Below are 57671 nucleotides of genomic sequence, written 5' to 3'. Positions count from 1 at the left end.
GACAAGGGGCTGCTTATCCTGCCTTGTGAATTGATAGCGGACAACGGCCAGAAACTTAAAGAAAATGTCCTTAGGTATGTGGATCTCTGGAACCTTCCCGGCACTTTTGAAGACTGGCTGGTCAAATACAATACTTTCTGCAATACGCTTGTAGACAGAATCGTACCCGGATTCCCTATTGACGCCGCTGAAAAAATACAAGAAAATCTGGGGTACAGGGATGATCAAATGGTGATGGCAGAGCCATTTCACTTTTGGGCCATAGAAGGGCCGGATGAGCTGAAAGAGAAATTTCCGGCAGACAAACAAGGGCTTAACGTAAAATTCGTTGCTGATCTCACTCCTTTCAGAACCCGCAAAGTCCGGATTTTGAATGGGGCTCACACCAGCTTGGTACCCGTTGCCTACCTAAAAGGAATCAGGTTGGTAAAAGAGGCCATGGATGATTCCGGTACAAGTGATTTTATCCAGCAAACCATTTTTAAAGAAATCATCCCATCCATGGATTTGCCGGAAGATATCCTGAAACCTTTTGCCGAAGCGGTCCTGGATCGTTTCAGAAATCCATTTATCAAACATAAATTGAGTGATATTGCGCTAAACTCCATTTCCAAATGGAAAGTAAGGGTACTCCCATCGCTACTGGATTTTATCAGAAAAGAAAACCAGTTGCCACAGCATCTTTGCGAAGCCTTTGCGGCCCTGATTGTTTTTTACAGGGGGCATTATAAGGGAGAAAAGATACCTTTAAAGGACAAAGAGGACATACTGCATTATTTCGACCAAATTTGGAAGATCAAATCAAGCGAAGAGGTGGTAGCTGGTGTACTGTCAAAAATTGAATTTTGGGACCAGGACCTCAATCTTATTCCAGGCCTGAGTCAAGCCTTGATCCGGGAAGTGGATTTACTATTGGAAAAAGAATAAAGGCAATAAAAAAAGGCTTTGAGTTTCAAAGCCTTTTTTTATTGCCAGGGTATCAAATATATTGATTAAGAATGTTTTCATACATTTCCTGTTTGCCGCTGCTCATTACGGGCTCCCCGGTTGCAATGGCATGTTCTCTCAAGGCCTCTAAACTTAGTTTACCCGTTTCAAAATCCTTGCCTTTCCCACTATCGAAAGAGCTGTACCTTCTTTTTCTAAGCAGCTGATAATCGGATTTTTCCATAATGTCATTTGCAATGATCAGACTTCTTGCAAAGGCATCCATACTGCCTACATGCGCATGGAACAAGTCCTCCAGATCTGTAGAATTCCTTCGAAGTTTTGCATCAAAATTCACCCCTCCGGTAGTAAATCCCTGACCTTGAAGAAGTACCAGCATGGACTCGGTCAATTCCTGTAAATTGATGGCAAACTGATCGGTGTCCCAACCATTCTGGTAATCCCCTCGATTCGCATCAATGCTGCCAAGCAATCCGGCATCCTGTGCCACCTGCAGTTCGTGTTGGAAAGTGTGTCCTGCCAGAGTGGCGTGATTGACTTCCAGGTTAAGCTTGAAATCCTTGTCCAATCCAAAATGTCTTAAAAAGCCGATTACCGTAGCTGCATCATAGTCATACTGATGCTTCGTGGGCTCCATAGGTTTAGGTTCAATCAGGAAGGTACCTCTGAACCCCTGTTTCCTTCCATAATCCCTGGCCATGCTGAGAAACTGTGCCAAATGCTCGGTTTCCCGTTTCATGTCTGTATTCAATAAAGACATGTATCCTTCTCTACCTCCCCAGAAAACGTAGTTTTCTCCTCCAAGTGCGATGGTCGCGTCAATGGCATTTTTTACCTGGGTGGCCGCACGGCTTACCACATTGAAATCCGGATTGGTAGCAGCCCCATTCATGTACCTGGGATGACTGAACACATTGGCCGTACCCCATAATAATTTGATGCCGGTTTCTTTTTGCTTTTGTTTGGCATAATCCACGATAGCTTGCATGTGCTTTTCATAGGTAGCCAGGTCTTCTCCTTCATCGATCAGATCCACATCATGAAAACAATAGAATGGGGCTCCAATTTTACCTATAAATTCAAAGGCAGCATCCATTTTATCCTTTGCCCGTTGTATTGGATCCGGGTTCTTATCCCATTCCCGAACCAAAGTACCCGGCCCAAAGGGGTCATTTCCGGTGCCACAGAAGCTATGCCAGTAAGCAATGGCAAAGCGAAAGTGATCTTTCATGCTTTTTCCACCGATCATTCGGTTTTCGTCATAAAACCTGAATGCCAGGGGATTTTTCGAATCCCTGCCTTCAAATTTAATTTTGTCGATATTTGGGAAAAATGATTTTGACATGTTGTTCTGTTATTTAGGTATTTAAATTAATTTTTGGTTTCCTTCATTTTACCTGTTGCAGGCTATGCTCCCACCTCCCGTACACCGCCTTGTATGCCTCCTGCTTTTGTTTTTCAGGCTCTAGTACCTGAATTTTTTTAAGTCCCTGGAAAGCCTCTCTTGCTCCGGCATAAATGCCCAGACCTATACCTGCTCCCCTGGCAGCACCCTGAGCTCCATCTGTATCATACAATTCCAGTGCAACATCGTTCATATTGACAAAGGCCTCCCTAAACAAAGGACTTAAAAACATATTGGCCTTACCTGCTTTCACGGTCTTAAGGTTAAGCCCCATCTGCTTCATGATATTAAAACCATAGGTAAGGGCAGAAACGATCCCTTCCTGCCCGGCTCTGAGCACATGCCTTTTGTCGTGTTTGAGTAAATTTAATCCGGACAAATGGGCTCCCACCTGTTTGTTTTCCATGATTCTTTCCGCACCATTGCCAAAAGGTATAAAAGTCAGGCCCTCAGATCCAACCGGAACTTCGGCTGCCCATTGATTCATTTGTTCATAATCCATGATTTGCGGACCCAAGAGCTTCTTAAGCCAACTGTTCAGTATCCCAGTACCATTGACACAAAGTAAGACTCCATACCGGGGATCTGTTTTTGTATGATTAACATGGACAAAAGTATTGACCCTGGATTTGGGATCATATACTGGTTTGGTACTGACCCCATATACCGTACCCGAAGTTCCTGCTGTGGTAGCCAGCTCCCCTTCATCCAAAACATTTAACGAAAAGGCGTTATTCGGTTGATCCCCGGAACGATAAGTCACGGGAATACCTGCCTCCAATCCCAATTCTTTGGCAATTTCAGGCAATATACCTCCCTGATGTCCAAAAGAGGCTACGGCCTCCGGCAAAATGGATGCATCCAGCCCATAGTATTCCAGAAGTTTATCTGCCAATCCGTTTTTCTGGAAATCCCAAAAAACACCTTCGGAAAGCCCCGTTTCAGAGGTAAGAATTTCACCGGTCAGCTTCATTGCGATAAAATCACCGGGAAGCATGATTTTATGGATTTTGTCAAACTGATCCGGTTCGTTTTCTTTCACCCATTTAAGCTTGGATGCGGTAAAGTTACCGGGCGAGTTCAGCAAGTTTTCCAAACAATAGGCACTTCCTAAAGCCTCAAATGCTTTGTTGCCAATTTCTACCGCCCTGCTGTCACACCAGATGATGGCCGGTCTGATGACGGATAATTTTTCATCCACCAGCACCAGGCCATGCATCTGGTAGGAAATTCCGATGGCCTTGACTTCTCCGGCTTTGACACCTCCCTTTTTGATTACCTCCTTTGTAGTGGCTATGATGAATTTCCACCAGGTTTCCGGATCCTGTTCTGCCCAATCCGGTTGAGGAGCCTCTATACGCATTTCTTCTTTGGGCAATCCCTCTGAAGCTACCACCTTCCCGGAATCAGCATCCAGCAAAGTGGTTTTCACAGAAGAACTTCCCACATCATATCCAATCAGTAGTTGTCTCATGCTTCTTTAAATAAATATTTTACCAGAACACAATATAAAGTGCGGCAATGATCCCGGAAATCAGGATAGCTCCTATTTTGAATTTGGTACTGGTAACAAAAAGGTCTTTTGTAATTTCAATTCCTTTGGGATGGTCTTTGCCTTTTCCATCCAACAAACTGATAACAATGATTAATGCGGCAAGGATCAGGAATACTACTCCCATACGATCAATAAATGGAAGGTCTGGTGTCAAAAATTTAAAGGCTGTGGACAAAGGGATGGTCAGAGCCGCCGCAGTAAGGGCTGCATTGGAAGTAGTTTTCTTCCAAAAGAAGCCAAAAATAAATATGGCAAAAACACCCGGAGACACGAATCCCGTATATTCCTGAATATACTGAAATGCCTGATCCAACTCGCTCAAGGCTGGTGCCACTATAGCAGCAATAATAAATGCGATGATAGCTGTCAATCTACCTACCCTTACCTGCTTATTTTCCGATGCATTTTGGTCAAAGAAAGTTTTGTAAATATCCAGGGTAAATATGGTGGAGGTGCTGTTGGCCATGGATGCCAGAGAGGAAACTATTGCAGCAGTTAAAGCGGCAAATGCCAAGCCTTTCAAGCCAGATGGTAGTAACTGAAGCAAGGTAGGATAAGCCCGGTCTGACTTGATGATGCCCGTTTCCGGATCCGTCATGGATGAAATAAAAGAGGTGTCCACCCCTTGATTGACAATCACAAAGGCAGCAATGCCCGGAATCACCACAATCAAAGGCATGACCAGCTTAAGGAAGCCAGCGAAAACCATACCTTTTTGGGCTTCATTTAGGGATTTGGCTGCCAAAGCCCTTTGGGTGATATACTGGTTAAAGCCCCAATAATTCAGGTTGATTACCCACATCCCCCCTATCAACACACTGATACCAGGCAAATCAAGGTAAGCGTCCCTTTGCCCCCCATCACCATCAGGAATCATCATCTCCCCCTTATTGATAATCATGTTGAAATGGGAAGGGGCTTCTTTTAACAAAGAGGTAAAACCCGCAAAAACATCCCCTGAACCTACAATGGACAAGGCCAGGTAGGTAGTGGCAAGACCACCCAGGACAAGGAAGAAAACCTGAACTACATCCGTCCAGGCCACAGCTTTCAACCCTCCATATATAGAATACAACATGGCAAAAAGCGCCAAACCGGCAATGCCATAGGTCAGGGGGACACCCAGGATGGTTTCCAAACTCAAGGCTCCCAAATAAAGTACAGAGGTCAGGTTTACAAATACATAGACCAATAACCAGAATACCGCCATTACCGTCCTCACCCTGCTATCATACCTTTTCAACAAGAATTGGGGCATGGTGCTTATTCCTTCTTTCAGGTAAACTGGCAGGAAAAAAATGGCCACAATGATCAGTGTGGCAGCTGCCATCCATTCATAGGTGGAGATGGCAAGTCCCAACGCAAAACCGGATCCTGACATGCCGATAAACTGCTCGGCGGATATATTCGAGGCAATCAGCGAAGCACCCACCGCCCACCAGGGCAAAGCTTTACTCGCCAGAAAATAATCATTGGAATCCTTGATATGTCCCTTCTTTTCCCTGGAGACCAGGTATCCCATCATGAGGATTAAAATACAGTAACCTACAAAGATGATAAGGTCTAAAGTGGTGAAATTCATGAATGTTTGGATTAATGGGTTCGGTCTTAAGTCAATTCACTTGATTTTACTATTAAAAACAAAGATGCAATATAGTCAAATAAGGTTTTTATAAAATAAAATTAAATAGATTTCATCATTCAGGATTCCGAACCTTGTAGATGAATCCCAGGAGCAAGATAAATCCGGGCTTGTCAGACCTTTGTCTTTCATATTCAATGGGAACTCCTTGTTCCTACACAGATATATTTTATCTTTGAAAAAATCAACCGCAAGCCAGATTAAAAATGAAGGTCAATCCATACCACTACAGGATAATGAATACCGCATACCTTTCAAGTCAAAAGTTATTAATTTTTGGATTACTCTTGCTCTACGGCTGCCAGCCCAGTGAAAAAAAGGAAAACGCTCAACAGGAAAATAAGGTAGTTTCCCGCCCAAAAGTAGATATAGCAGATATTGAAAAGGGTATCAAAGCATATATAGATTCCAAAACGGAAGAAAATGATGGCTTTTTTATCGTAAAAGACGGGGATAAATTGTTACGCTTGAAGCTGGTCCGGGTGCATACCGAGTACCTTTCAAATCTCGGTCCCAAAAGCCATTTTGCCTGCGTCGACCTGGCTGATGTGAATGGCGATGTCTATGATGTGGATTTTTTTATGGAAGGGGAACCCGGAGCCATGGATGTAACAGCAACATCGGTGCACAAACTCAATGGGAAACCATTTTACAGCTGGAAACAAAAAGAAGACAAAACCTGGTACAAATTACCCATAGAAGAAGCTACCAATGAATTGTTAGGGGTAATTGAAGGAGAGGACCAATTTGTTTTTAATTATCAAGCTACCCTTCCCACTTTGGAGAAAGCTGCTGAGATGTGGATTCCAATGGCTTTAAGTGATGCTTTTCAACAAGTGGAATTGGTAAGCATGGACATTCCGGGAAATCACCGGATGATTGAGGACAAGGTCAACCATAACCAAATTCTATACATGAAGCTGGGGCCGGAACACAGTGGTCAAAAGGTAAAATTGGTTTATAAAGTAAACAGGAAGGAAAAGGGTCCTTACACTGCTCAGGAAGAAGTAGCCGACAGGTACCTGGCATCCAATCGCCTGATGCCTGTAGATAGAAGATTCCGCGAAATAGCCATGGAAGCCATCGGAGAAAAAAACAAAGACAGCCAACTCATGAAGGCCAGGGCCATCTACGATTACATCATTGACAATATGCGGTATGCCAAATCAGGAGAATATGGTAAAGGTGATGCAGTTTATGCCTGTGATGCAAAAACCGGTAATTGCACTGAATTCCATTCCTTGTTCATTTCTCTGGCAAGATCAGTGGGCATACCCGCACGGTTTTCGATTGGGGCAGCCATTCCTTCGGATAGAAACGAAGGGGGGATAGACGGGTACCATTGCTGGGCGGAATTCTTTGCAGAAGGAAAGTGGTGGCCGGTAGATATCAGTGAAGGAAATAAATATACCGCTTTGGCCACCTATTACTTTGGACGCCACCCTGCCAATCGCATAGAATTTAGCAGGGGAAGGGATTTAGAGCTAAATCCTGGACCAGCCTCAGGCCCGATAAATTTTCTGGCCTACCCATTATTAGAAATTGATGGAAAATCTGCAGTTGCCCAGACTACATTTACTTTTTCTAGAAGTAATTAGTAATTAAAGGTCGATAGAAACACCGGGAAGATGCTTCTATCGACCTTCTATTAAGATTTATTCGGGATGTTCTCCTCCCCCGTCGGTGGGGTGCTCGTCTTCGCTACCTGCTTCAGGGTGTTCGCCTTCCGGATGTTCTGCAGATTCCTCTGTATCGTCCGTCTTTTTGTTGCCACAAGAACTTACAGTGGCAGAAAAGAAAAACGCCATCAATACCATCAATAATGCCGTGGATTTTACACTCTTTAATAATTTCATAGTTCTCTCGTTACGGTTATAAGTAATTTTAAAGTTAACAATTTTTAAAAATAAACATATTTGTTCCTTCAATCATTTTAAAAACATGCCATTATTTCCCTCTTTCATTATTTGCTCGCTGAACTAATTGTGTGTACATTAAAGTTATAAATGAAATTTTATACAAAAACTTTGCAACAAATATTTTTCACTATAATCTTTAAACATGGACAAAAAAGAATATAAAAAGAAAGTGATGGAACAAGCCATCAAATACCAGGAAGCCATTGTTTCTGATTTTCAGACCCGAATCAGGGAATTGAGGGAGGGGGAGCAACAAGCCCAGGATGACAAATATGAATACGACCAGCAAGGTCAGGAAGATGAAAGTGCCATTGTGATCAACAGGATTGCAGACGAGTTAAATTTTGTAGTAGCCGAACTGGATTTTTTGAAACAAATGAAAACGGCAGAAAACATCTTTGATGAAGTCACTTTGGGTGCAGTGGTCAAAACCGATAAAATGACCTTTTTCCCAAGTGTGAGTATAGAGAACTTTGAAGTAGAAGGAGAAGCACTTTTTGGTATTTCAAGAGAGGCGCCAATCTATAAAGAAATGAAAGGAAAAAAGAAAGGCGATTCGTTTGGGTTAAATGACCGTACCTATAAAATCCTGGATGTCTTTTAACCGATGAAAAGAACAGCACCCCTATTCGGATGGTACCCAAGGCATGTTTCGCATTATAACTTGAGGTACCATCCGAATTTAAACCAAGTGCGTTGCCGGAAAGCATCATCGAAAAAACGATCAGTTCTGTAATCTATGCCGGCCTGGAATTTTTGTTTCCCTTTGGAAAAATGACCTAAAGCAGCTACAACCCTGTTTTCAAGACCACTTTCTCCGGATTGTATACTATATATCGGTTCATCACTGAATACCAGGTAAAATTCTCCCGGATCAAGGCTTTGGCCCTCTATAGGTATTTCATAGGAAATCCGGTATCTTAACCGGAATTCTACCGGATCATTTGGTGCAAAAGTCTGGTCTGTACGGATCCTGTGTCCGATCTTGAAATTTCCTTTTCTTTGCAAAATGGAAACTTGCTGTATGGAGCGGTGGCTGTTTTCACTCCCTGATTCCAACCGGTATTGATAACCACCAGTAATGGCGACAAATGGATTGATGGATGTTCCTAAAAACCCCTGAAAATCCGTTTGGTTGTGGTAATAACCATATTTTGCATCACTGTTTTCAACCTTATCCACCATTCCGTGCTGGCTTTCAATTTTACCAGTTACTTTAAGCTTTTCGGTTGCGTTAAATCCAATTTGAAATTCAGGAAAAAGGCCAAAATTACTCACCCTTCCCTGGGCCATTATTTCAATTGGCAAAACCAATAAAATAATCCAAAATATTTTTCTCATCAAAAAAACAAATTATCTGCTGGTGGAATAATGATTTCTCTTCGGCCAATAAGTTTTCCTTTATCGTCAAACAGGCCTTCCCAAAGGTTTTTCCCTTCTTCCCCTTCGGCGTAATACTCGATCTCATACCTCAGCTGTATATACTCCTGTTCCTCTTCATCCATTAAATCTTCCAGGTCATCCGGGTCTCCTGTATATTGCAATTGGATCTTTTCAATTCTCCATTTGTTGTATTTGCCATCAAAATAAGATCCCAGATTAATCCTGACTTCCTCTTCTAAATCCTCCCAATCTTTTTGGATTTCAATATCCTCAATTTTTCCGGACAGGTCAAACTCCACACTGTAAGCCTCCTTTTTCCAGGAAAACTTGGCCTCATAACTTTCTTTACCGGAAGTTTCTTCCATAAACCATTTTACTTTTTTACGCCCTTCAAAGGAATCATCCAGCCAATCCCTTGCTTCAGCAGGTACCTCTCGGGCTTTTACCCTGTACTCCCTTTCCACCTTCTCCTGAGCCAGGGATTGTAAAGGAATTAAAAAAGAAAAAAAACAAGCAATTCTCAGTAACATGATAATTGAAATTTTATTGACAAGATGCTGGACAAAAGCCTTGCCAAGGGTTTTTAACCTTATAAACTATTGAATCCACAAAAGCAGTAGGTGTTCTCCAACAACCTGATTCCACGACAAAATCAATCACACGTTTCCGTTTTCAACATAGCGGTGGAGTTTCCGAATATTTTCTTGAAATTTCAGCTTTTCCAGATGCTCCTTTGGATTTACGGACAAGCTATAAGGAAGCCCCATACAAAATCCGTGTTGAAATGTGTCCGGTTAATAATTAATATTCATGAGACAAAGGTACCAGGCGGGCAGAAAGATCCGGCGTTTCCATGTCTTTATCAAAGGGAAACATAGGCCGGTTAATCCTTTTGAATTCCAGTCGCTCCAGATCCTGGTCCACACCTCCCGGTGTTAGGGCCATGACCCAATCAGCACGCATATCATAAAGTTCAGGTACCAAATAACCGATTTTCACCACCACTATATCCGTTTCCCGGGGATTTAAGCCCAAATTGGTAAAATCACTTTCCCTGTGATAAGGCTTGCGTTTTTTGGTGACAATCACCTGCACACTGCCAACGGCTACCACCACTTCCGTTTCCGCATTTCTATCCCCATGGGCGATAGCCTTCACCGTACCCGATAATAAAACAGGTGGAGAAAAGCGATCATCCACTGCTGCTCCAACATTGGCAGACACTTGTTCCCCCACACCTGCAGCTACGGCGGCTTCCACCAATTCCGGACCTGGTATGGAAGCATAAATCAAAGAAGGTCCATCGGCTGCTTTAAACTCTGGTCGCGCAAGTATTTCTCTCAAAGTCCAGGTAACATCCCCGGCTCCCCCGGCAGTGGGATTGTCTCCCATATCGCTGATCATGAACGGTTTTTTATCGCTGGCTATGGCCATATCCAAACTTTCTTTCAAAGTTGCAGTTGGTGCAATAAATTCAAATTCATTTCGCTTCTCCCAAAAACTTTGCGCCAACTTTTCAGCTGTCTGCGTTACTTTGGCCTGATCATCTCCCGTGACCATTACCACCGCATGATTTCTCGGTTCATCGGCCCAGGCATACCCTACCCAGATGGCAGCATCCACAACACCCTCCTGCTCGGCTGCAGGATAAACGGCTGCATACAGACTTTTTCCAGGATCCACCCGGGTACTGGTCTTTTCTCCTGGCAATAATATCGGTACAGGAATCCAGGCTTTATAGGCAGGTTTGCCTTTCCCTGATTCAAGTCTTTCCAGCAAATTATCTACAGCCCTTTTTTTAGATTCTAAAGCATCTTCATGAGGTGCCATGCGGTAACAGGTAATCAGGTCCGAATGTGCGGCCAGCCGCCAGGATACATTTCCATGCAAGTCCATGCTGGTTGAAATGATGGTTTCCTTACCAACCACAGCCCTTACTCTTTCGATAAAATCTCCTTCAGGGTCATCTAATCCAACTACACTCATGGCGCCATGGATATCAAAAAACAAGCCATCATATGGCAAATTTTCCTTCAGACGCGCTAATGTTTCTCCCACCAATGATTCATAGGCTTCTCTGGAAACAATCCCACCTGGAATGGCATGCCCTCTTAAAGTTGGAAACCAATTGGCCCTGCTCCTGTTCAAGGAGTCCTCTTGCATAAAGGGATAGTAAGAAAAAACTTCCTCCCCTCTTTTGGCTAGAAAAGCCTCCTCTTCAGTGACTGCAGGAGAAAAAGTACTGGACTCTATGGCTAAACCGGCAATGGCAACACGTGGCAGCTCTTCCGATACCTGCGTCTCATTGCCACCACAACTTATGGCAGTACAAAACAGTAAGCCTACTAAAACCCTGGAATAAAAGTGATTGGTCATATGCATAAATCAATAATCTGGTTTGAAATATCTAAGAATGGGCTAGGGTTCTTTTGGGCAATGTTCAAATTAAGTGAAATTCATGGACAAATACAGGAAAATTCTTTCCTAATTTTACCGGTACTCCTGAATCATTTTACAAAAACGCTCCCAAAATTTTTAGTATCTTTAAACCTTAATCCTTCTAAAGAATGATATCTTCCAGTGAAACCAACCAAGGGATTTTTACTGCCTGGCAGAATCGATTGAACGAGTTTTCCCGGCAGAATAAATTAAAGGGAACGATCCTTTCTGTTTTCAGGGAAAAAAAGGACCCGATCTCCTGGACAGGGGCAACTGGCAATCTTTCCAGGGAGCAGCCTTATTTCATTACCAGCGTAGCCAAACTGCATCTCCTGGCCCTGGTCCTGAAATTAAAAGTAAGGGGTTTGGTAAATTTGGATGATCCCATAACTAAGTACCTTAATGAGGACATCTATCTTGGCTTGAGCATTGTCAAGGGGCAGGATTTCACCCCCAAAATCACAGTAAGGCACCTGCTTTCCCATCTTTCCGGACTTCCAGACTATTTTCAATTTTCTTTTAGTGGGAAAAAAAGCCTGAGGGAAGAGCTCTTTACAGGAAAGGACCAATCCTGGAAACCAAAAGACTTGTTGAACGCCATTAAGGGATTAAGCCCTAATTTCCGGCCAGGGAAAAGAAAATCAATAGCCTATTCAGATACCAATTTTCAACTTCTGGGAAAAATTGCTGAAAAAATCACCAGGCAAAGCCTGGAGGAGGCATTGATAAATTTTCAATTGAAGCCACTGGGGATGAATGAAACTTACGTTTACAATGATGTACATGACCGGACTCCTGCCACCTTTTATCACTATGAAAAAGAATTGGAAATACCCATGGCAATGAGCTCATTTGGTCCTGTTGGGGGTATGGTCAGCACAGCCAGGGACAGTATGATTTTCCTTAAAGCCTTTTTTCACGGACAATTGTTTCCCCTCACAGAATTAGATACCATACAGCAATGGAAACCTATGAATAACCACCTTTCCTACGGCCTGGGCATATGCAGGTCTGAAAAGCCCCGGTATGCCATGCCGCTTAAAGCATATCCTGAGATCATTGGGCATACGGGTATGTCAGGCGCTTTTGCATTATTTGTTCCTGAAAAGAAAGTTTTTTTTACTGGAACAGTAAACCAATCCAAAGACCCTTACCTACCCTACAAACTGGTAAGAAAAATCATAGGAACACTTTGACCTTTAAGGAATTTACACCTTTTCATTTTAACCATTCCGGCTTGGTTGTTTCCACTGCCGCCTGCAGTTGGTTCAATAAATTATACAAACCAAAGTAAGTACGGTTGATGTACAAACCATGCCTGGATCCCCTGGCCTGCTTGGATTTTCTAAACATCTTGTCGTTGGAAATCTTATCACCTAAAGCAAAAATCTGCTGGAAATAACCATCATCTGCAAAATCAAAATGGTCTACATGGAAAGGTTTTCCCAAAAGCGAAATCATTTCCTTAAATGTATTTTTAAAGTAGATTTTTTCCTCCTCGGAGTCTTTATTTGATATAAACTCCAGGCCATAAAATATTTGGTTTAGTTCATCCTCATTGATCAAAAGGTCTTTTTTGATCAATGAAAAATATCCGGTATAGAAATCTTCGGGTATCACCTTCACACAACCAAAATCAATTACGGCAAGTTGATTGCCATCCTGAATGATAAAATTACCAGGATGGGGATCGGCATGTACCTGCTTTAACTCGTGGACCTGATGGTGGTAAAAATCCCATAAAGCCTGCCCGATTCGGTTTTTTGCTTGCTGATCAGGATTGGTGGCCAGCCACTCCCTGAGATGCAATCCTTCCATCCAATCCATGGTAATGATCCTTGGACTGCTGAGTGATTCATAATAGCGGGGAAACTGTAAATCCGCAATATGGGAACAGGCTTCTGAAATTTCTTTGCTTCTCCTGACCTCCAGTTCATAATCTGTCTCCTCCAGCAATTTCTCCTCGACTTCCTCCATGTAATGATCCAATTCCCGCTCATTCATATTCAGCAGGCGAAGTGCAAAGGGTTTTACCAATTTCAAATCGGAGCGAACACTGGAAGCTACTCCTGGATATTGTATTTTGACTGCGTATATTTTGCCGTCTTTCGTTGCCTGGTGAACCTGACCGATAGAAGCAGCATTTACAGCAGAAGGTGTAAAAGTATCGAAAAGTGATTCAGGCCCTTTATTAAAATGCTGCTGGAAGGTTTTTACCACCAATGGAAAAGACAGTGGTGGAGCACTGTACTGGGCCATGGTGAATTTATCCTGGTAGGCCCGGGGTAGCATGTTTTTATCCATGGCCATCATTTGGGCCACCTTTAAAGCACTTCCCTTCAATTCACTTAAGGAATCATAGATATCTGTTGCATTGCTTTTATCCAGGTCATCTCTGGTCAATGAAGGGTTTACTACCTTTTTTGCATAATGCTTCATGTAGTTGCCTCCCACCCTTGCACCGGTACTAATAAATTTGGCCGCCCTTTGCACCTTTGACACAGGGATGCTTTGTTGCTCTTTCAATTTTTGAGTCATTTGTTATCTGGATTGAAATAAAAATTTTGAGAAATCCACAAAACTGTCAAGTGCTGATTTCCCCATAAGGTCAAAAGCAAGGTTAACTGATTTTTCTATGGCAGCATCTGTTTTTTCGAATGCAGGAGAGTCATCTTTCAGCCAAAACCTAAAGACAAACATTACCTGGAGCCATAAGGCCTCATCATATCGATCTGTAATATAAGGCCGCTCAGCAATTTCATCTGTCTCTTTTCCTTCCATGATAATTTCATTAACGAAGGTTTTGAATTCAGACTTGAAACCCTTAAGCTCTGCAGGGAATTTTTTATCCTTCATCAGGTTCTCCCCATAAACGGCAAGCAGATAAGACCTTCTTTTCTTTAATTCTTCGATCCAGGTGAAAAAAAATCCCAGGAGCTTTTCCCTTGCACTGTAACTTTTATATACTTCCTGCCCTTCCAGATCAGTTAGCGTCCGGTCAAAAATCATCTCCCAAACAGCTTTCTTGATGGCTCCGAAATTGGTAAAATGTTCGTAAAAAGCAGCTTCCTGCATTTTCAGATCTTTTGCAAACTTAAATACAGAAACTGGTTCAGAACCTGTTTCCAAAATGTGATTGATGTATCCTTCGATAATTTTATATTTATCTGTCTTTTGACTTTTTGCTTTTTCTGTCATCTCCTCATATTTTTAAACATACAGTCAAGTAACAATATCCGAAGGCAAGTGGTTTGTAAAAATGTGCAATTAATTTGCCCCATAGCTTTTGTCTTTAAGGGAAATTATATCCCCAATGTTCAAATGTTTCAAATTGGGGCATCTAAATGCACTTTGAATACGTTACTAATGAGAAGTTTAAGCAGAATAAAGATGTTGGTAGAATTTAAAAAATTAGTTTTTGTCTTTCTTTTTGGGTTTTCATTTCTTCTATTTTCCTGTAAAGAAGATATTGGCGAATTGCCCCGAAACCAAAATCTGGTGAAGGAAGCCATTTATGAAAGCATGCAGGAATGGTATTATTGGAATGATCGTTTACCCCTCGCCCTGGATGTAAACAATTACCGCAGTAATGATGAGCTGCTTTATGGCCTGATGTACCAAGAATTGGACCGCTGGTCTTATATTACAACCAGAGAAGACTTTAACAAAGCCTTTACCGGCCAAAATGCTGGCCATGGTTTTGGCTTTGCTTTGAGCGAGGACAATAAACTTTATGTATCTTTTGTCTATGAAGATTCTCCAGCCGGCCAGGATGGCTGGCAGAGGGGGTGGGAAATTATCGAAATCAATGGGAAACCTGTTGCTGATTACAGAAGTAGCAATGGGTATAATTTTGATCTGGGTGAAAACCTGCCTGGTGTTTCCAATTCTTTTACTTTCAGGCTTCCGGATGGAACTACTACTACCCGCAGCAATACCAAGGCCGAATACCAGGCCAATTCTGTCTTGTATAAAAATGTCATTGAAACCGGAGGCAAAAAAACTGGCTACTGGGTATATAACAGTTTCAAAGCCACCGCTGGTTTAAGTCCCAACCGAAGTACCGAAGTAGAGGAAACTTTGGATTACTTTGACGCTGCGGGAATAGATGAACTAATTTTAGATTTGAGATACAACGGAGGTGGTTCCGTGGATGTGGCGGAGCAAATCATGAATGGACTGATCCCGGCAGCCGCCAATGGAGAATTGATGTATACCAATGCCTTAAATGCTGACAAGACTAATCTCAATGAAACATACAGGTTTGAAAAAAGAGGCGGTATTGCCTTGGAAAGATTGATCGTCATCACCTCCAGAGGATCTGCCTCTGCCAGTGAATTGATCATCAATTGCCTGAATCCATACATGGATATAGTGCTGGTAGGACAAAGGACCTATGGTAAGCCTGTAGGTTCTTTTCCCCTATCCCAATTTAACCCTGTGCTGGAACAAAATGATGTGGAGTTGGTCCCTATAACCTTTGCAATTGCGAATGCTGCTGGTAATGCAGCCTATTACGATGGCTTTCCTGTGGACATTCCCGCGGCAGACGATCCTTCTTCCAATTGGGGGGATATTAGGGAATTCAGACTTGCGAGTGCACTCACTTACGTACAATATGGGGCAGCTTCAACGGCCCGACAAAAAATCCCCGAAGACCAATGGCAAATGATTGATAATTTCCATGGCCTTGAAAAGGAATTCCCTGTTTATTAAATGTCATTTTGTGCAAGGCAAAATTACAATGATTCAATCAGTATGGTTCGGTGGTAGCCTAAGCCCGGTTAATATGTGGCTCGGTAAATAGGGTCAGGTAAATTACACCCTCCTCCCCAACCGGAGCTTTTGGGAATCGGTAAGGGTTTAAACTAAACCTGGAAAAAATAAAAGGCGATGGAAAATTTCCATCGCCTTTTGCATTGTAACTGGGTCAAGCTCTCAATAACCAGGGTTTTGCGGACCAAGGTTGGGATTGACATCCAACTCTATTCTGGGAAGTGGCATCAGGTAATCCCTTGCAGGGTCAAAATTAGGATGAGGTTCCAGGCTTTCCGGGCCAGTGAACACCTGTTCTCCCAATTGCCTCCTTTTAATGTCATACCATCTTTTATATTCAAAAGATAATTCTAACCTGCGCTCGTTCAATACCAACTCGATAAAGCTGTCTTTATTCAAGCCTGCTGGTACATCTTCGGGAAAAGCATTTTGTGTTCCTCCGGCATTTCTGGCGCGCTCCCGGATGGCATTGACATATTCAATGGCCTCTGCTGTAGGCCCACTATTCACCTCAGCTGCCGCTTCTGCAGCGATCAGTAAAACCTCTGCATAGCGCATGGCAGCATAATTATGATCCGAGTACCTTCCATCAGAATTGCTATTACCGGGATACATTCTGTATTTGGCGATATGAGGCCGTTGCGTATTGGCATATTCGGTATAAGGTTCCATTACCCCATTGATCAAAGCCTCGGGTTGGAAGCTAACTTCCTTGCGGTAATCGCGGTCATCCCAGGTATTGTACACTGCCATGGATGGAACGCAAACGCTCCATCCCAGCTGATCTGCTCCCCGGATGCCGGTCATCGGTGGCATGATATCGTCATTGGCACCTCCTCCGCCGTTTTGTTGTCCCAGGAAGTCCAGTGTAAAAATTGGTTCATTCAAATTATCTGCCATCTCCGCCCGGAAGAGGTTTTGATAATCTCCTTCCAAAGCATAACCAAATCTTTCTTTATTGTCAATTACCCATTTGGCTTCTTCATAGGCCTTGGGATAATCCGCAAGGGTAAGGTGTACGGAAGCCAGATAAGATGCAGCCGTGCCTTTTGTAGGTCGGGACCTTACATTATTGGGCTGATTGTCAGGAAGCCATTGTTTGGCATATTCCAGGTCAGCCAATATTCCCTGATAAACTTCTGAGGAACTGGTTTTGGAAATATCCTTAACTGCTTCCGGATCATTGATAAAATAATCGATGTAGGGAATGTCTCCAAATCCACGGACCAGATGGTAATAGCTAAAGGCACGAACAAACCTGGCTTCTGCAACCAACCTGTTGTTGACCTCTTCCTGCAATTCAAGGCTTTCGGCACCGGAAATGGCGGCATTGGCCGCACTGATCACCTGGTACCAATAAGGCCAAAAAGAGCGGACCATTCCATTATTATCATCCATATTGAAATCATTCACCTGCTGCCGCTCGGCAGGAGTACCCCGGTCTCCAATATCTACCATATCGCCCCGAAGCATCAGCGCAGTTACAAATTGTCTTCCATACAATCTTTCGGAAGCAATCCATCCATAAGCTCCAAATATGGCCGTTTCCACATCACTTGCTGAATTAAACAAGCTTTCCGGGGCCAACAAGCCTACCGGTTTTTCTTCCAGATCAGTACATCCGGCAAACCAGCAAGTCATGGCCAAAACCAAAGATTTATATATTTTCGTTTTCATGGTTATTTCTTTTTTGGTGGCTAGATTAAAATCCTACATTTAATCCCACTGTATAACTTTTTGCATTGGGATAACTTCCGTAATCCAATCCCAGGTTCCTGTTGCCATCGGTAGCTCCACCGGATCGGTAATTCACCTCAGGATCATACCCTTCATACTGGGTAAAGGTCAGAACGTTCTGGGCACTCACATATACCCTCAACCTGGATAAACTCAACCTGTCAACAATCGATTTAGGGAAATTGTAGCCCAGGGACAGGTTTTTCAGCCTGGTAAAAGAACCGTCATAGATCCAACGGGTAGAAACCCTTCTGGTCCTTCCATTAAAGGCCCTTGGGATATCCGTTTGCGTGTTTGTGGGCGTCCATCTGTTCAGCGCTGCGGTAGTGGCATTGTTTATCCCTGACATTAAGTCCAACTCCATTAGGGTGTAACTCAGGATATCATTGCCAAAGGAACCCTGAAAGAATACATTCAGGTCAAAATTCCGGTACCTGAAATCATGGTTCCAACCCCAGAAGAAATCGGGATGGGGATTACCAATGATCTCCCTATCGTCGCTGTTCAACGTACCGTCGTTGTTCAGGTCTCTGAATTTTTCTCCTCCGGGAGTTTGTTCAAAGCCTCCACCTGGAAGGAAACCTTCTCCCTCCTGATAAACACCGTCGTAAACCCAACCAAAGAAACTACCAACAGGATAACCCTCTTTAAGCAGTTGTGTGGTGCCAAGGCCTACCATATGGCCCGGACCGGAACCATATTGTATATCATTTCCATCGGGCAGCGATAAAACGGTGTTCCGGTTTCTGGAGAAGTTGATATCCATGTCCCATTGAAAGGCTCCAACCAGGTTTCTTGAACCCAGGGTTAATTCCACTCCTTTGTTTTCCACCTCACCGATATTCCTCAATTGATTGGTGTAACCGGAATATTGTGGCAACTGAACAGCAAATAAAAGGTCAGAGGTGACCATGCGGTAGTATTCAGCTGATAAGGTAACCCGATCGTCCCAGAAGCCAATATCCGCTCCAATATTAAACTGGGCGGTGGTTTCCCAGGTGAGGTTGTCGTTCGCTACCGTGGTTGGGCGGACGGCATTCACGGGCACACCATCGATCACCGTAAACACCGGTGAAAACCTGGCCAATGTCTGGTAGGGAGAAATCGCCTGATTTCCTGTAATTCCGTAGCTGGCTCTCCACTTCCAGAAACTGATCAGATCCGAGGTCTCCAGAAATGGCTCATTTTTCATGTTCCAGGCAATGGCTCCTGAAGGAAAAAAGGCCCACTTGTTATTTCTTGAAAAGGTAGAAGAACCATCATAACGGGCGTTAAAAGTAAGGAGGTACTTGTCTCCCAAAGAATAATTCAAACGACCATAAAATGATGAAATCCTCCAGTCCGTAAGACCGGAATTGGGGGTTTGCCAAACCGCAGCAGAGCCCAGATTCCAGAAGGAAAAGGCATCGGTGATGAATGAAGTACCCCTTGCTCCCCAATTTTCATTTTCAGATGATTGGTAGGAATACCCTCCCATGGCGGTGAATGTATGGTCACCGGCAAAGTTTTTTGTATAGGTCAGGTAATTTTCATTTAAGAACAAGGTGTTTCGAGAGGCATTAATGCGTGCATCTCCTCCTACATTTCTTCCTTCCGTCACGGTAGTTGGGGAATACAAACCAGTGCGACTGGCATTGGCAGTTGCTCCTAAGGTAGTCCTGAATTTCAAGTTCTCCAACAGGTCATATTCTGCAAAGAAATTGCCCTGAAACCTATCGTTTACATTTTCATTGACCAATTGTGTAGCCACAGCATACGGATTGTCATGGGGATCATTCAGGCGGGCAACCGTGAAGGTTCCATCCTCCCTGTAAATGGGTTGATCAGGTTCAAACTTAAATGCTGAGGCAACTACGCCCGGGGTGAGTCCGCCGGAACCTTCCTGGGTTCTTACCCCGTCACTACTGCTTCTCCGGGCAAAAAGGTTCAATCCTATTTTTAGCTTTTCCGTAGCCTGAATATCCAGGTTACTGGTAATGCTGAACCGATTGAAATCCGAATTGATGATTACCCCTTTTTGATCAAAATAGGCTCCTGATACATAATAATTGACATTATCTGTTCCTCCACTGATTGAGAGCTGGTAATTCTGAATGCCGCCTGTCCGAAATATCTGATCCTGCCAATCGGTATCTCCTCCAGCTGGCTCAATGTTGGGTCTGGCATCGGATATATAGTCATTGAATTGCTCCGCATTCAATAAGTCCAACCGGTTGATTTCGTTTTGCATGGAGTAAGAAGTATTGAATTCAATTCTGGCGGCCCCTTTCTTGCCTCTCTTGGTGGTGACCATAATGACTCCATTGGCTCCTCTGGATCCATAAATGGCCGTGGCCGAAGCATCCTTCAACACTTCAATGGATGCGATATCTTCCGGAGGAGGCATGGCAGCACCAATAAATCCATCCACCACAAAAATCGGGTCACTGCTGGCATTGATAGAAGTACCCCCCCTGATACGAACTTTAAGACTTGCACCGGGCGCTCCGTTGTTGGCCTGAATCTGTACCCCCGCGGCCCGGCCTTGTAAGGCCTGCACCGCATCGATGGCGGGATAAGCTGTCAATTGTTCTGCCTTAACGGAGGATACCGCACCAGTCAGATCACTTCGCTTTTGAGTACCGTAACCGATGACCAAAACTTCCTCCAGAGAAGACTCATCCATACTCATGGTGATATTGATTGTTGTCTGGTTGCCTACTGTTACCCTTTGGGTATCGTAACCTATGTATGAAAAGACCAATACGGCATCATCAGGAACAGTCAGGGAATAACTGCCGTCCAGATCCGTAACAGTACCCGTAGAAGTTCCCTGTACCGACACAGTGGCACCCGGAAGGGGTTGACCCTGCTCATCTTGTACAAGTCCACTCACCGTTATTTCCACCAAGGTTTCCACCTTAGCGGATAACTTGTTAATTTTTCTAACATCAATCTGATCATTGACCTGGCGGAAACCCAGTGAAGTTTGCTGGGCTACTTCCTGAAGCATGGTCTCCACACTTGCACCGCTGTTGGTCAAAACCACTTTCATTTCCCTGTCCAGATCCTTTTTGTCATAGGAAAAGGTGAAGGGTGTCCTGGATTCAACCTGCCTGAAAAACTGGCCCAAAGACATCTCCTTTTGATTCAAATTGACCCAAACCTTATCAATGGTCTCCAATTGGGCATTGACACTTCCTGCTAGAACCAGGTTTAATACCAGTAGTTGCAGGGAAAATCCATAAAGGAAATAGCGTGACAACATATAAATTGTCTTTTGTAATTTAAATTTCATAATTTTAAAAGGTTTATTGAAACATTCATTAAGCCTGGTTCGGTGATGGTGCATTCCCCAATGACTTTCCATCCCGGACCATTTTAGGGGTTCTTTACCCATTTTCTCATTGGAAGTCTGTCATATATTTAAAATTTTAGGTTTACGTTTTTGCCGCTGATGTAATATTCGAAATTTTCTATGTAAGCCATTCGATCCAACACCAAATCGAGATTTTGGTTGTTGTATTTTCCGCTGAGTTGCCAGGTATTGGATGGATGGCCTGTAACTGAAATGCTGACCCCATACCAGCGTTCCAATTGACGAATTACCTCTTCAAATCCAGCATCGGAAAATTGAAGCAGCCCTTCCCTCCATCCTGTAATTTCAGCGGTAGAAAAGGGTTTTACCTCAAAACGCTTATCTGAATCAAGGTACCTAAGCTGCTGGCCTGCTTGTAAAATCAAGCCATGTTCCAAGCTATCGTGGTTTATCCTTACCTTTCCACTGACCAAGGAAACTGCCAATTGATCCATATCAATGTATTTGATATTGAAAGAAGTGCCTACTGCCTCGGTGATCAGGTTACCGGACACTACCCTAAATGTGCTGCTGGAATCCTGCTGAACGTCAAAAAATCCCTCTCCAGTCAGGATAACCCTTCTCTCCAATGAATCGAATCTTTCCGGGAAAATCAATTCACTTCCTGAATTCAACCAAACTGTTGAGCCATCGGGAAGTTTGAAATTCAATTTTTCCCCAAATTGCGTAGTTTTTACTATCATGGCCACTTTTGGTACCTCGGCAGGTTCCAATGGTGCCGGATCAATGGCCATCCTGCTCAATAAAAAAATGGATACCAGTACAAAAACCAGAATGGCAGCTACCTTGGTCCACTGACCCATAATGAGCCAAAAAAACGGGTCTCTTTGCGAGGTGTTTTTTTCTGATGAAGGTCTTGTCCCCGGTGTTTCTGTTGCCAAAATTTTTTGCAATACCTCGTATTTATTATTTTTTGGCAAGACACCTTGTTTCGACTTCAAACCATCAATTATTTCTCTGGCCTCTTTTACACTCTTTATTTTATCAGGATGTGCTAGCAGCCAATTTTTCCAGTACGTATCCAACTCCGCATCAGGGGACTTGACCCAACGGACAAATTCCGGATCGGTTAATAATAGAAAGGTGGTATCCTTTGCCGTTTTCATATTTCAGCTGCTTACCTATGGGTATAAGGCAAAGGGAAGGAAAATGACATCATTATTTTTGAAAAAAAAATCAGAAAATTTCACTTTGATGGTAGAGGAAATACTTTAAAAAGGCAAATGCAAAAAAAATACTATGCCAGCTAAAGGGCTATCGAAGTACCAATTTCAATGTGGATATGGCTTGGTAAATCAGGTTTCTGGCGGATTTAACATGGGAAAACCCCATTAATTCGCTAATTTGGTGATAGGGAAGTCCCTCAAAATAAAAATAATATAGCGCTTCCTTTTTCCGTCCTGACAATTTTTTCAAAGCTTGATTAAGTTGATTTGCCTGTTCTTCATGAAATTGTTGATCAATCATTACCTGCTCATGGGAATAAATGATCTGAAATGGTTCATGATCTTTGAAGGCTATGGTCTTTTTGGATTTGCCCATTTCACGAATCAGTTTCCTTTTCAGGCATTTCATCAGGTAAAATTTGATGCTATCTGTATTTCCCAACCCCGATCTTTTTAGCCTGATTTGGATAAAAAGGTCCTGAATACAATCTTCGGTAAGCTGCGGCTGTCCGGAAAGCCTTAAGCCATAATTAAAAAGCTGATCGTAGTACCTTTCATAAATTTTAATAAATGCGGTTTCACTACCCTGCTTAAATTGAATCCAAAGATCAGCATCTTTCTCATTTACAGCCAATTCTGAATTTTGCAAGTTATTATGCTTTCCCTGTTTTGGGTCGGTATAATTTTTGGGTTTATTCATTCTAAACTTAAATGTAGCCCATTCTGTTAAGAAATAAAAAAACAGGTTTCTTATAACTCCTTTTACATGGCTCAAAAAAATGACATGAATCACCTTTTATATAAATAAAAGGTTCTGATGCTTTTTTTAAAAAAAAATGGATTTAATTTTACCTTATAATTACAATCAAATCTGACAGCTAGTGATTCTACTATTTCTATTTCTTATCCATTGGTATTTCTCTTTGTTTTGCCAGAGTTTTTTCCTTCACCGCTATGCGGCTCACCAAATGTTTATCATGAGCAAATTCTGGGAAAAATTCTTTTACGTTTTCACCTGGATTGCTCAAGGGAGTTCCTATTTATCCCCCAGAGCTTATGCTATTTTACATCGCATGCACCATGCCTACAGTGATACCCCAGATGATCCCCATAGTCCACACCATACAGAGAACCTGTTTACCATGATGTGGAAAACAAAAAAAATCTACAATGAGCATTTCACATTCAAGGTAAAGCCCGAAGAAAGGTTCTCAAAGGATGTACCGGACTGGAATCGGTTTGACCGGTTTGCCGATACCATGGGCATCAGAATAGGATGGGTTTTGGTTTATGTATCTATTTATGTGCTATCGATAAGCGTGTTTGAATTGGCTGGCACCCATTGGTGGATGTATTTTCTATTGCCCATACATTTTATGATGGGACCAGTACATGGGGCCATCGTCAATTGGAGCGGCCACAAATACGGTTACGCAAATTTTAACAATAACGACCAGTCAAAAAATTCTCTGTTTCTGGATTTTCTGATGCTTGGAGAATTGTTTCAAAACAACCACCATCGCCTTCCAAAACGGGTTAATTTTGCGGTCAAATGGTTTGAGTTTGACCCAACTTATCCGCTTATCAAATTATTGCATGCTTCTGGAATAATAAAATTGAAAACTTTGCAATGAAAACCAATATGGGCAAATTCATGGATATTTGTAGGCCCTACAGGTAATTTTAATTTTAAACACTTTTTTTTGAATAATTCCATTTAAAAAAAAATTTTTTTTATAAAAGTTTTGCAAATAAAAAACTAAATGGTTAAGTTCATGAAAAATCACCTACTTAATTAAAAATATGAGAGAATTAACAAGAGCGGAAGAGCAGATCATGCAGATCCTTTGGGACATTGAGAAAGGTTTTGTCAAGGATGTCCTGGAAAAAATGAAAACACCGAAACCAGCCTATAATACTGTTTCAACCATTATACGGATATTGGAAAGGAAAGGTTTTGTCAAGCACAATGCCTATGGTAAGTCTCATGAATACTATCCTATCGTTTCGAAGGATGAATACAGGAGTTTTACCATAAAAAACCTGCTTTCGGGTTATTTTAGCGGTTCTTTTGCCAAACTTGCATCATTTTTTGCGAAAGATGAAAAGCTTGATGTGAAAGCTGTCGAAAAAATATTGGACGAGGTTAAGGATGATGTCAAGGACAAATAATTGAATAAAAAAAAGGGGATCAATTGATCCCCTTTTTTGTTTTACTTTTTTAATCTGCAGTGCCTATTGCATGAACCTGAAATCCGATGGCCCTCAGGGCTTCTTTATCCAATAAATTCCTTCCATCAAAAACATGGGCAGGTTTTAACATGCTATCATAAATTTTCTGCCAATCATAAGTTTTAAATTCATCCCACTCTGTAAGGACCGCAACTGCATGTGATCCTTCGCAAACCTTGTAAGGGTCAGAGCCAACTGTAAGATTTTTCCGGTTGTCCTCAGGGCTTCTGGAGCCCAGATAATCAAGATCAGAAAAAATCTGCTGCTTGTTGACTTTTGGATCGTACACTTCAATAATAGATTGTTCATTCAAAAGGTGATCTGCCACATAAATGGCCGCTGACTCCCTGGTATCGTTGGTGTCCTTTTTAAAGGCCCAGCCTAGAAATGCAATTTTTTTACCACTTACGGTATTGTACAAATTCCTGATGATTTTTTTGGAAAACCTTCTTTTCTGATGGTCATTCATAATGATCACCTGTTCCCAATAGTCAGCCACTTCATGCAATCCGTAAGACCGGGAGATATAAACCAGATTCAATATGTCCTTTTGAAAGCAGGACCCTCCAAAGCCTACTGAAGCCTTCAAAAATTTGGGGCCAATACGCGAATCTGTTCCGATGGCCTTGGCTACCTCATTCACATCTGCTTCAGTAAATTCGCAAAGTTCAGACAGTGAATTGATGGAAGACACCCTTTGGGCCAAATAGGCATTGGCTGTCAATTTTGACAATTCAGAAGACCAAACATTCGTGGTTAGTATCCTGTCTTTAGGTACCCATCTGGCATAAACCTCAACTAGTGCCTGAATGGCCCTTTCCCCATCTGGTGTCTGATCTCCTCCAATAAGCACCCTGTCAGGTTTCATTAAATCATCCACCGCCGTACCTTCGGCTAAAAATTCGGGATTAGACAAAATCTGGAAATTCAACCCATTACCCGTATGGGTCAGGATATCTTTTAATGTACTGGCCGTGCGGACCGGAAGGGTAGATTTCTCTACCACTATTTTATCTCCTTTTGCCACCCTAGCGATTTGACGGGCACACAATTCAATCCATTTCAGATCTGCAGCCTGCCCTTTTCCCTCCCCGTAGGTCTTGGTAGGTGTATTCACAGATATAAAAATCATCTCTGCCTCGTCAATGGCCTTATCCACTTCAGATGAAAAAAACAAGTTTCTTCCCCTGGCCTCGGCTACAACTGCAGACAAGCCAGGTTCATAGACTGGAATATTTTCCACATTCGGATCGTTCCAGGCTGCGATTCTGGCTTTATTGATATCTACAACAGTAACATTAATGTCAGGACACTTCTTCGCGATCACGGCCATAGTCGGGCCTCCAACATACCCGGCACCGATACAACATATATTTCGGATTTTCATTTTTTATGTGTTAAAAACAATAGAAAATTTAAAAGCAGCATTAATTAGCAATAATAAAAATTATTTTTATTTCAAAGTCAACACTTATTTGAGTTCAGGTTTCAAAATTAAAATATTCAAACGAATATCAAAAACAAACCATTCTTTTTGATTGAATATGTAAATAAAAAAAGAAGCTGTCCGAATAGGGCAGCCTTTTTTATGCAGCTATTTTTCTGGAATATTCGGAAAAGTTTGAATCTCCAATAATTCGTAGCACTGATAAACAAAAAGGGTGATTTTCGCCCAAAAGTACCGCAATGTAAACCGGTTTTGGAGATGCGAAAACCGTTTTAGTTGGAAAGACTGCTGCTGCCATTATCTTCCTTAGGTTATGGCCGAGTGCCATCAGCATAAATTCCATTGTTACTTTTTCTAATAAATTGAATGTGAATTGGTTAAATTTATTGTTGCTTTTTTGTACAACTCCAGAATACCATTTTTGGAGAAAAAAACAACTAAATTAGCGGCTGCCCGACTTTTCGGACAGCCTCTGCTTTTTGAAAAGGAATCGGATTAAAGTTTATCCCTCACAAATAAAAAAAGGGTTTAATAAGTTTTGTTTGTTATACAACAGAGGCTGATTATTATCGGTTTTTTTTACAGTAAATCCCAGGGCCAACAAGACCCCATGGGCAGCAGCGGTATCCCATTCCATTGTTGGCGCAAAGCGGGGATAGAGTTGGGCCTTCCCTTCCGCCAGCAGCATGAATTTCAGGGATGATCCCATGCTGATCACTTCTGCATCCGGATAGCGGTCGATTACTTCCTGTGTTTCCGGACTTAGGTGGGAGCGGCTGGCCACGATAGCGCGAACCATTTTGTTCTCAGGTCGCTTCAGCATGCGCGCCTTTTCCTTCCCTTCCTGTTTCCAGACTCCTTCTTCAGCATTTCCCCAGTACATCCTATCCAATACAGGCGCATAAACCACGCCCATCACCGGCGTATCTCTGTGAATCAGCGCAATATTGACGGTGAATTCCCCGTTTTTCTTGATAAACTCCTTCGTGCCATCAAGTGGGTCTACCATCCAGAAATATTCCCAGTTTTTGCGCTCTTCGTAGGGAATGGATTTACCTTCTTCGGAAAGTACGGGCAGCCCGGTTTCACTGAGGTATTTCATGATCTCCTCATGGGCGGCCTTGTCGGCCAGTGTCAAGGGGGAATCGTCGCTTTTCATCTCCACACCAAAATCGGCAGAATGGTAAATCTTGAGTATTTCCTGCCCGGCTAATTTGGCGGCAGTTACTGCTATTTTGGTGAGTTGTGATATATTCATTTTATGTTTTTTCAATGGGTTTTTTTTCAGCCACTTATTCAATAATAAAAGAAATTTAAATTTTCAGGAAAGACCTTTTTATTAAAAGAAAAGGTATAAGCCTTTCTCCTTATTTAAATTTCAAAAGAGTTTTCCCTATAAACATTGATAATAAACTTATTTGGCAGATTTGAATTTTTAATCAGTTGCCTAATAGCTGTAGGCAATATAGGGTTTGTCAGCTTCAGCGGCCTTAGCTAAATCAAGATGGCTTAAATCCAAATTTTACCAAAAACACTTCCTACTTCCTGTAACACTTTTCCCCTAAAATGCGCTTTTTGATTTTTTAGGGCAAACCACTAATAAATCATTTGAAAATTTTGTTTTCATACTCCAATTAAAAATTAATGGCCTTACATTTCTTCAATTTTGGCTAAAGCCGGGGTTTTTGGATTGCTAATTATTGGAATGGGCTAAAGCCACATTCCTATTGAAGGGTTTTGAGGCACAAGTCCCTTCGTCTCTCAATCTTTTCGTCCCTATGTCCCTTCGTCTCTCCGTCCCTAAATCTCTTTACAACTGAAAAACTTCGGAGCATATTCCGCTAAATCACCATACCGGCAGCGACGGTTTCGTTGGTATTGGGGTCGATAAGGATGATAGAACCAGTTTGGCGGTTTCGCCGGTAGGCATCCATAAACAAAGGTTGAGCGGTACGCAGGCTAATGCGGGCAATGTCATTCATCCCGATTTCCTGCACCCCTTCTTCCCGGTGAAGTGTGTTGACATCCACCCGGTAAAGGATCTCTTTTACCATTGCTTGACACTCTTTAGTGGTATGTTTGATCAGTAATTTGGTTCTCCCTGCCAGCTTTTGCTGACTCATCCAGCATACCATTACATCCAGATCCTGGGCCACATTTGGCACATTGTTGGGCCTTACGAGCATGTCACCCCTGCTGATATCCAATTCATCCTCCAGGGTCATGGTCACCGACATGGGTGAAAAGGCCTCGGCAATGGGTTGCCCGTTGAGCTCTATGCTTTTGATTTTGGAAGTGAAGCCGGTAGGCAATACCTTCACATCGTCCCCGGGTTTAAAAATCCCTCCTTCTATCCTTCCGGCATAACCCCTGAAGTCCTGATGCTCGTGGGTATGGGGCCGGATGACCATTTGAACAGGAAAACGACAATCAATGTGGTTCAAGTCGGAAGCGATGTGAACATTTTCCAACAGGTACAACAGGGTAGGCCCCTCGTACCAATCCATATTTTTGGACCTGTCTACTACATTGTCTCCCTTTAAAGCGGAAATAGGCACAAAATGTACGTCTTTGATTTCCATTTTGCTGGCAAAATCTTTGTAGTCCTTGATGATTTTTTCGAACACCGCTTCATCATAGTCCACCAGATCCATTTTATTGACACAAACGATCACATGAGGTATTTTCAGCAGAGAAGCGATAAAGGAATGCCTGTAGGTTTGTTCCAGCAAGCCCTTTCTGGCATCAATCAGAATAATGGCCAGGTTGGCAGTAGATGCCCCAGTCACCATGTTTCTGGTATACTGAATGTGACCGGGAGTGTCGGCAATGATAAATTTCCGCTTGGGCGTGGCAAAATACCGGTAAGCCACATCAATGGTGATGCCCTGTTCCCTTTCCGACTTGAGGCCGTCGGTTAGCAAGGAAAGGTCTACATAGTCAAAACCTTTTTTTTCGCTGGAGGTTTTTACGGCGGCTATCTGGTCTTCAAAAATAGATTTGGAATCAAATAACAACCTCCCTATGAGAGTGCTTTTCCCATCATCCACAGACCCTGCCGTGGTAAATCTCAACAATTGATTGGTTTCCTGTATGCTCATGCTCGTAGTTTTATTTCTAATATCAGTCTTGTATTTATTTATTGTACCTACCTCCCGATAAGTCGGTCAGAAAGGTCTAAGGGTTAAAAGCTTCTTGCCGGCTGGGGTACTTTATTGTACCTGGCTGGCAGTTGGGCCTAACTATGGATTCAACTGTAGTGGTTAAGGGTTAATAAGCCCTAACATCATCCCTTCGGCTCCGCTCAGAAACCTGGACCATCGGTCGCTCCGTCTCTTAGTCTATCTGTCTCCCCTCTCTTCGTCTCTATTTCTCTCCTTCGTCGGCTTTGCGCAGCCTCTGTGTGCTTCGATACTCTTTTTTTTCGCTTCTCCCTAATTACTAACTTAATTCAGGATTAATTTTTGATTGCGAAAAAATCCCCCTACCCCCTTTTGAAAGGGGGATTTCGTCTTTACCACCCTGCAGTATTCTTTTTTATTTTGCAATTTGCTAATGGCTCATTTTTAAAGGCCAACCAATCCTAATAAATCTTCGTGGCTGTTGTGCATCCTTTGTGTACCTCTGTGACTCTTTTTTTGTTTGCTCACTTTCCATTCCTCTCTAGAAGTACCCGCTTTTCTTCCTGTCTTCCATGGCGGTTTCGCCTCTTTTGTCATCGGCACGGGTGCCTCTCTCTGTGGTTCGGGTGGTGGCTACTTCGGCGATGATCTTGTCAAGGTCGTCGGCATCTGATTCCACCGCTCCCGTGATGGGCATGTCTCCACAGGTACGGTACCGGACCGTCATGGTTTTGACTTCTTCTTCCGGCTTCAGCTGGATAAACTCCGACTTGGCCAGGATCACCCCATCTCTGACCACACATTCCCTTTGGTGGGAAAAGTACAGGGAAGGCAAATCGATGTTTTGGTTTTGGATGTACTGCCAGACATCCATCTCCGTCCAATTAGAAATAGGGAATATCCTGAAATGTTCCCCTAAATGTTTTTTGCCGTTGAACAGGTTCCATAGCTCGGGTCTTTGGTTTTTGGGATCCCATTGTCCAAATTCGTCCCTATGTGAAAAAAAGCGTTCTTTGGCCCGGGCCTTTTCCTCGTCCCTTCTGGCACCACCCATAGCGGCGTCAATTTTGAATTTTTCCAGCGTATCCAGCAGAGTTACGGTCTGCAGGGCATTACGGCTAGCATTTACACCGGTTTCTTCCCTTACTTTTCCATCATTGATACTTTGCTGTACCGAGCCAACGATAAGTTGTACGCCCAGCTTATTGACAAGGTCGTCCCTGAAAGCAATGGTTTCCGGGAAATTGTGGCCCGTATCGATGTGGATCAGGGGAAAGGGGATTCTGGAAGGATAAAATGCTTTTTTGGACAGGTGGGCCAGTACAATGCTGTCCTTGCCACCTGAAAACAAAAGGGCAGGCTTTTCAAATTGGGAGACCACCTCCCGGATAACAAAAATTGCCTCTGCCTCCAGTTCCTCCAAATGGGATAAATAATATTGCGCCATAACTATATTTTTATTTTTTTCTCTAATTCATTCATTAATTGTTCCACAGCTTTCTCCGGAGATACTTCTGCTGTTTTGATCACCAAAAAAGGGGATTCAGGAGCTTCATAAGGGGAATCAATGCCTGTAAAATCCTTGATCAAACCTTGCCTGGCTTTTTGATACAGGCCTTTTACATCCCTTTCTTCACAGACTTCCAGTGGACAATCTACATGGATTTCCAGAAAGCGATCACTGCCTACCAGATCCCGTATCATCTCCCTGTCGGAAATATAGGGAGAAATGAATGCCGATAAGACAATTAGTCCGGCATCCATCATCAACTGGCTTACAGCGGCAATTCTACGGATATTTTCAATACGGTCTGATTTACTGAAACTCAGGTCTTTGTTCAGTCCGCAGCGGATATTGTCCCCATCCAGCAAATAGGTATGGTAACCCCTTTTGTGCAAAGCCTGTTCTGTGGCATTGGCCAGGGTGGACTTACCCGAACCCGACAGGCCGGTAAACCAAAGCAGTTTGGCCTGTTGCCCCAGAGCTTGCTGCCGCAGTTCGCGTGTAATTTTAAATTCTGAGGGATGTATGTTTTCCTGCATTTGACCTATTCTGAATAAAACTTACAAATAATACCATTGGATAAACAACAGTACCACGGTACTATAAATCAGGGTTAGGGGAAAACCTATTTTAAAGTAATCCTTAAACTTGTAATTGCCCGGGCCCATGACCATCAGATTCGTTTGATAGCCTATGGGGGTCATAAAGTCTCCAGATGCCCCAAAGGCGATGGCCACAAAGAAGGGGGCCAAAGGTTGCTCCAGCTGGTTACCCAGCTCCATGGCAATGGGAAACATAATGGAGACCGCAGCCGCATTGGTGATCAGGCTGGTCAGTACCAGGGTCATGACAAACAACAGGACCAAAGCCAGCATCACCGCCGTCCCGTCGGTCAGGTAAAGCAATCCATTGACCAGTTGGTTGGCGGCTCCGGAATTGTTCAAAGCTACTCCCAAAGAAAGAGAACAGACCAGGATCAACAAAAGGTCCAGGTCTACTGCCTTCCGTAAAGTCTGCAAATTTAACACTTTAAATATATACAGGGTAAGGATTCCTGCAAAAGCTGCCATAAAAAGATCTAACCAGCCGATAATCCCGGTGAACAATATGAACAATGCCATCAGGGAAGGTAATCTTTTGAAGGTACCCCTGTCCTGGCTGATCTCTCCTCTAAGGGTGATAATGATCAAGTCTTTCAAATAATCGTTCCTGTTATCTTCCTTACCAGTCAGCATCAAAAAAAGATCTCCGGCCTGCACCTTGGTTTCCCCAATGTTTCCTTTCAGCTGCGTACCATTTCTGTGGATGGAAATAATCGAAGCCTGGTAGCGGTTTCGGAAATCGCTGTCCTTGATCTTTTCACCTATCAAGGCAGAAGAGGCCGGCACCACGGCTTCGGTCAATTGGAAGAAGCCATAGTTGGACACATAACCGTCTTCCGGAAGGCTAAGCCCATTTTCTTCCTGAATCAACTTGAGAATGGCTTCAGAATTGCCGGTAAAGAAAAGCTTGTCCCCTTCCTGCAAAATTTCATTGGGTCCCACCGGTGATATTTCCAGACTTCCCCTTTTTATTTCTGCAAGAAAAATTTCTTTCAATTTCCTGAGCCCTGCCTCTTTGACCGATTTACCATGCATTTTCGATCCTTTGGGCAGGTAGGTTTCTACCAGGTATTCATTCAGGTGATCAATGATCTCACTTTTGTTTTCCTCTCTGGCTGGTAAAAGGTGGGAAGAAGCCAGGCTCAGATAGCTGATCCCGAAGAAAGTAACCAATAAACCCAGGTAAAGGAAATCTTCAAAACCCAATAAGGGCAGACCATATTGACTGATCAGCCCATTCAACACCAGGTTGGTAGAGGTTCCTACCACCGTAATCATACCTCCCAAAATAGTGGAAAAGGAAAGAGGTATCAGAAATTTTGATGCAGGATAATTGTTGGTTTTGGTCCACTCCTTGACATAAGGAATCATAAAGGCTACAACCGGAGTGTTGTTCAATACAGCAGACAGGCTTCCCACCAAAAGCATCAGGCGTATGCGAAATATACCAGGCTTCAATTTTTGGCTGAAAAGTCTGAAGAAAAAGCCCGTACCGATATTTTTTTGAATTCCTGCCGTGAGTCCGATCAGCAAAAAAATCACAATGATCTGTTTGTTGGCCAGGCCCATCAAGAATTCCTCGGGACTGATGATCTGCAGAAGGAGCATTAAAAAAACCGCACCCAAAAATGCAAAAGATGGTCTTAGCAGGTCTTTGTATAGTACAAAAACCAATGCTGCCACAACGAATAAGGTAATCAGGCTGGGAGAAAACATCAAAGGGTTAATGGAGTCAGGCACAGCTTCGCCAGGTAAGTCCCTGTATTGAACTGAACATTATTGATTACAATAAAAAAAGCAGCAAATGCCCCTGAACAAAAAAGGACAGTTTAGCTGCAAAATTTAACCGTATAATTTTATCAAATTTAAAACCTATTCTCCAAAAGCAGAAAGTTTATTTACCCACACTTTAGAAGATTAGCAATTCAAATATAAAAGTAGCAGGGTAGTAATTTAATTCAAAATTTTCCAAAGAATTTAAAAGGAGAGTTCAGCCAATCACAAAGGAATACCTCCCGGTAGTCCCCGGTAAAATGTATCCCAGCATCCAAAAACTCAGTTCAGCTGCATTTTTCATTTTAAAAACCAGGTATTTATTTGATTTTACTTAAATCATTTCATTTCCCATCTTCCATTTAACTTATAAGGAGAAGGGGCTGGTTAATTAAAACCAGACAAATTGCTTCTATTGAATGGCTAAAAACGATTATTAAAAAAATAAAGTCCTTAATCTAAACCAAATGATTTTATTAACTTTGATTTTTATAAGAAACATACATCAATTTTACTGATTGGATTTGAAAACCAAAAGGAAGTTTTGACTTTGAAAATTTCTTCCTGTGAAAAATAAATAAAAAAAGTCGGTGACACAAACAGTATTCAGCATGAATTTTGGCATCGATTTATGATATTAACATAAGGTAAAAATATAAACCAATTTTTTATTAATCAGGAAAGCATGAGCTACCGATTTGTTTTCATTTTAATTACTTGCACCTGCCTGATTTCCTGCTTTCCACGAGATAATAAAAAGGTCACCTTTATGGCCATTGGTGATGTCCCATACCACCTCCCTGAGGATTTTCAACGTTTTGAACGCCTGATCCAGTCAATAAATACCACAGCAGCAGACTTCACGCTTCATGTTGGCGATATTAAATCCGGAAGCACCCCTTGTACGGACGAATATTTTGAAAGGATTAAAGGCTATTTCAATGACTTTAGGCAGCCTTTGATTTATACACCGGGAGACAATGAATGGACGGATTGCCACAGGGAAGCCTGTGGTGGTTTTGATCCGGAAGAACGATTGGATAAACTGCGACAGGTTTTTTATTCGGAGGATCAAAGTCAGGGAAAAAACCCAATGGCTCTGGAAAGACAAAATAGTTGGGAGGGATTTGAAAAATTCCCTGAAAATGCCCGCTGGCAAATGTCTGGGCTAACCTTTGGGACCTTTCATGTTACCGGATCCAACAATAACTTTAAACTAGATTCAGCTGCTCTGAATGATGAATTTTATGAGCGGGAACTTGCGAATAATTTCTGGTTGAAGCAACTTTTTGAACAGGCAAAAACAGCAGGTAGCCGGGGCCTGGTACTAGTGCTGCATGCGGGCTTGAATTACAATAGCATGGATGAGCGCAACGGTCATGCCAGTTTTGTGCAATTGCTGCGGGAAAGCGTGATGGCATTTGGAAAGCCTGTGCTGCTCCTATATGGAGACCACCACCGCTTTATGGTAGACAAGCCCTTGCGTGATAATACCGGAAAAACCCTGACAAATTTCACTGCTGTTCAGGTTTTTGGCGACCGGGACATGCATGCGGTAAAGGTGACAGTAGCTCCTGAAAATCCTAACTTATTTCTTATCGACCCTTTTTATGTAACAGGGAATTAAAAGCTTAGAATTACTGACCCATAAATTCATTAAAAAATTATAGATTTCGCCTTACAATTGCCTGAAAATTCATCATTTTTATATTTATTTTTTTTAATTACATTTGATGGTTAATAAAAAATTTTAACAAACTTAAAATTAATAATCTGCTAACCTGGTTTTTAACCTGATAAATAAAAAAAGATTCATGAATAGAAAGCTTTTGCTAACAGGCATATTGGTTTTAATGTGTGCTATAACCCTGCCCGCCCAAAACATCAGCATTGTCCCCCAGCCCAAAGCCATTCGGATGGAAGAAGGTCATTGGGTATTACAGCCAGGGACGGCCTTGCTGGCTGCCACTTCAGATGCCAGAAAATCCGCCGCCATTTTTAACGAAATGCTGGAAGCAAAAACTGGTTTCCAGCTGAATATACTGCAATATTCCCCTGGCGAAGGACCAGTTATTCATTTGGAAGAAAATTTGGTGGATGGACAGGAAGAAGCTTATTACCTGAATATCGACGATGGTGGGGTGCACATAAAAGGTGCAGGCAAAGGTTTGTTTTACGGTTTGCAATCACTGATTCAACTTCTGGAAGTAAGGGAAACAGCAGTAGTTTTGCCCCGGCTGGAAATTTCAGATGCCCCGGCTTTTAGTTACAGGGGTGTCATGCTGGACGTTTCACGGCATTTTTTCAGCAGCCAACAGATCAAGAAAATACTGGACCTGATGGCGCAGTTGAAGTTCAACACCATGCACTGGCACCTGACCGATGATCAGGGCTGGCGGCTTGAAATCAAAAAATACCCCAAACTTACTACCATCGGTGCCTGGAGGGATTCTACCATTATCGGGCAATATTACGATTTCCAACCCTTCATTTATGATGGCAAGTCCCATGGGGGCTATTACAGCCAGGAGGAGGCCAGGGCCATCGTACAATATGCCGCCGACAGAAAGATTACCATTATCCCGGAAATAGAACTTCCCGGACACAGCTCTGCTGTCCTGGCCGCCTATCCTGAACTGGGAAGTTTTGATGTTAACAAGGACGAAGGAAAAGGTACCATTGCTGCTCTCAACGATAAGGGTGAGCCTTTAGATAATGATATCAGCAATCAGGTACCTGGCTATTGGGGTGTACATTACAATATTTATGGGCCTACTCCTGAAGCTTATCAATTTCTTGAGGATGTACTGAGCGAAGTCATGGAAATCTTTCCCGGGGAATACATTCATATAGGAGGGGACGAAGTACCCAAAGACCACTGGGAAACTTCGGCCATCGCTCAAAAAGTCATTAAAAAAGAAAAGTTGGCAGATGAACATGAGCTTCAAAGCTTTTTTATCCGCAGAATCGAGCAGTTTCTAAACAAAAATGGCCGTAAATTGATTGGCTGGGATGAAATACTGGAAGGTGGATTGGCACCTAATGCCACAGTCATGAGTTGGAGAGGGGAGAAAGGAGGCATTGCCGCAGCTAAAATGGGACACGATGTTATCATGACCCCAAACAGCCACATGTATTTTGATCATTACCAGGCAGAAGATAAAACTACAGAACCCCTTGCCATTGGTGGCTTTTTACCCCTGGAAAAAGTATACGGATACAATCCTGTTCCAGACGCCCTGACCACTGAAGAAGGAAAACATGTATTGGGGGTGCAAGCCAACCTTTGGACCGAGTACCTGGCTACCAATAACAAAATGGAATATTACCTTTTCCCCCGGGCACTCGCCCTGGCCGAAGTGGCCTGGAAGCCAAAAGACGAAAAAAATTACCGGTCCTTTATCCAGGACCGCTTACCCCACAGGTTGCTTGATTTTGAGAAAAACGGGGTGTTTTTCCGGATTCCGGAAGCGGATGTGGAAATCAGTATAGATTCCGAAAGCGGAAGACATAAAGTGGAAATTCAGCCTTTGGTAGCCGGGGCCAGGGTGTATTATACCCTGGACGGTCACAAGGCAGATCAGACTGGTTCGCTGTATGCAGGACCAATCTTAACCCCTATTCCCGGGGAAGGACAGGGGCCATTAACCTTAAGGTATGTGACGGTCACTCCTGGTGGCAGAAGCAGTAATGAATTCCAGGTGTTGATTGAGTAAAACAAAATCAGTTTGAACGGTTCAACGCTCTTTTCAACGGCAAAAAAATAGGTCATGACATACCACTTCCCGCAGGTCGGTGTAGCTTGTCCTAAATTCGGGAGAATCGCACACCTAACTACGGGTAGGCCAGTGTTTTTTTATCAACCCTCCTTTAGTTAGCTGCGAAATGCCCGATTTCAGTTCTCCCAAGCCCCGGCTGTCCAGGTCGGGGCTTTTCGTTTGGGAGATTAGATTAAGGGGATCAAGTCTGTCGAATTGGTGAAGGAAAAATAAAATTCCAAAGACCTCACCATCAGGTGTTAGAATTGAAATTCTCCCATACTTTCTCAATTGAATTATTCCCTTTAGTCATCCAGAATAACAATACTGCATCAAAGACGGCATGGGCAGTCATGGCCGTTATAATCCCTGCCTCCTCATATAAAAAGCCAAAAAAAGCAATCAGTCCCACCATAAGCAGTCCGTAAGTACTGATGCGCCAATTGAAAGGATTCAGATAACCATGAATGAGTACAAATACCACAGCTGTAGGCCACAATCCCAGAAGGGGTTGTAGTCCTGCACGAAAAAACATTTCTTCTCCTACCCCTGCACAGATAGAAATAAATACAATCCCCTTGCCTGACCATGACCAGTGGTTGATCAATTTCCGGTACCGGATTTTTTCCGTCTCAAAAAAAGGTTGCAGGATAAGCCATTTAGACAAATGTGCTCCAATAAAGCCTGTCAAACCGCCCAGGAGAAACTGGGCCGGTAAATACCAATGTCCAGTCCACAGCTCAGCCATGGATTGCTCCTGAAAAAAATATACCAGCACCATGCCGGCAAGGCCAAAACCCAGGAGGGTAATCCAGCCCAAAAGCCACATTTTTCTATTCATGTTTGAAATTAAACAGAAAAAGTGCCGGAAAGGACTTTCCGGCACTTTAGCAACAAATAAAAAACTCTAGTTTTAAGCGTTAAACGTGATCTTTAAAGTAATCGGCACAGCGCTTAGAGCTTTACTTACCGGACAGTTTTCCTTGGCTACCTCAGCCAGTTCCTTGAATTGGGCTTCATTCATTCCAGATACCTTTCCCTTTAGATCCAGCAAAATCCCGGTAATGGAAAAACCGGCATCACCTTTTTCCAAAGTAACAGTAGCCGTAGTGTTCAATTCGTCAGCTTTTAAATCTTTACCAGCTATTTGAAAACTCAGAGCCATATTGAAACAACCCGCATGGGCGGCGGCAATCATTTCCTCAGGGTTGGTTCCCTGAGTTCCATCTTCATTTTCAAACCTGGTTTTAGCACTATATGGAGAATTATCAAAAAAACCACTGGGAGAAGACAAAGATCCACTGCCTTCCAATCCTGTTCCTTTCCAGATTGCTGTTGCTTTTCTTTTCATTTTTTTTGTTTTATTGATTTGTTAATTGAGTAAAACTGCTTCAAGATATCAATAATCTGCCAAAATAACTAAAGCTGCTTCTATCAGGATAAAAGTCCCTACAGCCTATGGTGGTGTTTACCTTAATTTATTACACCTGATTTTGGATAATGGATAGATGAATCAGGGTTAAAAAACTTTTACTCCCATGGTGACTTCCAGTTCCACTTCTTCCCCCAGCATTTCTTCGATTTCATTCTTTATGGATTTCAGCCTTTTTTCGTCAAGATTGCCTTCAGTAACAATTTTCACGGCCAGCCTGACAGGGTTGATCCCTCGGACCGTGATGTCCCTCAGGGTAGTGCCCTCCACCTGATATCCATCCAGTTTGGAAATTACATCATTCTCCCGTACCATATCCATGAATCCAAAAAACAAAGGCATACTAACTACACCTACCACTATAAGGGAATAAGCAATGCCCTTTCTGGCCAGTCTAAAAGGGCTGAATCCCAAAAACAGAAATGTCAAAGCCGCCGCCATAACCATACCTGCAAGGTTGGTCAATAACAGAAGCAATGCTCCCTGAAAAATGCTCCAATCCATCCAACCCAAGCCAATTCCGGAAACGGCAAGCGGCGGTACCAGGGCAACGGCTATAGCCACTCCCGCCAGGGTTTTGGCGATCTCCTCTTTGGCACTTGCATAAGCTCCTGCAACGCCAGAACCCACCGCTATACCCAAATCCAATAAATTAGGTCTTACCCTGGCCATGATTTCCTCATTGGAAATATTCAAAGGGGTTAACCAGGTAATCAACATGGCACAGAGGTAACCCAATAGCATGCCCCATCCTATGGCTTTGGCACTGTTGAGGATCAGGTTTTTGTCCTGGCGCAATACACCCATCGAGAGCGAAATAATGGGAGCCATAAGGGGGGCAAGTATCATGGCTCCAATAATTACAGGAGATGAGTTGCCAAATAAACCCAAAGTGGCAATAAAAGTAGACAACACCATCAATACCAGGTAGCTATTGCTTGCCCGGGCACTGGATCTTAAGCTGGAAAAAAGTTCCTTGAATTCCTCAGTGGAAGCATGGTGGATCAAGGGAAGTTTACGTTTCAACAATTCATCCCTAACCTCTCCCCTGGGCAATACCTTAACCTTGAAAACATCCTCCTCGGAAACATTTCCCTCCATATCTAAATGCCTCCCTGGCAACATTTTTAATGCTTTAGGACTTACCTTTAATTCCAGCTTTTTTGCAGTTAATAATATACCATCCTGTGAATATTCTATCGCATCTTCACTGCATATGGAGAGTTCTGAAGTTTTGATATGGGCGGCAAAAGGAGGAAGACCTGACTTTCCACTCCTGCGAAAAAAGCTATCCAATCCAAACCAGAGCAGGCCTGAAATACTCTTGGGTGCCAGAATCATGGCATGCATTTTTCCGTCATTGATATAGGAATCCTCCAAAACCTTTCTGCTGAGGAGGTTGCTTTTGCCATGTTGCACAATCACCATACCGATAGCAGCTGTATCCAGCTTTTCCTTATCCTGCGCTTCCAAAATGTACCTGTGGGATTTTACGACCGAGAATAACTTGAAAAAATAACTGAGCTTTTTCCAGAATCTCTCCCAACCGTTTTTGGCTACCGAGGTGCTCATCAGGCTCAGGGATTCTCCTATGATTACTGTATTGAAAACGGGTCTTTCATTTACGGTAAGCAAATCCACATTTCTGGTTTCCCCGGCCTCCAACACCATCTCCAGACAGTCTTCCAGGTCATTGTCGACCCCAAAGCCCTGCCTGCCATGAACCAGTTTGGGATGGGGCAGCAGGGCAATGCGCCATTCATATTTCAAGGCTATAGGTAACAATTCCTTCAATTGTTCGTCCGAGAGGTAGGTAACGACAAAGTCATCCTTCCCTAATTCCACAGTCAATTCGGTATTGAAGGGCAGCTTGAGTTTCAAATCTGCACCCAATTTGGGGACTATGGCTTCTTCTACCAATTCTTCCTCCTCGGGATCATACAATAGGATAATGCTTTTCATGGTAAATGTCTATTTCATTAAAGCAACCAAAAGTTTGATTGCCGCTTCGGCCAATGGGGTTCCAGGGCCAAAAATAGCCAAAACCCCTTTCTCGTAAAGGAAATCATGGTCCTGGTCGGGTATGACCCCTCCCGCCACGACAGCAATATCCGGTCTGCCTTCCACTTTTAAAGCTTCTATCAAACCAGGAAGAAGACTTTTGTGGCCACCAGCCAGGGAGGACACCCCTACCACATGTACGTCATTTTCCATGGCTTGCCGGGCCACTTCCTCTGGGGTCTGAAACAGCGGACCTACGTCTACATCAAAACCCAGATCTGCGAAGCCACTGGCGATGACATGGGCTCCCCTGTCGTGTCCGTCCTGTCCGATTTTAGCCACTAGTATTCTGGGCCTCCTACCCTCCAGCCGGGCAAATTCATCCGACTTTTTCAGGGCTTCCTTTACTTTGATGTTGTCCTTCATACTTTTTACATAAGTTCCACTCACAGTTTGGTGTACCGCTTTGTAGCGGCCATAAACCCTTTCAATGGCCAGGGAAATTTCTCCAAGTGTGGCCCTTTCTCTGGCAGCCTTTATGGCCAGTTCCAAAAGGTTTCCGTTGTTTTTTTCTGCCGCTTCCGAAATGGCCTGAAGGCATTTGGAAACGGCCAACTCATCTCTTCCGGATTTAACCTCTTGAATTTTTGCTACCTGAGCGGTTCTGACCTGCTCATTATCTACTTCCAGTATTTCAAAATCGTAAGGCTGACTTTCTCCTTGTTGCCGGTTGATCCCTATGATGATTTCAGTACCACTGTCAATTTTGGCCTGTTTCCGGGCTGCAGCCGCCTCTATTCTTAACTTTGGGATACCTTTTTTAAGGGCAGCTACCATCCCCCCATGTCGTTCTATTTCTTCCAGGTGGGCTCTGGCTTTTTCCACCAGGTGGTGGGTCCGGGATTCCAACTCCACAGATCCACCCATTGCATCCACCACCTGGTTCAGATCGGTTTCCTGCTGCAGGTAGAGTTGGGTATCGCGGGCAATTTTAGCAGAGGTGGGACTTGGCAAAGCGATGGCCTCATCAAATGCATTGGTATGCAGGGATTGGGTATGGCCCAGAACAGCGGATATAGCTTCAATAGTGGTCCTGCAAATGTTATTGTAGGGATCTTGCCGGGTCAACGACCATCCCGAGGTTTGGCAGTGGGCCCGTAACATTAGAGATTTTGGATTTTTAGGTTGGAATTGTTGCATGAGTTCTGCCCAGAGCAACCTACCTGCCCTGAGTTTGGCCATTTCTTCCCAGTGATTCATTCCGATGGCCCAAAAAAAAGAAAGCCGAGGCGCAAATTCATCAACCGAAAGTCCCATTTCCAGGCCTTTCCTGACATAGGCCAGGCCGTCTGCCAGTGTGTAGGCCAACTCCAGGTCGGCTGTAGCACCTGCTTCATGCATGTGGTAGCCTGAGATAGAAATGGAGTTGAACCGGGGCATGAATTTTGAAAGATACACAAAAATATCTCCTACTATCCGCATGGAAGGTTCGGGGGGATAAATATAGGTATTCCTCACCATAAACTCCTTGAGGATATCATTTTGAATGGTCCCGGTCAGGGCTTCTAATGGTACTCCCTGTTCCTCGGCAGTGACCACAAAGAAAGCCAGTATAGGGATCACGGCTCCGTTCATGGTCATGGAAACAGAAACCTTATCCAGAGGTATGCCCTCAAAAAGACATTTCATATCTGCCACACTGGAAATAGCCACACCGGCTTTACCCACATCCCCAATGACTCTGGGATGATCGGCATCGTAACCCCGGTGGGTAGGCAGGTCAAAGGCCACTGAAAGACCCTTTTGCCCGGCCTGCAGGTTTTTTTTATAAAATGCATTAGACTCCCCTGCCGTGGAAAACCCTGCATATTGCCGGATGGTCCAGGGTCTCTTGAGGTACATGCTCGCATAGGGTCCCCGGAGATAGGGGGGCTCCCCTGCTCCGAAACCGGTATGAGGAAAATCCTGTAATTTCTCCCTATGCCTATTTTTTTTATGATAGGGCATTTGTATTTCCGGGAACAAGGCAAGGATTTTCCGGTCAGTTTCCTCCATTATCACTGCCGTTAATTTTTCTAGAAAATAACTGCCCTTCCAGCTGCTATACGGATTTTGCAACCGGGCTTCTTCCTTCAAGATCAGTCCAATATTGAAGGAAGTTTGCAAGACCTGCCTGGTCGGTGGCTGCCCCCTATTGCTGAAAGGCTTTATCCACAGGGCCGTTACAGCTGCCAGCATTGCCGACCAGGACCGGGCCGTTTGCTGAATATAGGATTCCAGGGCGGTGGTTTTGTCTGTGTCCACAAAGGCAATTACCGGTAATAGGAAAGAGTTTTTTTCCGGAAAAAGATTCTCGTAAAAGCAGGAAAAACTACTGCTTACTGCACTGATCCTCGCCACTTCATAGAGAAGGCTGTCCCCTACCTCACAAACCCAAAAAATATTGTCCAATATTGTCCTTGCCAATTCTGCCGAAGCTTGAACATTTAAAACATCCATCCAATTTCGGCAGTGATCAAAAAGGTGACCATTATTCTCGGTTACTGCCGGATCCCTAAAGCCCAAAACCTTAAAATTAGGATATTCAACAGCCATTTTCAAGTAGGCCAAACGCTTTTGGGGGTTGGAAGAGAAATCCTCCAATCCTTTCAATAGCACCCCTCCCTTCAGCAAGTCAGGATTGGCACCTCTCTCTCGGTACCAGGCAAGAAAATGTTGCAAAACGGCATCAGGATCTCCTTTAGGCTGCAAATAAAAATGAATGGCATCTGGGATTACTTTTTCCAGTCGAACCTGAAGATTTTCCTCTCCTGTAAACTCCAAAAGAAGGCCTTCTGCCCCCAGGTCAAATGCCTGATGAATGGCTTTTGCAGCCTGAAAATCATCCGGATTATCTATCGCTACCAGGGAAAGGCTACCTTCAAAAACAGACCTCGACTCTCGCCCTTGAAGAGATCGTTCCTCAGGGGTATAATAAGGATCTAAACTTCCTCCATGAGGAAGTTGATACCTGATTTCCTCAGGAGATAAGCCTTCCTTTTCCACTGTGGATTTCCAGTTGGTTTTATTGGTTTTTGAAAAGGAGTATGCCATAGGAGATAAAAATGTACATCAAGCGTCCTGATTTCAGGGCCTTTTCCAAAAATAAACTTAAAACCGTTCTCAAACAAAACCGTTCATCATGACATAGGTGTAAAACAAAGGACTTTTTTCACTTTTCAAATAAAAAAAAAATAAAAACCGCCTGAACAATCTGCTTTCCCACAAAGTAAAAAAGTCAAGTAAAAAGGCATTTTTTATTTAAGATATTTTTCCACAATTTTGTTTCCCCCTGTTAAGGAGTATTCAAGTTTTTTTCTACTTTCGGTTAAAATAAATTCAATGAATTCAGAAGCAACGGCTATATGGACTGAATGTTTGCGGGTAATCGAAAAACACGTCAACGAACAGAGTTTTTCAACCTGGTTTAAGCCCATTTCACCTGCAAGAATTGAGGGCTCTGTCCTCACTATTCAGGTGCCCAGTCAGTTTTTCTATGAATGGTTGGAGGATAATTATGTAGATGTACTAAAACTTGCCATCAAAACCGTCCTCGGTGCCAATGGAAGGCTTGAATATGCAGTGGTTGTGGACAAGGGCAATTCCCAGAACCAACCCTATATGGTCAGTTATCCTCAGGGAGTAAGCAGTCCTGCTGCCAAAAAGAAAAAAGAAGTACTTGCAGCGGCAAACAGCCCTTTTGACCTGTCCAGCCTGGACGAGGAAACCACCCTGCAATCCAATCTGAGTTCAAATTATACCTTCAGTTCATTTATAGAAGGTGATTGCAACAGACTTGCCCGATCTGCGGGGTTTGCTGTAGCCAATAAACCCGGCATCACTTCTTTCAATCCCCTGATGGTTTATGGGGGTGTAGGATTAGGTAAAACCCATCTGGTACAAGCCATTGGCAATGAAATCAAAAACGGACCCGAGGATAAATTTGTCCTTTATGTTTCCTCTGAGAAATTTGTCAACCAATTTATGGATGGTATCAAGGACGGTAATATCAAATCATTCACCAATTTCTACATGCAGGTGGATGTGCTGATCATTGATGACATACAGTTTTTGGCCGGTAAAGGCAGAACACAGGAGATGTTTTTCCATATCTTCAACCACCTGCACCAGAACAAGAAGCAAATCATCATGACCTCAGATTGCGCACCAAAGGATTTGATGGGCCTTGAGGAAAGGTTGCTTTCCAGATTTAAGTGGGGGCTTACCGCAGATCTGCAAATGCCTGATTTTGAAACCCGTATCGCCATTATCAGAAAGAAGATGCAGTCCGAAGGCATTACCATACCCAATAACGTAATAGAATACCTGGCTTACACCGTAGATACCAACGTGCGGGAGCTCGAAGGTGTGATGATTTCCCTGATAGCTCATGCCTCCCTCAACAGGGTGGAAATAAGCCTCGACCTTGCAAAGACCATCATGAAAAATATTGTCAAGGACATAGAAACAGAGGTCAGCATAGAGTATATTCAGAAATCCTGTTCCGACTATTACGGTATTAAAGTCGAAGAACTCAAGGCCAAAACCAGAAAAAAAGAAATCGTCATCGCGAGACAAGTCGCCATGTATTTCAGCAAGGAATTCACCAACCATTCCCTGAAGTCCATAGGATACCATTTTGGGGGAAGGGATCACAGTACCGTGATTCATGCTGTACAATCGGTAAATGATTTGATGGAAACCGACACCAATTTCAGGAATGCCATACAGGAGCAGAAGAAACAGTTCAAAATCAGGTCTTACTGATTTTTCTCAAAAAACCGGCGGACCAACTCTTCGGCCAATCCAATAGGGTTTGCCTTTTCCCGATTCAATATTTCAATTGCTTTTTGCTTTTCCAATTCCACCGCGTTATTTTCATTGAATTTTTTAAGGAGTAAAAATGAAATGTGGTCTTCCAGCCACTGCCGCTGCTGGCTTTTTCTTGTTTGTTGGAAATGGCCACTATCTTTCATTTTGTCAACCAGGACATCCAGACTTTCCAATAAATCCACCATTCCCTTACCGTTAAGGGCCGAACAGGTTTTTACAGGATTATCCCATGCTTTTCCAGCCGGACTGATAAGGGGAAGTATTGTTTGAAGGGCCTGTTTCATTTTTTCGGCTTCGGGGGCATTGGCTCCATCCGCCTTGTTGATGACAAATATATCCGCCCATTCCATGATGCCCCTTTTGATACCCTGCAATTCATCTCCTGCCCCGGTGATCATCAATAGCAGGAATACATCTACCATTTCTTTTACTGATGTTTCTGACTGGCCGACGCCCACGGTCTCGACCAAAATCCTGTCAAACCCGGCCGCCTCACACAAAAGCATGGTTTCTCTGGTTTTGGCACTGATCCCTCCCAGGTTTTTTCCTGCGGGAGAAGGGCGGACATAGGCCGAGGGATGATGGCTCAATGTCTCCATCCGGGTTTTATCTGCCAATATACTGCCCCTACTCTTACCACTGCTGGGATCCACTGTCAGCACGGCCGTTTTATGACCTTTGGACAACAAAAGTTCTCCAAAGCTATTGATAAAGGTACTTTTTCCTACACCAGGAATACCTGAAATACCGATCCTTAATGCATTCCCCGTTAAGGGCAGGACCTGCCCGATCAGCTGATTCGCCAGCTTACGGTCAGCCTCCAGCTCACTTTCTACCAGGCTGATGCTCTGGCTAAGCAAGGACCTGTTTCCTGCCAGTATTCCTGCCACATATTGGGCCACAGAATATCTTTTTGCCACCATTGGTCAAGGACTTTCAAAAGGAAATTGTTGAAAACTAACCTGCCCCATAGCCGATTTTTCATATTTTGCCACACAGGATTTTCTGAATTCAGGGTTAAAATGAGGAGGCTCTGGAGAAAGACGGATATCCTTCAGGGCCTGGTCAAAAAAGAAAACCCGGGTATTCCCATATTTTGTATGGGGCATGAAATCCCCATATGCCCGCATATCCTCCCAAAGCCTGTCACTGGTGTAAACGGCAAAGACCCTGACCACCGGCCCCGTATTGTTTTCATTCCTGTACTTTGCCAGCTCCCGGTAATCTCCTTTCAGGTCAGAAACACCAGGTTGGCTAAGGCTGGCATACACCATTACTGCCATCAAGATACCGACAACAGCTGCTATCAGGTAAAACCAATAATTTGTTTTCATTTTGGACCATTTACTGATGTGAAACCCTTAATTTAGCCCAAAATATTGACAATGGCATTCGAATACATCAAGGCCCTCCATATAATTTTCGTAGTTACCTGGTTTGCAGGCTTGTTTTACATCGTGCGACTTTTCATTTATCAGACAGAGGCACTCGAACGCCCGGAACCGGAAAGGGCCATACTAAAGCCACAGCTTGATCTGATGGCAAACAGGTTATGGAACATCATTACCTGGCCTTCTGCGGTGCTTACTCTGATTTTTGGTATATGGGTTTTACTATACCGGCCTGCATACCTTCAATTACCCTTTATGCATGCCAAATTAGGATTTGTGGTTTTGCTTTATGCCTACCATATACGTTGCCATTTTATTTACAAAGCCCTGCAGCAAGGCCAGGCCAGGTGGAACAGTACAAAACTGCGATTGTGGAATGAGTTGGCTACCCTTTTACTTTTTGCCATTGTATTCCTGATCGTATTGAAAAGTCTACTCAACATGGTCTGGGGAATGTTGGCCTTGGTACTTCTGGCAGTTACCCTGATGCTTGCCACCAAATGGTACAAAAAAGTCCGGGAAAGGAACTAATGGGCTACCGGGTATGTAATGCTAATAAAAAAATGAAAACTTACCATCTGTTTATAGGTTCGCTGATACTTGTCCTGTCAGGGGTTTCCTGTCAACCTAATCATTCCTCAGATCAACCCCTGCCTATTTTGGGCAACAGACATGTGGAAGAAAACACAGTAAACGGGAATGTGAGTGCCGACACTGTCTATCATAAAATAGCGAATTTCGAATTTGTCAACCAGGAGGGGGATACGGTTACCAATAGAGATGTTAAAGGCAAGGTCTATGTAGCAGACTTCTTTTTCACTTCTTGCCCCACTATTTGTCCCATCATGAAAAAAGAAATGCTTAGGGTTTATGAGGAGTTTAAAGACGAGCCCAATTTCAAAATACTCAGCCATACCATTGATCCGGAGTACGATACGGTGACTTTATTAAAAGATTATGCCGCCCGGTTAGGAGTGAATAATGCCAATACCTGGAATTTTCTTACCGGCGATCAGGAAAAAATATTTGAAATTGGCCAAACTTCTTACCTGACTACTGCCATGACCGATAAAGAAGAGCCTGGAGGTTTTTTGCACAGCGGAGCCTTTCTTTTGATCGATACGCAAGGCAGAATCCGGGGGGTATATGATGGAACAAAAACCACTCAGGTAGACCAGTTGATAAAGGACATTCCCAAATTATTAGCAGCAGGTGATGAGGTTAGTATCCGGTAAAGTCTTGGTATTATTCATTCTGCTGGCAGGATATGGCTGTAACCAAAAAGAAAAAAATCAAGATGCTGGCATCAATGAGATCGAAGATCTAAAAACAAAACAATATGCCATCCAGGGTCAACAACTTTACCTGCTATATTGCGCCAACTGCCACCAGGAAGACGGTAGCGGGCTCGCAAGGCTTATCCCGCCTCTAAAGCGGGCAGATTATATGCTGACAGATATAGAAAGGACCATACGTTTAATCAAATATGGCATTAAAGGTGAAATTCAGGTAAACGGCATTACCTATAATCAACCAATGCCAGGATACCCGCAATTAACGGCCATTGAAATCGCCCAAATCAGCACATATATTTATAATGTTTGGGGAAATAAAAAGGGTATCATTGAAACGGAACGCGTCAACAATGCTTTGAAAATTAAATCAGATACTGACATTCAATAAGGAATCAGCAGTGCTTTTGGCAGAAAGTATATCAACTTTTACCTTTTCAACCATTTGAAGTTGCTCCTTCAAATAAGCCCTGGTTTCCTCCTCGCTCATCTCATCATATTCACTTTTAAATTGCCGCATCCAAACAAACATATTGTCATAGGCTGATTCACAGGACTGGGCTGCGAGGTTTAACTCCTCACGATAAGAAGTTTCACTGGCTTCGTTCTCCAGAGATTTGGCTTTCTCGATTAATTTTGATTGTTGGTTTTTTAAATGACCAATTTCAGGCATCACGTCATCGTGAATGGCAATAACCTGCTCCTTTAGCGCTTCATTTTCATCTTTTTCTGCTCCACAAGAAAATAAAAGGGTGAAAAACAGCAAGGATAACACAAAAGGTATTAATTTCATGGCAAACGTTAATATTGGGTTTGGGTGATAGGTGATATTCAAAACAGCAGTAAATTTTAAAAAAATTACCCTTAAAAAAAAATAAAAACTAATATAATTTCATTGTAAAAGAATAATTATAACAATAAAATTAAAATAAATATAATTTAGATAATAAATGAAACCTTATTGCTTTGCAGAAAATAAGATTATTGCCAGCGAAAAGGCCAGCGTTCATCCGCTTGACATTGGACTGATCAGAGGCTATGCTATTTTTGATTTTTTCAGAACGGTGGGCCACCACCCTTTATTTCTGGAAGATTACCTTAAAAGATTTACGCTTTCGGCAAACAAGGCCGGATTGCCACTGGCATACAGCATTCAGGAGCTGAGGGATATCATTTATCGGCTGATAGAAAAAAACAACCACCAAGATGGGGGAATAAGAATGGTGCTGACAGGGGGAATATCTCCCAATCACTTCCTTCCTGCTCAGGGCAAGCTATTTATTTTTTGCGAGCCATTGATGCTCCCTTCTCAGGAAAAGTATGCAAAAGGGGTAAAACTATTGAGTGTGGATTATGTCCGACCTTTACCAGCCATTAAAACTACCAATTATACGTATCCCTGCTGGCTGAGCCTGGATTGGAAAGCACAGGGTGCAGAGGATGTGGTTTACCATCACAATGGCAGGGTTTCAGAAAGCTCCAGAAGTAATATATTCCTGGTAAAACATGGTCAAATCTATACTCCTCAACGAGATATCCTTTGGGGGATCACCAGAAAAAAAGTCATGGAACTGGCTGCTCAAACCAGCCTTTCTGACTTTAGCCTGGAAGACTTACTAGATGCTGATGAGGTTTTTATCAGTTCCACCACCAAAAGAATCCTTCCTATTACCCAAATTGATACGGTAAAGATAGGGGATGGTCTACCGGGCGCTTTCACCAAAAAACTGATGACTGATTTCCTAAACATGGAAACCGAACATGCTGAAGCTGGGAAAATGGGTTAAAACATTTGGCATCAGGGAGAAACCAACATGGCATCATTCAAAATGTACATTAACTTCTCAGGGTCCTTTGCATTCAATTCTAATTTGCCTTTTACCTGCACTTTCTTTGATGTATATTTTATAGGTTCATTGAGCATGACTTCCATGACCGTTTCCGGTCCCCCAGAACCACAAAAAAAGCATTCCGCAAGGGGCAAAGAAGAAAGGATTATGTGCTCGGGTTTAAACATCCCTTCAAAAGGAATAATATATCCCTCTGCTGTGATTTCTTCTCCCTGAAGTTTTTTGATCTTTTCGTCAAATACAGGAAGGTACAATTCCCCGAATTCATCCTCTCCAATTTCATAAGTTACATTGGATAAATCCTTCCAAACACTACCCTGTTGGGCCATGGAAGAAAAAGAAAAAAAGGTCAATAGCACAATCAAATATCTCATTATCATCGTCATTTTTTTATTTAGTTAGTTGGTTAGCAATATCTGTTCGATAGGCATTCCAGGCAGGTATCAATGAGGCCAATATGCCTACCGCCAACGCATAGGCCAGAATCCACCATTCTTGATTCAGAAACACATCCGCCCGTAAACCAGATAGTGCCCCCTGCTCATTCATCGTAACCAAAATATACAGAAAAAGGTGTCCGATCAACAATCCTGCCAGAGCTCCAAGAAAGGTAAGCAGTATTCCCTCCAAAATGATGAGGATAAAAAGCTGTTCTTTGGAAGCACCTATCGCACGCATTACCGCCAAATCATATTTTCTTTCTTTAAGTGAGTTGTATAGCGCAATAAATATACCTAAACCCGCAATCAACACGATAATCAGGGCCAAACCCTGGACCAGAGAAATCCCGACTCCTAACAATTCGAAAAGGCGTGAAATCTCAAATGAGGGAGATGCAGCCTGGAGGGAACTTCTGCTGTTTACCAATCTGGGCAATTGAACTGCGGCTATGGGATTTCTGTATTGCACCAAAAGGGTGGTCAGTTCCCTTTCCTCACCCGCTTCTGTCTCTGGAAAACCGGATTTCGCGATTCCCTTTTCCATTTTATCATGGTCATGCTCCTCATCATGGGCGTACCAAACCGATTCAATACTTGTCAGGATCAACTGATCCACAATGTTATCTGAGGGTGCTAAAATCCCAACCACTTTGTAGGGATGTTCATCGTGTTCGTGACTAGCTGCTTCGATACCATGAGACCCAACAAATACATCACCCACTTCAAATCCCGACTTCTCTGCTACTTCGCTTCCCAATACCACATCAAATGCGCGATTCCAGGCCTCACCATCGGAAAATGTAACTCCATAAAGGTCTAAATAGTCATGGTTGGTACCCACTATTCTGAATCCCTGGTAGTTATCCCCCAATCCCAGCGGTATGGTATTTTTTATCAACCTGTTTCTGGATATGGCTTTGGCCTCATCCAAAGGGATGTTACCTGTAGGAAAATCAATGTGATAAACGGACGACAGCACCAATTGTAAGGGGCTCCCTTTGGCACCAATCACCAAATCTATTCCGGCTGCATCCTTGTTCATTTTATTTTCAAATTGATCCTGAATAAGGATCAATACAGTAATAATAGACAAGCCTAAAGCCAGAAGAAGGATGTTCAATGCAGTATTCCAGGGTTTGGCCAGCAGGTATTTCCAGCTCAGCTTCAACATACTCATAGGTCCTTTCGCTTTAGGGTTATGCTCTGGTTGATTTCATTTTTGATCCGCTGATCATGCGTGACAATGACCAAAGCTGCCTTGAGTTTCGCAGCTTGAGTTTTCAAAAGGTCCACTACTATCTTGGCATTTTCATCATCCAAACTAGCCGTAGGTTCATCTGCAAGGATAATTTTTGGTTCGTTGACCAGCGCACGGGCTATAGAGACGCGTTGCGCTTCCCCTTCGCTCAAGGTATTGATCCTGGCATTTTTCTTATCCAATATGCCCAATTCTTTAAGGTAATGGTCCACATTATCGGAATGCGAACTTTTGCTGAAAAAATGTGGCAGTGCAATATTCTCTGCTACAGAGAGCGGACCCAGGATGTGAGGTTTTTGGAATACTATACCAATATTTTTACCCCTGAATTTGTCCAGATTTTGGCCTTTTAGGGAATAAAGCGAGATGCCATCAATGAGAATTTCACCTTTTTCGGGGGCAAGCAGACCACCTAAAATATTTAAAAAGGTAGTTTTCCCACTTCCTGATTTTCCCAAAACCAGCAAAGCTTCGCCTGCCTTGATTTCAATATCCGGGATTTCAAAGGCCGGAACTCCTTCATAGGAAAATTGAATAGACTTGGTGGCAATCATTAAAATTTATTTTTTTGCGGGAATTTCCAGATTGAACTCTGTCCCTTTGTTAACCTTACTGGTGAAGGATATCTTCCCACCGATTACTTCAATACATTTTTTCACAATGGACAAGCCTAATCCTGAACCTTCTCTTAATCCTACATTTTTACCTCTGAAAAAACGATCGAATAGCTGAGATTGTTCCGCCTCCGAAATCCCTATCCCTTCATCTTTGATAGAAAGTTTCAGCAAATCATCCTCATGGTAAACTTTAAATGTTACTTTACCTCCATCTTTCGAGTATTTGACTGCATTGGAGAGAAGATTCTCCAGGATCTGGTAAAGAAGATCCATGTCGGAGGTAATCATCTTGGGAAGTTTATCAAATGCTGTATGAATCTTTACATCATTTTCAATACCAGCCTTTACCATGTCAACCACCTCATTCAGAAATGCTAAGGTGTAAATCCTTACCGGCTTATAATTCATTTTATCCGCATCCGCTTTCCCAAAAAACAACACGCTGGTCAAAAGACTGTTCAGGTTTCTTACAGAATTTTCTATTTTGGTAGAATGCTTTACAATTTTGACCTTATGGGGATGGTCTTTTTCAGCATACATTTTAAGCAATTGCGCGGAACTCAGAATAGAAGTTAGGGGAGTTTTAAATCCATGGGAAACGTTCTGCACAATCCTGGATTTTAATTCACTCAATTCCCGCTCCTTTTCCAATGCTTTCTGAAGTTCTTTATTGGCTTCATTCAGGTCAGCTGTTCTTTTTCTCACCTTTTCCTCCAGCTCATTGTTGAGGTTTTGCAGTTCCTTTTCCTTTTTATCTTTAAATATGGCCAGTTCTATGACCATATTCAGCTCCCTGATATTAAAAGGTTTGATCACATAAGCACTTGGATTGGTAACAGCGACTTTTTGCAATGTTTCTGAATCAGAACTGGCAGTCAGGTAAACTACTGGTATATTATATTTTTCATTGATTATTTCAGTAGTTTTGATACCATCCAGTTTTCCGGACAGGTTGATATCCATCATGACTATATCTGCGCGGTTATTTTTGAGGATTTCAAGCGCCATTTCTCCTGAATCAGCCATTCCAATAATTTGATGGTGATTTTTTTCAAGAGCTTTTTTGAGCAAAAGTGCCGAAACGGTATCGTCTTCGGTAATCAATATTTTAAGAGAAAACATACTTACAAAATTATTAAAATTGCGGATCTCCATATGGGTCTACTCGTCTAAAGGAAGGGATATTTTCACCAACGTGCCTTTACCTTTTTCGCTTTCAACCTGAATATGCCCATTCAGGCGATCAACTAAATGTCTGGTAATAGCCAACCCGATTCCCGAGCCTTCAAATTTACGGCTAAAACCCTTACTTTCCTGCTCGAAGGGATAAAACAATTTCGCCAAATATTCCTGACTGATTCCCACCCCCTGATCCTGTACCTGGAAAGCCAACTGATTTTCAATTTTTTCCACCCGTATTTGAATCATTCCTTTTTCAGAATATTTAATCGAATTCCCAACTATATTATTCACTATAATTTCCAAACCCCTTCTTTCGACTTTGGCAACAAAAGGTTTTGTGACAAATTTTGTTGAGACTAAGATACCTTTTTTTATTCCGATCGATTTATGTTTTACCAATATTTTTGAAATAAAATCATTGATATTGGTATTTTCAAGCATGAAATCAACCTTATCGGATTCAATCAGGGATAGGTCCAGAATATTGGTCATGGTATGGAGTAATCTTTCCCCACTTTCCCTGATAATCTCCAGATGGCCTTGCAAATCCTCATCACCTATTCTGTTTTGAATAAGTTGCTCCGTACTTCCCAAGATGCCGTTCAAAGGGGTTCTGACCTCATGACTCATATTGGATAAAATGTTGCTTTTTAATTGGCTAACTTCCTCTGCCTTTTCCTTCGCTATTTTCAATCCCTGTTCATAGGCTTTTTTGCTAGAAATATCACGAAATACATTCAAATAAAGTGGTTTCCCCTGATAATCTTCTTTCATCCTTGAAATAAACAATTCAATTTCCCTTTTTCCTGAGCGAAATGGCATTTCCAATTCGCAGGTAAATCCCTTCCCATCGATATTTTGCAAATCGCCCTTTATCCGGTTGCGAATTGTTGCATAATAGGTGGGTTCGGCAAAAAGGTGTCCAAGTCCGTAAGTCTGCAGGGATTTCTCAGTTACGGCAGCCATCTTGCATATATTGGGATTAGCTGCGATAACTTGTCCTCCCAGAACAGAAAGCAGTAAGCCATCCTGTGAACTATTCCAAACATTGCGAAAACGGTCTTCCCTATTTTCAATTTCAATGGTTTTTTCATTTAGGGAATTTTTTAACACTCCCTGGTGCCTGGCCTGTCTGAAAAGGGTATTGATTCCGATTCCCAAAACAATTAAAAAGACAGTAACTAGAAAAACAAACCAAAATTGAAAATAAAAAGGATTATCAATTTGAAAATCAGTGGAATAAACGGTTTCCGATTCAGGATACCCTACCAGTGATGCCTTCATGGCCAGCCGGTAACTTCCGGGAGGAAGGTTATTGAAATACAGCTCATTGCTTCTGGGGTTCTCCACTTTTTGCCATTCCGAATGAAAACCCTCTAAACGGTAATGAACCACCAGGTTTGGGGAATTCAGAAAACTGGCAGCATTGAAAGAACAGACAATGTTATTTAACTGATAAGGAATGGTCAGGAAGTCCGACTCTACCGGTTCCGCATCTACTACCGCTACTTGGTTGAGGTTCACCAGAGGGCTGGATAGGGAGTTTTGGTCTTCTTCAGGGTAATAAACAGAAACCCCATTCTGGGTACCTATAAAAACCCTGCCCCGGTCTGCCTGAACCAAAGCCCCGCTACCCACATCATTTCCCAGCAGTCCTGTATTTTCATCAAAGACCCGCAAACGATCTTTTTCATGGAGGATGACCCCTGAATCTGTACCCAACCAAACATATCCCTTCTCATCTTCTAAAATGGCATAAACCGGGTGGTCAATCAATTGTCCTTGTAACTGTGCGGGAATCAGCTCACCATCAATATAAGAAAAATACCCCTTTTCAGTACCTAAAAACAAAGTATCGTTTCTTTCCAGATAATCATAGCCATTAACTTTGATCACCTTTTCATAACTTTTTACATCTTTGGTTGAAATAGGCCTCCCCGCTACAAATACAATCCATTTCCCGTTTTTCAATTGTCCAAATTTCCGGATAAAACCAATCGATTCATTTTCAGGAAGCCCAATATCATAGGCACTCAGCTGCGGGTCTGCACCAGGTCTTGGCAATTTCGCAGTGTAGATTTTTTCATTTCCTGCTATCCATAGGTCGTCACCTTTTGCCAAAACATAGCTTACAAATTCCTGATCAGGTAATTGGAATAATTTGTAGTTCTGGGTTTTGGTATCGAAAAACCCGAGACCATTTTCATAAGCAGAAAACCAAACATTGCTGTTCTTGTCCTGACTGAAATTCAGTACCCTTTCTCTCCTGGTAGGAAAGTTTTCATCTGAAAAAAAATAAGTCTTCACTGGTCGGGAACCATACCAAACCTGAATGCCATTTTCAAATCCAATAAGGTAATTCCGCCGGCCATACATGATGGCTGCCGAAATATCAGAATTGGGCATACCAGTTCTTTCGTCAAAATTCTGGAATCTGGTACTGGCAAGATTGGCCAATCCACGGAAAGTACCCACCCAGATTATTCCCTCCCTGTCCACCAGGGCGGTATTTATCTGATTGGTTTTCAAGTCATCATAAGCTGAAACTTCAAACCGGGACCGGGTTTTGAGGTTGTATTGAAACAATTGAGAATTATAATAAAAATAGAGTTTACCATACTTGTAAAAAAGGTCGTAGGAATCTTCCGGACCTATCGACTCCTGCCGGAAATTTGTATGCAATGTATCAATCAGGTTACCTGAACTGTCTCCCTGATAAACCGCATTTTTGGTGAGATAAAAATAGGTGTCATTATCTTCCAAATGAATCATCTTCAATAATGGGTTCTCAACCTGACCAATGAAAAGGTCTTCTTTGGGTTGAAGTGATTCACCCAACAATTGGTAGCTACCACTCTCAAATAAAAATAAGGTATCCGTATCGGAAACAAAATGGGAATAATATTTCCCAAAACCTTCTGTCCATAAATCAACCGGTTCTTTTTCTGGGTGTTCCTGATAAACAATCCTATTCTTCAAAACCAGAAAGAGTTTTTTGCTTTCTTTCCTACCCAGGGTGAAAAAATCTATAGAATCAAAAAAGGCCGATGAATCAATTGATGACAAAAGGGAATGGGGCTTTTCCCAGGAATTCATATTAAAATGATACAAAAGAGGGCGACCGGCACTTTGGTACACCCAGACCAAACCCTCTTCATCCACCCAAACTTTCTGTTGAGTGGAAAATGCGGTTTTGATGCTGTCTGGGAGCTCAAGGGAAACGATTCCATCGGAGAAAATGGTGCCTCTGTTGCTGGAAACCCAGACAAATCCACGCTTGTCCTGGGCGATAGAATTGATTTGGTTGGGAATTTGTCCAAAGCCTTTAACCTGTTTATTGAATTTAAAAGTTTGACCCAAGGCCAAATCCTGGGCCAGAAAAAGAAAAATAAATAGGAATAATTTGTTCATGGCTTGTCAAACTAATCCTAAAAATATAAAAAGTTATCAATACTCTAAATTAAATTGATATTGTTTGCCATTTCTTTTTGTGATCGCTCTTTATCTTCTATTTTTGTACCGAATTAATTATAATGTAGACTTATGAGCGTACTGGTAAATAAAAATTCTAAAGTTATTGTTCAGGGCTTCACCGGCACTGAGGGTTCTTTTCATGCCCAACAGATGATCGAGTATGGCACCAACGTAGTTGGAGGAGTAACACCTGGAAAAGGGGGCACAACCCACCTTGGGAAACCTGTTTTCAATACTGTAGAAGATGCCGTCAAGTCCAAAGGGGCAGACACCACCATTATTTTCGTGCCTCCTGCTTTCGCAGCGGATGCCATCATGGAAGCAGCTGATGCTGGGATAAAGACAATCATTACCATAACCGAGGGAATTCCGGTAAAGGACATGATGAAAGTCAAACCCTTTGTCAAAAAGAAAGGTGCTACTTTGATAGGCCCCAACTGTCCGGGTGTAATCACTCCGGGTGAAGCTAAAGTTGGTATTATGCCGGGGTTTGTTTTTAAGCCTGGGAGAGTAGGTGTGGTGTCCAAATCAGGAACCTTAACCTATGAAGCGGCGGATCAGATCACAAAAGCAGGTCTTGGAGTTTCTACTGCCATTGGAATCGGTGGCGACCCCATTATTGGTACATCCACCAAAGAAGCGGTACAAATGCTGATGGAAGACCCTGAAACAGATGCCATCGTAATGATCGGAGAAATCGGGGGAAATTATGAAGCTGAAGCTGCGAAATGGATCAAAGAAAACGGGAATAAAAAACCGGTAGTTGGCTTTATTGCCGGGCAGACTGCTCCTGCTGGACGAAGAATGGGTCATGCAGGTGCCATTATCGGTGGAAAAGATGATACAGCCATTGCCAAAATGCGCATTATGAAGGAGAATGGCATTTATGTGGCTGAATCTCCTGCCGAAATCGGAGAGGTAATGGCCAAGGCTTTGGGGGTAGATGCCTAATTTTCCTATCACCCTCACTGATAAAAAATAAGTTAAATAAAAAAAGAGGCTGTCCGAAAAGGGCAGCCTTTTTTATGCGGCTATTTTTCTGGAATATTCGGAAAAGTTTGAATCTCCAATATTTCGTAGCACTGATAAACAATAA

Annotated in this window: 46 protein-coding genes (1 of these 46 running past the window's edge); 15 read left to right on the top strand and 31 right to left on the bottom strand. The window is 42.8% G+C overall.

Features of this window, described 5'->3' with window-relative positions; all coding sequences use genetic code 11:
• On the top strand, positions 1-927 hold the 3' portion of the coding sequence (locus tag HUJ21_RS15100; RefSeq protein ID WP_291371193.1) for a tagaturonate reductase. Its footprint begins 483 nt before the window's first position; the window shows 927 of its 1410 coding nt (coding positions 484-1410); its start codon lies beyond the left edge, outside the window; its stop codon occupies positions 925-927.
• A 52-nt stretch (positions 928-979) separates the two neighbouring features.
• Here HUJ21_RS15100 and xylA read toward each other — a convergent pair whose 3' ends face one another.
• From xylA to HUJ21_RS15085, 3 genes are read right to left on the bottom strand one after another with little or no spacing between them, the layout of a single operon-like run.
• Positions 980-2293: a xylose isomerase gene (gene xylA, locus HUJ21_RS15095; RefSeq protein WP_291371191.1), complete on the bottom strand. Its 1314-nt coding sequence runs from the start codon at positions 2291-2293 to the stop codon at positions 980-982.
• 43 nt (positions 2294-2336) lie between these two features.
• A complete protein-coding gene (locus tag HUJ21_RS15090) occupies positions 2337-3827 on the bottom strand; it encodes an FGGY family carbohydrate kinase (protein ID WP_291371189.1) in 1491 nt (496 codons plus the stop codon).
• 19 nt (positions 3828-3846) lie between these two features.
• Complete coding sequence (locus HUJ21_RS15085; RefSeq protein ID WP_291371187.1) at positions 3847-5490, bottom strand: sodium/sugar symporter; 1644 nt, start codon at positions 5488-5490, stop codon at positions 3847-3849.
• A 266-nt stretch (positions 5491-5756) separates the two neighbouring features.
• Between HUJ21_RS15085 and HUJ21_RS15080 the strand changes: the two genes are divergently transcribed.
• The gene (locus HUJ21_RS15080) at positions 5757-7148 is read left to right on the top strand and encodes a transglutaminase-like domain-containing protein (RefSeq protein ID WP_291371185.1); all 1392 of its coding nucleotides are present in this window, start codon (positions 5757-5759) and stop codon (positions 7146-7148) included.
• Positions 7149-7205: 57 nt separating this feature from the next.
• Here the strand turns inward: HUJ21_RS15080 and HUJ21_RS15075 are convergent, their stop codons facing one another.
• Positions 7206-7406 carry a hypothetical protein gene (locus HUJ21_RS15075; RefSeq protein WP_291371183.1) on the bottom strand — a complete coding sequence of 67 codons (201 nt, stop codon included), beginning with the start codon at positions 7404-7406 and terminating at the stop codon, positions 7206-7208.
• 205 nt (positions 7407-7611) lie between these two features.
• On the opposite strand from HUJ21_RS15075, the gene HUJ21_RS15070 reads away from it, so the two are divergent.
• Positions 7612-8073 carry a hypothetical protein gene (locus tag HUJ21_RS15070; RefSeq protein ID WP_291371181.1) on the top strand — a complete coding sequence of 154 codons (462 nt, stop codon included), beginning with the start codon at positions 7612-7614 and terminating at the stop codon, positions 8071-8073.
• A 53-nt stretch (positions 8074-8126) separates the two neighbouring features.
• Here HUJ21_RS15070 and HUJ21_RS15065 read toward each other — a convergent pair whose 3' ends face one another.
• The 3 genes from HUJ21_RS15065 to HUJ21_RS15055 all read right to left on the bottom strand — a co-directional run bounded on the left by HUJ21_RS15065 (position 8127) and on the right by HUJ21_RS15055 (position 11234).
• Positions 8127-8810 carry a DUF2490 domain-containing protein gene (locus HUJ21_RS15065; RefSeq protein WP_291371179.1) on the bottom strand — a complete coding sequence of 228 codons (684 nt, stop codon included), beginning with the start codon at positions 8808-8810 and terminating at the stop codon, positions 8127-8129.
• Positions 8810-9382, bottom strand: a complete 573-nt coding sequence (locus HUJ21_RS15060) for a hypothetical protein (protein WP_291371177.1) — start codon at positions 9380-9382, stop codon at positions 8810-8812. Before HUJ21_RS15060 ends, HUJ21_RS15065 begins: the two co-directional genes overlap by 1 nt.
• 271 nt (positions 9383-9653) lie before the next feature.
• Positions 9654-11234 carry a M81 family metallopeptidase gene (locus HUJ21_RS15055; RefSeq protein WP_291371175.1) on the bottom strand — a complete coding sequence of 527 codons (1581 nt, stop codon included), beginning with the start codon at positions 11232-11234 and terminating at the stop codon, positions 9654-9656.
• A gap of 185 nt (positions 11235-11419) precedes the next feature.
• On the opposite strand from HUJ21_RS15055, the gene HUJ21_RS15050 reads away from it, so the two are divergent.
• Complete coding sequence (locus HUJ21_RS15050; RefSeq protein WP_291371174.1) at positions 11420-12487, top strand: serine hydrolase domain-containing protein; 1068 nt, start codon at positions 11420-11422, stop codon at positions 12485-12487.
• 22 nt (positions 12488-12509) lie between these two features.
• Here HUJ21_RS15050 and HUJ21_RS15045 read toward each other — a convergent pair whose 3' ends face one another.
• Positions 12510-13829, bottom strand: coding sequence for an AarF/UbiB family protein (locus HUJ21_RS15045; protein ID WP_291371172.1), 1320 nt, complete (start codon positions 13827-13829; stop codon positions 12510-12512).
• A gap of 3 nt (positions 13830-13832) precedes the next feature.
• Positions 13833-14489 carry a TetR family transcriptional regulator C-terminal domain-containing protein gene (locus HUJ21_RS15040; RefSeq protein ID WP_291371170.1) on the bottom strand — a complete coding sequence of 219 codons (657 nt, stop codon included), beginning with the start codon at positions 14487-14489 and terminating at the stop codon, positions 13833-13835.
• A 192-nt stretch (positions 14490-14681) separates the two neighbouring features.
• Between HUJ21_RS15040 and HUJ21_RS15035 the strand changes: the two genes are divergently transcribed.
• Entirely contained in the window at positions 14682-16007 is a 1326-nt protein-coding gene (locus HUJ21_RS15035) for a S41 family peptidase (protein ID WP_291371168.1), read from the top strand.
• 222 nt (positions 16008-16229) lie between these two features.
• Here the strand turns inward: HUJ21_RS15035 and HUJ21_RS15030 are convergent, their stop codons facing one another.
• The 4 genes from HUJ21_RS15030 to HUJ21_RS15015 all read right to left on the bottom strand — a co-directional run bounded on the left by HUJ21_RS15030 (position 16230) and on the right by HUJ21_RS15015 (position 23028).
• Complete coding sequence (locus tag HUJ21_RS15030) at positions 16230-17744, bottom strand: RagB/SusD family nutrient uptake outer membrane protein (protein WP_291371166.1); 1515 nt, start codon at positions 17742-17744, stop codon at positions 16230-16232.
• Positions 17745-17769: 25 nt separating this feature from the next.
• The gene (locus HUJ21_RS15025) at positions 17770-21081 is read right to left on the bottom strand and encodes a TonB-dependent receptor (protein ID WP_291371164.1); all 3312 of its coding nucleotides are present in this window, start codon (positions 21079-21081) and stop codon (positions 17770-17772) included.
• 128 nt (positions 21082-21209) lie between these two features.
• Positions 21210-22268 (bottom strand): FecR family protein, encoded by a 1059-nt coding sequence (locus tag HUJ21_RS15020; RefSeq protein ID WP_291371162.1) that lies wholly within the window; start codon positions 22266-22268, stop codon positions 21210-21212.
• A gap of 148 nt (positions 22269-22416) precedes the next feature.
• Positions 22417-23028, bottom strand: coding sequence for a sigma-70 family RNA polymerase sigma factor (locus HUJ21_RS15015; RefSeq protein WP_291371160.1), 612 nt, complete (start codon positions 23026-23028; stop codon positions 22417-22419).
• Between the two features lie 181 nt (positions 23029-23209).
• Between HUJ21_RS15015 and HUJ21_RS15010 the strand changes: the two genes are divergently transcribed.
• Complete coding sequence (locus tag HUJ21_RS15010) at positions 23210-23962, top strand: acyl-CoA desaturase (RefSeq protein ID WP_291371158.1); 753 nt, start codon at positions 23210-23212, stop codon at positions 23960-23962.
• Between the two features lie 169 nt (positions 23963-24131).
• Positions 24132-24500 (top strand): BlaI/MecI/CopY family transcriptional regulator, encoded by a 369-nt coding sequence (locus HUJ21_RS15005; RefSeq protein WP_166148471.1) that lies wholly within the window; start codon positions 24132-24134, stop codon positions 24498-24500.
• A 49-nt stretch (positions 24501-24549) separates the two neighbouring features.
• Here HUJ21_RS15005 and HUJ21_RS15000 read toward each other — a convergent pair whose 3' ends face one another.
• The 6 genes from HUJ21_RS15000 to HUJ21_RS14975 form a co-directional block, all read right to left on the bottom strand.
• Positions 24550-25947: a UDP-glucose 6-dehydrogenase gene (locus HUJ21_RS15000; RefSeq protein WP_166148473.1), complete on the bottom strand. Its 1398-nt coding sequence runs from the start codon at positions 25945-25947 to the stop codon at positions 24550-24552.
• Positions 25948-26509: 562 nt separating this feature from the next.
• Complete coding sequence (gene cysQ / locus HUJ21_RS14995; protein ID WP_291371155.1) at positions 26510-27265, bottom strand: 3'(2'),5'-bisphosphate nucleotidase CysQ; 756 nt, start codon at positions 27263-27265, stop codon at positions 26510-26512.
• 583 nt (positions 27266-27848) lie between these two features.
• Positions 27849-29129 carry a sulfate adenylyltransferase subunit CysN gene (gene cysN / locus HUJ21_RS14990; RefSeq protein WP_291371277.1) on the bottom strand — a complete coding sequence of 427 codons (1281 nt, stop codon included), beginning with the start codon at positions 29127-29129 and terminating at the stop codon, positions 27849-27851.
• A gap of 541 nt (positions 29130-29670) precedes the next feature.
• The gene (cysD, locus tag HUJ21_RS14985) at positions 29671-30576 is read right to left on the bottom strand and encodes a sulfate adenylyltransferase subunit CysD (protein WP_291371153.1); all 906 of its coding nucleotides are present in this window, start codon (positions 30574-30576) and stop codon (positions 29671-29673) included.
• Between the two features lie 2 nt (positions 30577-30578).
• Positions 30579-31172 carry an adenylyl-sulfate kinase gene (cysC, locus tag HUJ21_RS14980; RefSeq protein ID WP_291371151.1) on the bottom strand — a complete coding sequence of 198 codons (594 nt, stop codon included), beginning with the start codon at positions 31170-31172 and terminating at the stop codon, positions 30579-30581.
• A 21-nt stretch (positions 31173-31193) separates the two neighbouring features.
• The gene (locus HUJ21_RS14975; RefSeq protein WP_291371149.1) at positions 31194-32975 is read right to left on the bottom strand and encodes an SLC13 family permease; all 1782 of its coding nucleotides are present in this window, start codon (positions 32973-32975) and stop codon (positions 31194-31196) included.
• A 718-nt stretch (positions 32976-33693) separates the two neighbouring features.
• Here HUJ21_RS14975 and HUJ21_RS14970 point away from each other — a divergent pair.
• A complete protein-coding gene (locus HUJ21_RS14970; RefSeq protein ID WP_291371147.1) occupies positions 33694-34635 on the top strand; it encodes a metallophosphoesterase in 942 nt (313 codons plus the stop codon).
• A gap of 187 nt (positions 34636-34822) precedes the next feature.
• Positions 34823-36724: a family 20 glycosylhydrolase gene (locus HUJ21_RS14965; RefSeq protein WP_291371145.1), complete on the top strand. Its 1902-nt coding sequence runs from the start codon at positions 34823-34825 to the stop codon at positions 36722-36724.
• 295 nt (positions 36725-37019) lie between these two features.
• On the opposite strand, the gene HUJ21_RS14960 is transcribed toward HUJ21_RS14965, so the two are convergent.
• The 4 genes from HUJ21_RS14960 to scpA all read right to left on the bottom strand — a co-directional run bounded on the left by HUJ21_RS14960 (position 37020) and on the right by scpA (position 42698).
• A complete protein-coding gene (locus HUJ21_RS14960) occupies positions 37020-37607 on the bottom strand; it encodes a CPBP family intramembrane glutamic endopeptidase (RefSeq protein WP_291371143.1) in 588 nt (195 codons plus the stop codon).
• Between the two features lie 72 nt (positions 37608-37679).
• A complete protein-coding gene (locus HUJ21_RS14955; RefSeq protein WP_291371141.1) occupies positions 37680-38117 on the bottom strand; it encodes an OsmC family peroxiredoxin in 438 nt (145 codons plus the stop codon).
• A 168-nt stretch (positions 38118-38285) separates the two neighbouring features.
• Entirely contained in the window at positions 38286-40160 is a 1875-nt protein-coding gene (locus tag HUJ21_RS14950; RefSeq protein WP_291371139.1) for a TIGR00341 family protein, read from the bottom strand.
• Positions 40161-40169: 9 nt separating this feature from the next.
• Positions 40170-42698 carry a methylmalonyl-CoA mutase gene (scpA, locus tag HUJ21_RS14945; RefSeq protein WP_366483699.1) on the bottom strand — a complete coding sequence of 843 codons (2529 nt, stop codon included), beginning with the start codon at positions 42696-42698 and terminating at the stop codon, positions 40170-40172.
• Positions 42699-43580: 882 nt separating this feature from the next.
• Between scpA and dnaA the strand changes: the two genes are divergently transcribed.
• Entirely contained in the window at positions 43581-45005 is a 1425-nt protein-coding gene (gene dnaA, locus HUJ21_RS14935; RefSeq protein WP_291371137.1) for a chromosomal replication initiator protein DnaA, read from the top strand.
• On the opposite strand, the gene meaB is transcribed toward dnaA, so the two are convergent.
• Both meaB and HUJ21_RS14925 read right to left on the bottom strand, forming a co-directional pair.
• Positions 44999-45994, bottom strand: coding sequence for a methylmalonyl Co-A mutase-associated GTPase MeaB (gene meaB / locus HUJ21_RS14930; RefSeq protein WP_291371135.1), 996 nt, complete (start codon positions 45992-45994; stop codon positions 44999-45001). The two genes, dnaA and meaB, sit on opposite strands and share 7 nt — an antisense overlap.
• 3 nt (positions 45995-45997) lie before the next feature.
• The gene (locus tag HUJ21_RS14925) at positions 45998-46405 is read right to left on the bottom strand and encodes a hypothetical protein (protein WP_291371133.1); all 408 of its coding nucleotides are present in this window, start codon (positions 46403-46405) and stop codon (positions 45998-46000) included.
• Positions 46406-46456: 51 nt separating this feature from the next.
• Between HUJ21_RS14925 and HUJ21_RS14920 the strand changes: the two genes are divergently transcribed.
• From HUJ21_RS14920 to HUJ21_RS14910, 3 genes are read left to right on the top strand one after another with little or no spacing between them, the layout of a single operon-like run.
• Positions 46457-46993: a CopD family protein gene (locus tag HUJ21_RS14920; protein WP_291371131.1), complete on the top strand. Its 537-nt coding sequence runs from the start codon at positions 46457-46459 to the stop codon at positions 46991-46993.
• Between the two features lie 32 nt (positions 46994-47025).
• Complete coding sequence (locus tag HUJ21_RS14915) at positions 47026-47697, top strand: SCO family protein (protein WP_291371129.1); 672 nt, start codon at positions 47026-47028, stop codon at positions 47695-47697.
• Positions 47678-48145, top strand: a complete 468-nt coding sequence (locus tag HUJ21_RS14910; protein ID WP_291371127.1) for a cytochrome c — start codon at positions 47678-47680, stop codon at positions 48143-48145. Before HUJ21_RS14915 ends, HUJ21_RS14910 begins: the two co-directional genes overlap by 20 nt.
• On the opposite strand, the gene HUJ21_RS14905 is transcribed toward HUJ21_RS14910, so the two are convergent.
• Entirely contained in the window at positions 48125-48547 is a 423-nt protein-coding gene (locus HUJ21_RS14905; protein WP_291371125.1) for a hypothetical protein, read from the bottom strand. The genes HUJ21_RS14910 and HUJ21_RS14905 overlap by 21 nt on opposite strands.
• A gap of 157 nt (positions 48548-48704) precedes the next feature.
• On the opposite strand from HUJ21_RS14905, the gene HUJ21_RS14900 reads away from it, so the two are divergent.
• The gene (locus HUJ21_RS14900) at positions 48705-49541 is read left to right on the top strand and encodes an aminotransferase class IV (RefSeq protein WP_291371123.1); all 837 of its coding nucleotides are present in this window, start codon (positions 48705-48707) and stop codon (positions 49539-49541) included.
• 11 nt (positions 49542-49552) lie between these two features.
• Here the strand turns inward: HUJ21_RS14900 and HUJ21_RS14895 are convergent, their stop codons facing one another.
• From HUJ21_RS14895 to HUJ21_RS14875, 5 genes are read right to left on the bottom strand one after another with little or no spacing between them, the layout of a single operon-like run.
• Positions 49553-49978: a hypothetical protein gene (locus HUJ21_RS14895; protein WP_291371121.1), complete on the bottom strand. Its 426-nt coding sequence runs from the start codon at positions 49976-49978 to the stop codon at positions 49553-49555.
• Positions 49979-49994: 16 nt separating this feature from the next.
• Positions 49995-51221, bottom strand: coding sequence for an FtsX-like permease family protein (locus HUJ21_RS14890; protein ID WP_291371119.1), 1227 nt, complete (start codon positions 51219-51221; stop codon positions 49995-49997).
• Complete coding sequence (locus tag HUJ21_RS14885) at positions 51218-51856, bottom strand: ATP-binding cassette domain-containing protein (RefSeq protein ID WP_291371117.1); 639 nt, start codon at positions 51854-51856, stop codon at positions 51218-51220. The genes HUJ21_RS14890 and HUJ21_RS14885 overlap by 4 nt, the downstream gene beginning before the upstream one ends.
• 6 nt (positions 51857-51862) lie before the next feature.
• A complete protein-coding gene (locus tag HUJ21_RS14880) occupies positions 51863-53041 on the bottom strand; it encodes an ATP-binding protein (protein ID WP_291371115.1) in 1179 nt (392 codons plus the stop codon).
• A gap of 39 nt (positions 53042-53080) precedes the next feature.
• Positions 53081-56512: an ATP-binding protein gene (locus HUJ21_RS14875; protein WP_291371113.1), complete on the bottom strand. Its 3432-nt coding sequence runs from the start codon at positions 56510-56512 to the stop codon at positions 53081-53083.
• Between the two features lie 132 nt (positions 56513-56644).
• Between HUJ21_RS14875 and sucD the strand changes: the two genes are divergently transcribed.
• Positions 56645-57526, top strand: coding sequence for a succinate--CoA ligase subunit alpha (gene sucD / locus HUJ21_RS14870; RefSeq protein ID WP_291371111.1), 882 nt, complete (start codon positions 56645-56647; stop codon positions 57524-57526).
• Positions 57527-57671: the final 145 nt, after the last annotated feature.

Source organism: Cyclobacterium sp., from assembly GCF_014762705.1.
GTDB lineage: Bacteria > Bacteroidota > Bacteroidia > Cytophagales > Cyclobacteriaceae > Cyclobacterium.
This window is presented reverse-complemented; position numbering and strand designations above follow the sequence as displayed.

Excerpts from the sequence above, each read along its gene's own strand:
- HUJ21_RS15025 (WP_291371164.1), bottom strand. The coding sequence starts at position 21,081 with ATGAAATTTAAATTACAAAAGACAATTTATATGTTGTCACGCTATTTC.
- HUJ21_RS15005 (WP_166148471.1), top strand. The coding sequence starts at position 24,132 with ATGAGAGAATTAACAAGAGCGGAAGAGCAGATCATGCAGATCCTTTGG.
- HUJ21_RS14960 (WP_291371143.1), bottom strand. The coding sequence starts at position 37,607 with ATGAATAGAAAAATGTGGCTTTTGGGCTGGATTACCCTCCTGGGTTTT.
- HUJ21_RS15080 (WP_291371185.1), top strand. The coding sequence starts at position 5,757 with ATGAAGGTCAATCCATACCACTACAGGATAATGAATACCGCATACCTT.
- HUJ21_RS14965 (WP_291371145.1), top strand. The coding sequence starts at position 34,823 with ATGAATAGAAAGCTTTTGCTAACAGGCATATTGGTTTTAATGTGTGCT.
- scpA (WP_366483699.1), bottom strand. The coding sequence starts at position 42,698 with ATGGATGTTTTAAATGTTCAAGCTTCGGCAGAATTGGCAAGGACAATA.
- HUJ21_RS15020 (WP_291371162.1), bottom strand. The coding sequence starts at position 22,268 with ATGAAAACGGCAAAGGATACCACCTTTCTATTATTAACCGATCCGGAA.
- HUJ21_RS15070 (WP_291371181.1), top strand. The coding sequence starts at position 7,612 with ATGGACAAAAAAGAATATAAAAAGAAAGTGATGGAACAAGCCATCAAA.
- HUJ21_RS15085 (WP_291371187.1), bottom strand. The coding sequence starts at position 5,490 with ATGAATTTCACCACTTTAGACCTTATCATCTTTGTAGGTTACTGTATT.
- HUJ21_RS14895 (WP_291371121.1), bottom strand. The coding sequence starts at position 49,978 with ATGAGATATTTGATTGTGCTATTGACCTTTTTTTCTTTTTCTTCCATG.
- cysQ (WP_291371155.1), bottom strand. The coding sequence starts at position 27,265 with ATGAATATATCACAACTCACCAAAATAGCAGTAACTGCCGCCAAATTA.
- HUJ21_RS14970 (WP_291371147.1), top strand. The coding sequence starts at position 33,694 with ATGAGCTACCGATTTGTTTTCATTTTAATTACTTGCACCTGCCTGATT.
- HUJ21_RS15055 (WP_291371175.1), bottom strand. The coding sequence starts at position 11,234 with ATGCATATGACCAATCACTTTTATTCCAGGGTTTTAGTAGGCTTACTG.
- HUJ21_RS14890 (WP_291371119.1), bottom strand. The coding sequence starts at position 51,221 with ATGAGTATGTTGAAGCTGAGCTGGAAATACCTGCTGGCCAAACCCTGG.
- HUJ21_RS14900 (WP_291371123.1), top strand. The coding sequence starts at position 48,705 with ATGAAACCTTATTGCTTTGCAGAAAATAAGATTATTGCCAGCGAAAAG.
- cysD (WP_291371153.1), bottom strand. The coding sequence starts at position 30,576 with ATGGCGCAATATTATTTATCCCATTTGGAGGAACTGGAGGCAGAGGCA.
- HUJ21_RS15015 (WP_291371160.1), bottom strand. The coding sequence starts at position 23,028 with ATGAATAAACCCAAAAATTATACCGACCCAAAACAGGGAAAGCATAAT.
- HUJ21_RS15050 (WP_291371174.1), top strand. The coding sequence starts at position 11,420 with ATGATATCTTCCAGTGAAACCAACCAAGGGATTTTTACTGCCTGGCAG.
- HUJ21_RS15040 (WP_291371170.1), bottom strand. The coding sequence starts at position 14,489 with ATGACAGAAAAAGCAAAAAGTCAAAAGACAGATAAATATAAAATTATC.
- HUJ21_RS14920 (WP_291371131.1), top strand. The coding sequence starts at position 46,457 with ATGGCATTCGAATACATCAAGGCCCTCCATATAATTTTCGTAGTTACC.
- HUJ21_RS15075 (WP_291371183.1), bottom strand. The coding sequence starts at position 7,406 with ATGAAATTATTAAAGAGTGTAAAATCCACGGCATTATTGATGGTATTG.
- sucD (WP_291371111.1), top strand. The coding sequence starts at position 56,645 with ATGAGCGTACTGGTAAATAAAAATTCTAAAGTTATTGTTCAGGGCTTC.
- HUJ21_RS15045 (WP_291371172.1), bottom strand. The coding sequence starts at position 13,829 with ATGACTCAAAAATTGAAAGAGCAACAAAGCATCCCTGTGTCAAAGGTG.
- HUJ21_RS14955 (WP_291371141.1), bottom strand. The coding sequence starts at position 38,117 with ATGAAAAGAAAAGCAACAGCAATCTGGAAAGGAACAGGATTGGAAGGC.
- HUJ21_RS15035 (WP_291371168.1), top strand. The coding sequence starts at position 14,682 with ATGTTGGTAGAATTTAAAAAATTAGTTTTTGTCTTTCTTTTTGGGTTT.
- HUJ21_RS14905 (WP_291371125.1), bottom strand. The coding sequence starts at position 48,547 with ATGAAATTAATACCTTTTGTGTTATCCTTGCTGTTTTTCACCCTTTTA.
- HUJ21_RS15060 (WP_291371177.1), bottom strand. The coding sequence starts at position 9,382 with ATGTTACTGAGAATTGCTTGTTTTTTTTCTTTTTTAATTCCTTTACAA.
- HUJ21_RS14915 (WP_291371129.1), top strand. The coding sequence starts at position 47,026 with ATGAAAACTTACCATCTGTTTATAGGTTCGCTGATACTTGTCCTGTCA.
- meaB (WP_291371135.1), bottom strand. The coding sequence starts at position 45,994 with ATGGTGGCAAAAAGATATTCTGTGGCCCAATATGTGGCAGGAATACTG.
- HUJ21_RS14880 (WP_291371115.1), bottom strand. The coding sequence starts at position 53,041 with ATGTTTTCTCTTAAAATATTGATTACCGAAGACGATACCGTTTCGGCA.
- HUJ21_RS14885 (WP_291371117.1), bottom strand. The coding sequence starts at position 51,856 with ATGATTGCCACCAAGTCTATTCAATTTTCCTATGAAGGAGTTCCGGCC.
- HUJ21_RS15000 (WP_166148473.1), bottom strand. The coding sequence starts at position 25,947 with ATGAAAATCCGAAATATATGTTGTATCGGTGCCGGGTATGTTGGAGGC.
- HUJ21_RS14925 (WP_291371133.1), bottom strand. The coding sequence starts at position 46,405 with ATGAAAACAAATTATTGGTTTTACCTGATAGCAGCTGTTGTCGGTATC.
- dnaA (WP_291371137.1), top strand. The coding sequence starts at position 43,581 with ATGAATTCAGAAGCAACGGCTATATGGACTGAATGTTTGCGGGTAATC.
- xylA (WP_291371191.1), bottom strand. The coding sequence starts at position 2,293 with ATGTCAAAATCATTTTTCCCAAATATCGACAAAATTAAATTTGAAGGC.
- HUJ21_RS15090 (WP_291371189.1), bottom strand. The coding sequence starts at position 3,827 with ATGAGACAACTACTGATTGGATATGATGTGGGAAGTTCTTCTGTGAAA.
- cysC (WP_291371151.1), bottom strand. The coding sequence starts at position 31,172 with ATGCAGGAAAACATACATCCCTCAGAATTTAAAATTACACGCGAACTG.
- HUJ21_RS14950 (WP_291371139.1), bottom strand. The coding sequence starts at position 40,160 with ATGAAAAGCATTATCCTATTGTATGATCCCGAGGAGGAAGAATTGGTA.
- HUJ21_RS15030 (WP_291371166.1), bottom strand. The coding sequence starts at position 17,744 with ATGAAAACGAAAATATATAAATCTTTGGTTTTGGCCATGACTTGCTGG.
- HUJ21_RS15065 (WP_291371179.1), bottom strand. The coding sequence starts at position 8,810 with ATGAGAAAAATATTTTGGATTATTTTATTGGTTTTGCCAATTGAAATA.
- HUJ21_RS14910 (WP_291371127.1), top strand. The coding sequence starts at position 47,678 with ATGAGGTTAGTATCCGGTAAAGTCTTGGTATTATTCATTCTGCTGGCA.
- HUJ21_RS14875 (WP_291371113.1), bottom strand. The coding sequence starts at position 56,512 with ATGAACAAATTATTCCTATTTATTTTTCTTTTTCTGGCCCAGGATTTG.